Raw genomic sequence first — 42,494 nt, 5'->3', positions numbered from 1 at the left:
GCGTCCATGTCCAAATACGGTTTCAGTGGCTCATTGTCCGAACCTATTTGATAACTTTCATCGGCCTTGTAACGGTGCAGGGAGTACCTGTCCTCGTAGGTGAAAATACCAACGGTTTTTATTCCAATCTCTACACAGGCCCTAAAAATGCGGATGGCAATTTCACCCCTGTTGGCAACTAGAACTGTGCTGATTTTCATAATGTGTTTTTTCTATTTCTTATCTGTCTGTATCAAATGGTTTGAAAAGTCTTTTACTTCTGCGCAGCAGATTTGCTCCATTACCTGTTGCAGTTCTTTCTTTAGTAAAGAAATAGTATGGTCACCGCCTTTTGAACCAAGTGCGGATACACCATACATAAAAGACCGACCCAAAAAGGTGAAGTCGGCACCTGAAGCCATTGTTCTTGCGATATCAGGTCCGGACCGTAGTCCACTGTCCATCATCACGGTTAATTTGTCTCCATAGGCTTTGGCGATTCTAGTCAACGGTTTTATACTTGATTCGCCCGCATCCAATTGCCTACCACCATGATTAGAAACAATGACACCATCTAGGCCAAGGTTTATCGCCTTTTCAACATCTGCTTCATTGGTTACTCCTTTGAGTACTAATTTCCCTTTCCATAAATCCCGTATCGGTTTTATCTTCGCTTCGTTTAGTCGACCTGAAAATGTTTGGTCCATAAATTTACCCAGTTGTTTTAAATCTAGATTTTTGGCCATATACGGTTTTAGTGTTTCAAAACTAGGTTGACCGTGAATCAATGTTTTAAGGGCCCATTCCGGTTTTCCCAATACCTGAAGTAAGTTTTTAACCGACATTTTTGGCGGCATCGCCAAGCCATTTCTTATGTCTCTAGGACGAAAACCGAAAGTGGGAACATCGCAAAGAATGACCAATACAGGGCATTCTGCTACTGCTGCTCGTTTAAGGATGTCATCTCGCAACGAATTTTCTGTAGGATGGTATAATTGAAACCATGCCTTACCTTCCGTGATTTCTGATATACGCTCTATACTGCTCGTTGTAACGGTACTTAATACAAATGGGATGTTGTGCTCAAAGGCGGCTTTCGCTAAAATTTCTGGCGCATTGGGCCACATTAAACCTTGAAGGCCTACAGGTGCAATACCAAATGGCGCATCATACGTATGACCGAAAAGCTTTGTTTTCATGCTAGAACCCACGTGCTTACTAAGGTAATAGGGTAAAAGTTCTACATCACGGATTTCTTTAGTATTCTTATGCAGATTCACATCTTCGTTACATCCGCCGTCTAAATATTCAAAAGCGAATCTTGGAACCTTTTTTCTCGCCCTTGTTCTCAAATCAGAAACTGAAGGGTAATTGCTATTTATGTTTAGTTCCTTTTCATTTTTCATTATTCTATAATTCGAGGGTTAAAAAAGTAGTTGTTCATACGCCCATCCTTATATTCTAAACAGCTTCTTTATTATTTAATTTTATAAACTTTTAAAGCTCTATATCCGTATAAAGCAACAAGAACAAAACAGAGCAGAGGTAGGGCAAAAGAGAAATTAACTTCTGGAACCCCCATTATCTTTACATCGGAATACCCGCTTCCGCCAATATCTAAAACCATCCCTTGAAGAACAGGCATAAACGCACCTCCAACAATTGCCATGACTAAAAATGCCGATGCTGTTTTAGCATTATCACCTAGCCCTGTAAGTGCTATTCCATAAATCGTTGGAAACATAAGTGACATGCAAAATGAAATAAAGACAAGTGAATATAGACCCATTATATTTTCAAGAAATATGGTGCCCATACATCCAAGAATAGCTATCACTGAGAGAATCATCAATAACTTACCGGAATCTATAAATTTTAATAAATATGTACAGATAAATCTTCCAATCAAGAAGATGATTAATGCCGTATAAGCATAATTTACGGCAACGATATTACTGATACCTATATTTTCTGCATATTGATATATGTAGGTCCAACACATAATCTGAGCTCCAACATAGAACATTTGTGCAAAAACACCGGCTACAAAACGTTCTTTCTTAAAAATGGCTTGGATGGATTTCCACATATCCAGTGACACACCTTTTTGTTTAGTATCGGGCATTTTAACAAATGCGATGACGACAAGCATTATTATAACGAATATGCCTAGAATCACATACGGGTTGCGTATTACTTGAAGATCGGAAGTCTTTATCGCTGCTTTCGCAGTACCTTTTAACGTTTCATATATCCCATTTCCTGAGGCGTCTACATCATCAGATTGAAGTGCTGATAGTATAAATGTTTGCGCAACGAAAAGTCCGGTTAATGCTCCTACCGGATTAAAGGCCTGGGCCAGATTGAGTCTTTGGGTAGCAGTTTCCTCTGGTCCCATATCCAATATAAAAGGATTAGAGGTGGTCTCTAAAAATGCAAGACCAAAAGTTAATATGTACAACGCCGCTAAAAAGAACAAATAATTCTCCATTGCTGCTGCGGGATAGAATAAAAGCGCTCCTACTGCATATAACGCAAGCCCTGCTAAAATTCCTGCTTTATAAGAATATTTTTTTGATACATAGGCCGCTGGTAGCGCCATGGTAAAATACCCACCATAGAAAGCGGCCTGAACCCAAGATGCTTGCGTATTACTTAATTCCAGTACTTTTTTAAAGGCCGATACCATGGGGTTCGTAATATCATTGGCAAAGCCCCATAATGCAAACAAGGAAGTTATAAGTACAAAGGGTACAATAAGACTTTTGGGAACGACAGGTATTTTTTGGTTGTTTTTCATAAGCGTATTTTAAATTGACCTATCTAAATGCGTATATCCGCCATCAACAAAGACCAATTGCCCTGTAGTGTGACTAGATGCGTCCGACAACAGAAATACAACTGAATTTGCTATTTCCTCCCCGGTTGTCATTCGATTTTCCAAGGGTATTTTTTCGGTTATCGATTTCAATTTTTCATCGGCGTTAGGAAATGTATGTATCCATTTTTTGTATAGTGGTGTATAACACTCCGCTACTATTACTGCATTGACACGTATACTATATGGTAGTAGTTCTACTGCCCATTCCCTTGTTAAGGAGTTCCTGCCACCATTTGATGCAGCATAGCCGGAAGTTCCTCCCTGCCCGGTAACAGAAGTTTTAGAACCAATATTTACTATAGCTCCTTTGCTTTTTTTTAGTGCTGGCAAGGCATGATGAGCAATTAGATAATAGTGGACCAAGTTTCTATGAATAGATTCTATGAATTCCTTATAACCTCCGTTTTCTAGACTTACCCCATCATTGACCCCTGCATTGTTTACTAGGCCATCAATTCTACCGTATTCTTTTAGTACCGTTTCAACAGCACTTTTACATTGCTCTGGATCTGTTAGTTCAGCAAAGGCAAAGCCTACTTTACCACCAGCGTTTTCAATTTCATTAGCTGCTGACCTTATGTTATGTTTATTTCTACCTACTATAAAAGGAATAGCGCCTTCTGTTGCTAAAACCGTACAAATGGCATTACCTATTCCCTTGGAACCACCTGTTACGACAATGACTTTATCCTTTAAGTTTAAATTCATCATGAATTGCTTTTATATGCTTTTGCAGTTTGTTTAGATTTGCCTAGACCATCTATACCGAGCTCAACCACGTCGCCGGGTTTAAGGTACTTTGGCGGGTTAAAACCAAGGCCTACTCCAAATGGTGTTCCCGTAGAGATAACATCTCCTGGGAGTAGGGTCATAAACTTACTAATATAACTTACAACCTCTTGTACATTGAATATGAAGTCCGATGTAGAACTATTCTGAACCGTCTCTCCGTTTAATTTTAACCAAAGATTAAGATTGTTAGGGTCTTCAATTTCATCTGTAGTAGCTATGAAGGGACCTAAAGGTGCAAATGTGTCGCAACTTTTTCCTTTTACCCATTGCCCGCTTCTTTCTATTTGATACGCTCTTTCACTATAATCATTATGAAGCACGTAACCGGCTACATGATTCAAGGCATCTTTTTCTTCTACATAACTGGCTTTTTTTCCAATAACAACCGCAAGCTCAACTTCCCAGTCTGTTTTTTTGCTTCCTCTTGGAATGATTAAGTCATCATAAGGACCAACAATTGCAGAAGTTGCCTTGAAGAACAACACAGGTTCTAAAGGTACTTCCATACCACTTTCTGCTGCGTGTTTGGCGTAGTTTAATCCTACACAGACTATTTTTGACGGTCTTGTCAGCGGAGGGCCTAATCTCTCGCTATCAGAAATTTTAGGGCAACTATCTTTATTGGTATCCAACCATTTCTTCAACTGTTCAATACCATCGTTTCCAAAGAAATGCTCGTCATAGTCCTGTCCAAATCCGGAAACGTTAATCTGTGAACCATCTTTAAGTTGAACACCTGGCCTCTCCTTCCCTACTTTTCCAAATCTTATTAATTTCATATCTGTACTTTAAATCTCTTGTGTAAACAAATCTAACTGGCATCCCTACTCAAAACCACCAAACCAAATACTTCAATCAATACTATTTTTGCTAATTTAGTTCACTACTTTGACAAATCGAGATATTTTAGACATAAACAAAGTGTTTTGCCTTATAGCTTTTTAAACTTCCAGCTGACATCGTTAAAATTTCAACCTAAAAAATGTATCCATTATTTTCTGGGACCATATTTTTATGTGTGATAGTTAAGTTTAGAAAATTCTATAGTTCTATTTTTATTTTTATTTCTTTTTGATTTTTCATCACTCCAAATTCCAATTGTTTTGCGGCTTTGTTTTTAGAAAGTACATACTTAAGATGTTCAAAATCTCGTATGGGTTTACCATTATAGGATATTATAACATCGCCTGTCTGCAATCCAGATCGTGATAACGTAGAATAGCCAGGAACGCTCAACAGCATTACACCGCTTGTAGACGTTAATCCTGCCGCCGACCTTTCTTCCATAGTCTCTACATCTTTCACCACGCACATATTCCACTCATATATGGTGCTAGAACCTGTTTCCGATATCTCTTGTAGTTTAGGCATAATGGGCTGTTTTGCTATTTGTTTCAATCGCTCCGAGATTACCCCAAATTCATTCATCGGAAAATTTTTAAAACCTATTTTTAAAACCGGAGAATCCGGAGCCACCCTAAAATCTCCTTCCTCCGGATTAATGAATTTAGGGTCACCGACCATAGAATTCATATCCGTTTGGTTTTTTTCAAAGTGCGTCCGATCACTTTCATGGGTAGTGAAAAAATTATAATCCAACTGCTTGCCCCACTTTCCGTCAGCTGCAATACCCCTGCTCATAACGGCAGGTTTATAAGCAGCTGATATAATATTTCGTACAAAAACGTCGCCACTATTTGGATACCATACATGGGGATGCAAGCTGTTGTTAATAATTATATTATTAAAGGCTATTCTGTCATATCCCTCCCGCATTTTCAGTCCACCGTTAAGCAATAGATTGTTGTAAATTCTATACCTCGAAGACCCATCGTCCAAATCAATATCCCAACCATGATCGCAACGCCATCTACTATTTCTAATAATGTTTGGGCGAACCATATCTAGATACGGCAAGGTGGAATCTTTGGCTACTTCTTCTGCCGTTCGCACAATATCGGGTGTCCAGAATCGATCTCTTCCCCAAGAGTTAAAACTTCCATGGTCTCCGGTTTCCAAAACGGTATTGAACACATCGCAATATTCAATTATATGTCCACCAAAGGTACCTTCACTTATATTGATACCAGCTCTTGGTACATCGTAAATGGAACAATGGCTGACCGTTATTTTTGAAGACATAGAGATTTGTACAGGAGCGGTCTGTTTCTCAAAACGGCCTGTCATGGTAATGATACAATCCTCTACCAAACAATCTTCCGGATAATTCTTGCCCTTAGGACCAGGAGTTTTATCCATAGTTTCATACTCTTGAGGACCATAGCGGAATATCGGATTACGGACCATCTTAGGGTCACCTACAAAAGCAACACCACTAGCGCCAGATTGGTGTATATAGCACCCTTTTATTTTTATTCTTCTATTATAATTATTAACGAAAATACTATTGCCTCCAAGCTGGTCAAATTCACAGTCCAATATTGCACAGTCCTCTGTATTTGTAAATAGCATTGCCCCACCTCTGAAAGTAGTCCAATCGCTTCTTAATAAGGGTTCTTTATTTTTCATAAAGCTACGCGCGGCATGTCGAAACACCAAGCCTTGAAAATTGATATACTTAACCGGATTTTCAATCGTTCCTTTAAATTCAATTAGATTTTGCAACCTAACCACTTCAATTTTCGCTTTTAACAAGTCTGTATTCGGCTTTGGATAGTAGTACAACGTTTTGTTGGCTTTATCATAAAACCATTCTTCCGGTACGTCTAATTCTTCGAATACGTGTTCTATCATTCGATAACGTGGGTGCATGGGCGAGGGTCTGTTGTTCTGCCAGCCGCCATCCAGAATTAACCTGCTGTCATCGTTCTTGCCTTTTACGAGCCAATGCATATCTCCCCATAACGCTGCATGCATAGCATGCACGTATGCGCCTTGTGGGTTTTGCCATGATGCTATTCTTTCTGGGCTTAAAGGGTCTTTTTCACCGTCAGCAGCGTCTGTATGCAACAAATCCCAAGTTTCGAATACATTTTTGTTTTCAACGGCATTTGGAAATCTAGCCATACGTTGGTTGTGACCATCAACGTACAATTGGTCTATTAACTCAATATCAGCTGGAATCACAGCTTTATAAACCCCGTCCTTGTGTGGCACCCATTCTGGGAAAAGTTGCGTCCCACCACTAATAATCGCTTTTCCTAGATTGGCCGCTTTGTACGTTATAGGTTTTAATTTACTTCCCGAATGTTCCGGACCAAAAACGATTGGTTTGGAAAGGTAATATGTTCCATTTTCAAGGATTACTTCTACCGTGGCGTCAGTATTTGAAGATAGAGCAAGATCTCTGGCTTTTTGAATGGTTCGCAACGGATGTTCCTTTGTCCCAGTTGCGGTATCGTCCCCATTTTCGGCTATGTATATTTTCAGTACTTCCTTCTCACATGAAAAGCATATTGAAATTATAAAAGTTAAAAATATAATAGCACTATATCTTTTTAGTTTCATTCCGCCTCGGTTTCAACATGATTATTTTGCCACGTAGAAAGCATAGCCAATAGCTCACAGGTCTTAGAGATATTAGTTTTTGATAAATCATTACGTTCGAACCGATCATCAATTAAGTTATAGAGTTCCATACGCTCATTGTTGGAACTTACAAGTAACTTCCAATCACCCAGCCGTATTGCACCTGAAACCCAATTATGTGGATTGTGTTCAGTGTTTGATGAAAATCGCCAATCCCAATACAAGGGTTTTCGACGTTGAAAAGATTCATTTTTAAAAATAGAAGCAAAACTCTCTCCATCTGGACGATAGTCTTTAGGCAGTTGTGTTTTTGCTAGGTCAACAAATGTAGGGAGAAGATCTACCGCTGATATAACACTTGTAGTGTCCGTCTTACCTTTATCAACATGCCCCGGCCAACGAACTATGAAAGGTACGTTTACACCCCCTTGAAAAAGGGTTGCTTTTTCTCCTTTAAGACCTGCTGTAGAACCAGCTATTTTAGCGGGCCCATACCCCGCAGGCCCATTATCGCTGGTAAAAATCACCAGTGAATTTTCTTCTAGACCCATGGTCTCCAAAGCATCCATTAAGCGGCCTATATGATAATCAGCATCAGTCAATACGGAAAAATATGTTTCTTTATCCGGTTCTAAGCCTTTATAAGGTTTGCGTTGCTCCTCATTTGGCCATAATGGCGTATGTGGGTCTTTTAACCATAAATTAATAAATATGGGGTCTTCCTTGCTCTTCCTTTTTAAAAAATTTATCGTTTCATCAACTACAATGCGACTAGAACTTTGCACCCAAAGTGTATCACTGTCCATATATCTCGTGGTTGGCCAATGTACATCTCCTTTCCAACTTGGGCCGTTCCCGTTCCACACCCTTGTTTCGTCATAACCATATTCTTTTGGCTCTGGAGCGGATAAATCTCCATTAGGTTCGCCACCACCTCCTAAATGCCATTTTCCAAAATGTGCAGTAGCATATCCTGCCTTTTGCATTATTCGTGGGAGATAAACTTTTAAGTTTTCGTTCAACCAGTTGTTTGGCATCCCGCGGCTTTGGTTCTTTTCATTGCCTGCAAAGTGACCATGAACTTTATGTGCTACGGGAAAATGTCCTGTTATGACCGAAGTACGACTAGGGGAGCATACACCACTTGTTACATGAAATTGAGTATACTTTGTGCCTTGCATGGCTAGTTTATCAATATTTGGAGTCGCCACTTGTGTATTACCATAACATCCTAGGTCGCCATAGCCCCAATCATCTGCAAAAATGAAAATGATGTTCGGTTTAGTTTCTTGTTCCTTGCCAACCGTTTCTTCCTTTTTTTGATTTCCGCAGGAGAATAGTAAAAGAAGCGTTACTATATAAACTGTATTTTCAATTTTCATAAATTTCTTGTGCTTTACTAAGGTTTATCTCTATTTCCACTAGTCGATATAACCATCTAATTTTGTAACTTTTTCTTTTAATTCTTAGACAACCTATAGCTCAATTACAAAATTCCATTTCGAGTTTAAGGCATGGTTTGATTTCAAAAATCCATTTTCATCTAGTCTATTTCCATGTAATTTGACTTTTCCTACTCTCAATATTGACCCATACACTGGCATGCTCAAATTCTCTAGTGAATTCCCACTCGTCAAGATCACTTCTTTTGTAACCACTTTTTGGTGCGCCAAGTTTTCTTTGCAAATCCGGATGGTCTACCAAGGAACCGTCATCTAAATCCCAACCCCAGCCGTACTGAAAATATGAATAGGGCTGCGCACCGATTAGAAAACAAGACAAATAGAACTCCAAATTTTCTTTGGATAAACGTTCCATTTCCAATGTATACCCTTTTTGTTCATCATTTTTAGGGGAATCTGTATCATGTTCAAAACCAAAACGAAAGATTGATATTTTCCCTTCTTTCGCATTTTTTAGCATTTCATCCCACTCTGCAAGAAGGTTTTCCTTTGTTGTTAACTCACTACTGTAGTGTTCAAACATAGCACCATCTACGTGGGGATATGCGTATTTAGCTATGTCGTCGTTCACATTGTTACCCAATACAATTTTATTAGGGCCTAATTTCTTTTTGAGCGCTTTTATCAGCGCACCTTGGGCTTTATGTACCTCCTCCTTTCTATTCTCACGCAGCCAAGAAAAACCGTGCATTTGGTCAATGAACGCACCGTCGCTACCGGAATCTACAATGCCTTTGGCCACTGTTTCAACCCACCAATTTCGAAAATTAGGATTAAGTACATCAAAGAAATAGACAAGTTGTATATAATGGTCCCTGAAGGCAAGCTCACCTGTCTCCTGATCTGCGATTAAATATGATTTAAGTTCTGGGTATTGGTCAATTTTATCGGGAGTGAAATTTTTATTGTAGGAAGTGTATGGCCAGGCGTACGCTGAATTAAAATAAAATAGGATTTTTATATCGGTGTTCTGCTCTTTGAATGCCTTTACCTCGTGTTTTGTTCCTAGTTCAGCTGCTCCTAGTTCTTTAACACCATGTGATTTTTCAATACAGATAAAGTCGGTACGTTTAGCTATGAAACTTACTTCATTCGGAGATAAAATACGTTCGTTATCGCCGAACATATAATACATAGGGACAGAATTCCATGAAAAAGAAGGAAACCCTTGTCTGGGTTTAAACACGCTTCCGTCACTAGTCAGAAATGGTTGCTTAGTTACCTTACAGGAAAAGAACATTACTTGAAAAATAAGAATACCGACCAATCTTGTTTGATTTGACATTTTATATATTTTAAGTGATATTAAAAATCATGTTCAATGGAAATCAAATGAGCGAAAAATTATTTTATGTGATATTAGGACCTTTTCCAATCTAATGTCAAAGATGTTGGATTGTTCCATCCAAATGTAAGCTAGAAGTAAAAAAACCGATAGTTTACTTCGTAACCTTAACTAAAAAACTCAAAATGACACTCCGCTTGAAATTATAAACAGATTTAAAATTATTCCATACTGCCTTCAGGTGTGAACCGTATTTCTTTCAGACTAGCACTTTCTTTATTTCCATCCACCAAGGACACAGTTACTTCATGTTTTCCAGGCCGTTCAAAACGCAAGAGACCCATTTCATAGTAATTGTAGATATGCGATGAATTCTGTTCGTTTTGAATCATTGAACCTTCCTCCGTGCTTACGTTCCAAACCAACCGTCCTTCGCCCGCGTAATTTAAATCTACTTTGTAGTATCCTGGATTCTTAACTTCCACTTCCCAAGTCACTTTACCGTCAGCTTTCCAGTTCCCCGCCTGTTCAATGTGCTTCCACTCCCCAAATTTTTCCATCCATTTTTTTTCTGTTATGGTGGTTTTTTCGGAGGTTGCAAAATCTACTGGAAATTCGGATGGGTAATACGGGTCAATAGTGGAAGCCGTAGCTACATCCAAAGTACCGTCAGGAACAACTTCTATTACGGAAACTAGTCTGTCTGGGCGTTGAGACGGAAGGTCGATTGTCAACCAGGTTCCGAACTTGCCTGTATTTAACCTTATTTTTTTGTCATTCTGCAAAAGACTTGCCCCAATAATATCCCCTTTGATTCCTGGTAGGACAAGTTTGCCATCTAAAGGCCATTCATAAACACATAAGTTTACTTTCCCTTCTGGGGTCATGGTGGCATCACCCCATGGTAATTTACGCCCCCATGGTGATGCTTTTGCCTTGTAAATAATTTGAGGATGCTCAATAATCCATTTTCCTGAAGTCCTTAGCGATCTCTGTGCTTCCATGGGTATTGTACCATCTGGAGCCGGACCTACGTTCAACATGTAGGTTCCTCCGCGAGCGACTGTTGAAATTACGCTGGTTAGAATACGTTTAGGGCTCTTCCAATTCTGGTCATACCAGGCATAGCCCCAAGAATCGTTCGTAACATCTACAGACTCCCAAAGACCACCAATATTTTTGATGGGAATATTCATATCCCCTAAAGATTTGTAATCTCCTAAATTGTGACCTGCGCGGCCAGAAATCATAGCATTGGGTTGATATTTACGGACTACTTGAACTAGTTCTTCTACATATTTTTTTTCCATGTTACCAGGAGTGTCAAACCACACTATATCTATATCACCATACTCGGTTACAATTTCTTTTACCTGCGGAAGACACTTGTTTTTAAAATAATAATCAAATCCTACTTCTTTTCCTTTTTCTGTTGTTGTTGGACCTCCGTTACCTCCCGGAAAGGTCCAGTCTTGGTTATGTGAGTAGTAAAAACCAAACCCTAAATCTAAATCTTTACAGGCTTTTGCTAATTCCTTCATAGGATCCCTGGCAAAAGGGGTGGCTTTAACGATATTAAAGTCATTACTTTTAGATTCGTACATGGCAAAACCATCGTGATGTTTACTCGTAATTACTATGTACTTCATCCCTGCGTCCTTCGCTAGCTGAGCTATGGCCCTTGCATTAAAGTTTATGGGATTAAAATTTTTCGCTTCCGCCATATACTCTTTTGGTGGAATACCAGCCCTTCTCGGGTGCATTATCCACTCACTAATGCCATAGTATGTGCTATCTTTCCACTTGTTGGCAATATTGGAATAAATTCCCCAATGTATGAACATCGCATAATTGCCATTATCGAAAAGGGATGTTCTGGAAGCAGGTGCGTCAATTCCCAAGGTGTTCTGCCTGCCCCACATCTTATCCATATCATTATCCTTCTGTGACTGAACAATTAGAACAGTCGTTAAACAAAGTAGGGCTATAATTTTTTTCATAATATTAGTGGTTATAAAATTTCTTTGACGCTTCCCGTGGTCTGACCTTTTTTATTCAATTGTATTATACGCAAAGGTTCGTTGACGCCGGCCAACAAAAAACAAGTTTTACCATTAGCCATGGTAATAGCGGCAATTTCTTTTATATCTCCCCTATAAAACAAGCCGCTTTCTTTTGCCAGAACTTCAATATACCCATCTGCCGTACCTATTAAGAGCGTTCCCAGACCACTATCTAGCCTTGGAGTTTCAGCTTCTGTCCTATATAAATTACCCGCAATAAACAGGTCGGCATATTCATCTCCATTGTAATCAAGTGTTTCAATGGCGTTGATACTTGAAAATTGTGTTTTCACGGGAAGACTATGCGTTTTCGCAAACGTTCCGTTTTCGTTTTCAAACCAAACATGTGCAAAAGTGTTCGCTTGGTAATGCAGTGAATTTTTTAATACGGACGCCCCATATATATCAGATAAATCAGCGGAAGCAAATTCCCTATAGGAGCCATATCTTTTGCCTATAGCAGGTATTTGTTGTGAGGAACATTCAAGTCCCCTTAAGGGCACTTCTTTTTTTTCTTTGGTATAGCTTAAAACGATATCGTTGGTGCCATTCTCGTCAAAATCATTGGAATAAACCTTAAAAGGGGAGGATGAGGAGGCCTTGTATTTGTGATTTAATCCTAGATTGCCCGCAATGATATCCATATCCCCGTCTTTATCTACATCTTGTATTTTAACTGTGTACCACCAACCATTGGATTCTGAAAGCCCATATTTCTTCGTGGCATTTCTTAATTTGCCCTCATCGTTTTTAAAAATAGTAATCGGCATCCATTCTCCAGAAAGTACTAATTCTTTCCAACCATCACCATCTAAATCAATCCATTCCGAGTCGGTAACCATACCAATATCTTTTAAATCTGGACTTTCGGTTTCCGTCACATTCTTAAAGGTTAAGGCGATATCTTTTCCTCCATTATTTTTTAACAATATGCTAGAAGCCGGAAATGGATATTTTCCAGGTACATTCCTACCGCCTATAAAGATATCAAGCAAACCGTCTTTATCGAAATCAGCAACAGCTACCGTCTTTCCTGCTACTGATTCATTAGGTAATGCACTTGTTGAATTTATAAAGCCATCTGAAGTATTTAAATACAGCCGGTCGCTATGATCCTGAAACTGGCTTCCGTTGGTAACTACATAAAGATCTTGATCGCCATCATCATCAAAGTCAGCAAAAATGGCACCTACATCTTCCATGCGTGAATCAGCTGACCAAGGTCCTTTCATTTCAACGAATTTAGATTCATTGTTCTGAAGATATAGAGCGCTGACACTTCCAGAGGCATTTCCAACAAAAAAATCTTCAAGACCATCTCCATTAACATCGCCTGTTGCCAGTGCAGGACCCAACTTACCATACTCATATGGTAAGAGGGGTTCCATTTTATAGTCGTCAAACAAATCTTCCTTATGTTGGAAAAAAACACCTGCAGCACCTGTTATTTCTTTAAATGCGGGCTCATTAGAATTTGAGATACTGCCTTGTACCGCATCTGAATAGGACACGACTAATTTTTGATTAATAACTGGTTTGTTTATTATTTGCTCTTTACCATCTGGCCAGATTACTTGTAATTTCTCAAGTCCAAGAGCGTTTCCGAGACCAAAATGCACTACGGGCTCAACACTAGACTGAAAACCGCGTGTTAGTGTCATTTCTTGCTTTTGCGCTTCTCCGTTATTTGTTGAAATCAAAATTTTAGCTCCAAGACCATTTTTATTTTTTTCGGGACCCCTGAGTGTAATTCTCAAATAGTGTGAATCTTTAGTCTCGTTTTTATAAACTGTTGCAGACTGATCAATGTTGTTAATAACCATATCCAAATCACCATCGTTATCTAAATCTCCATATGACATGCCATTGGAGAATCCTTTAAAGTCTAAACCCCATTTATCCGAAATTTTTTCAAATTCATATCCGTTGATATTCCTGTAAACGTAATTGGAAATAGGTTCGCTCGGGTAATCTGTTATCTCTACATTGAAAGCTTGTTTAAAAGAAGTGGGCGCTTTACGTTTGTTAATATCATTGTCATTAACATCTCTTTTCATCCCATTGGTAATGTAGATATCTTTAAATCCGTCATTATCTAAATCTGCAAATAGGGTAGACCAACTCCAATCCGTAGAGGCAAGATTTGCAAAACGTGATATCTCGCTCATTATGGGTATCCCATCACTATTCGTTCCATTGTTCAACTGTAGGCTGTTTTGCATATACTGATAATGAAATCCCATGGATATGCCTTCTTCAAATCTTTTGGGATTCATACTGGCCATATTGACCTTTGCTCGAACATAGTCTTCAGGCGACATTTCTGCCTGAATCAAATCTATGGTGAGGTCATTGTTGAAGTCCGCAGCATCAATGCCCATTCCGAACATTGATACGTGGCCCGTTGCGGTCTTAAGTACCTCTTTGAACGTTCCATCACCATTATTTAGATAAAAATAATCAGGAACATTAAAGTCGTTGGATAGATATAGGTCCGTTAATCCGTCATTATTAAAATCTGATGCAATTAGGCCTAATGTAAGCCCAAAATTCTTTACACCCGCAATCTCCGTGACATCCTCAAATGAACCATTATTGTTGTTGCGATATAGATGCCCGCTTTCTTCTAAAAGGTTTTCTTTTAGTTTGGCAGCATAGAACATGTTACCTTGACTTATTGGAACCAATGGGTAATTTGCTACGAAAAGATCAAGATCTCCATCGTTATCATAATCAAAAAATGTAGATTGTATAGAATTGGAGGAATCGTTAATACCATATTTTGATGCGGACTCCGTAAAAGTTAAATCCCCATTATTGATATAGAGTTGATTTTGAGTATTCGTAAGCATACCGGAAACAGAAAGATAGATATCTAAATACCCATCATTGTTAATATCAACAAGTGTAACTCCAGTATACCACCTTTCATCTCCCTCGATACCTGCGGAGCTACTGACATCTTCAAATTGCATCATTCCGTTATTATGGTACAACTTATTGGGGACCATATTTCCGGTAAAAAAAATATCGGATAAGCCATCATTATCAAAATCACCGATTGCTACACCGGCACCCATATAAATATATGGAAACTTAAAGTAATTTAAAGAATCGGTTTCTGATAAGGTATTGGCAAAATGAATACCACTTTCTTTACTAGTTAATTGCGTAAATGAAGTAATGTTCGTGGATTCGCCAACTTTTGACTTCTTACAGGCGAACCCTGTAATCAATAGGGACATACTGATTATCTTGGGAACATATTTCCAAAATATTACTTGCTTCATGATCAATTTTTACAACATGAAAAGGAGCCGCTTTGAAGACAACTCCTTTTTATCAAAACTAACTCAACTATATACTTTATTATTAATTATAACCAGGGTTTTGAACCATATTGGGATTAGTATCCACCTCTATTTGAGGAATTGGGTAATATTCTCTTCCGGGTACATAACGGATTGCCTGTAGTCTAAAAGAAGGATTTTCTTCAAATCTACTTGGCGAAAGCCCCCATCTCAATAAATCTAAAGGTCTTTGGGATTCATTACAAAGTTCCAAAACTCTCTCATCCCTAACACGCTGTCTAAAATCTTCTTTGGATAAACCTTCAGGTATTGGCGGCATATTAACCCTGGCACGTACCCTGTTGATAGATGCGTATGCATCTGCGTTAGGACCATTTGCTTCGTTCTCTGCCTCTGCATGCATTAAAAGTACATCTGCAAAACGAATAATTCTTTTGTTGTTACCATTCGCGTTAAAAGCAGGTACGGCGCCTCCACCATTGGGTTCAATATATTTTGCAGCTCTAACAGGCCTTCTGAGGGTTGGGTCAGCCTCGAAATCGGCAATCTCTGCAGCAAATTTTTCAGTAAAACTCACTCCATTAAAATGCTCAGCTCCGGGATAGTTCCAAACTAAGGTCTCTTTAGCTCTCGGATCTTCCTGACCATCTATTGTAGTCTCACGTAAGAATAAGTCCAAAACCCATGGATTCATTCTATAATTTGTAAAATCAAATTGCATGGAACTATATCGAGCAGTTGAGGGAACATCAGACCCCCAACCTGCTGTCCATGCTCCTGTTTTGTCAAATTGGATTTCAAATAGGGATTCTACATTATTTTCGGTACTTTCGTTAAAATTATCTCCGTAATTATCCGTCAAATCAAACGTACCGTAATCACCATTAATTAACTTCTTAAATTCAGCAGACGCTTCGGTCCACTCTTCTAAGTATAAATGCGTTTTTCCCAGTAAAGCGGAGGCGGAACCTTTAAACACTCTACCTTTGTTATTTTCGTCCCAAGATACTGGCAAAAGGGTAATAGCGGTATTAAGGTCCTCTTTAATTTGCTCCCATATTAAACTAGGTTCTACTTGTGGTTGTTGGGTTTCGGCCAAACTGCCTGCGGGCTCCGTAACAAGCGGTATGTTTCTGAAATGATTGACCAATACAAAGTAATTCATAGCTCTTAAAAAAAGAGCTTCCCCAAGAATATTATCTTTTAAGGTAGCATCCATTTCAATTTCAGGCACATTCTTCAATACCAGATTAGCACGGAAAATGACTTTCCACATTTCTGCGTAGGTATTTGCGTAATTGCCGTCATTCGGATTACCATCATAAAATTGTAAAGCACCTCCAATTCCACCGGCATTTAAAATTTCATCAGATAAGGCCAACTCGACAATGTACCAAATTCTACCATGGTAAAAAATTGTAGACATTGGACTATAGGTTCCTATAATTGCAGCCGTAGCATCAGCTTCCGACTGCCAGAATATATCTGGAGTCAGGGTATTTGGATTTGATTGTTCTAGCAAGTCAGTTTCGCATCCGGAAATACATGCGAAACAGATAATTATTAAGATATAATTTCTCATTTTATTAATTTTTTAGGTTTAATAGCAATACTCATAATTTATAATCCTATTTGCACCCCCATAATTAGATTCCTAGCTGCTGGATATGAAGATTGATCAACACCTGCTAAAAAGAGTAGGTTATTATTGTCAACCACCCTTAGCTCATCATCAAAGGACCTACCTATTTCCGGGTAATAGCCAGAATAGTTGGTAATAGTAAATAAATTTTGAGCGGATAAATAAAGTCTTATTTTTCTGACATTAATTTTATCCATAATATTTTGGGGTAGAGAATATCCAAGTTGAATATTTCTAAGCCTGAAATAGGCACCACTTTCTACACCAAATGAACTTATCCTATTATTATTTGCACCACCTCCTAGTCTTGGAATTCTTGTATCGGTGTTTGTCGGTGTCCAATAATCTAATGCTTCTCTTGTCATGTTGCTGTTTAAATCCAGTAAGTTTTTATTAATTCCTGTGTTATATATTTCGTTTCCGGCAACTCCATTGAATATCATATTAATATCCCAGTTCTTGTACCTTGCATCCAGCGTAAATCCATATTCGTAATCCGGTATATAACTACCCAATATTTTTTGATCATCCGCAGTAAGGGCACCACTATTATCTAAATCTTCATAGATAAAGTCTCCTGGTTGTGCATTGGGGTCAGCATTATCATCTGCAGCTATTTCTGCTTCTGTTTGATAGATGCCAATAACATTATACCCATAAAAGCTCGCTACTTGACTACCAGCTTCAGTAAGCGTCTGCTGAAACTGCGAACCAGTTCCTGCAGTAATCGGAGCTATATTTTCACCTAAGGATAATACTTCGTTATCCAAAAACGTAATATTTGCACTTAAATTAAAGGTCAGGTCACCAATATTATCACTATAGGTTCCCGCTAGTTCCAATCCTCTGTTCTGTATGGAAGCTGCATTTTGAGGCACAGGAGTATTGGTTCCTGAAGTAGGGGGTATTCTGAGGGAAACCAAGATATCTTCGGATTTTTTATCAAAATAATCTGCTGTTAGCGTAAGCTTGTAATTAAATAGTGACATATCCATACCAATATTGTATGTTTTAGTTGTCTCCCAAACAAGATCGGGATTTGCAAAGACCGTCTGTGATACTCCAGCAACTCTATTCTGACCCGTTCCAAAAACCGCATCACTGTTGATATTTAAAACGGGGACGAAGGCGTAGTCTCCAACTTCTTGAGACCCTAATTCTCCGTAGCTTGCCCTAATCTTTAAATTATTTACGATTTCACTGTCCTTTAAAAATTCCTCATTGGATACAGTCCAAGCTGCGGATACGGACGGAAATACTCCATATCTGTTTTCTTCGGAGAACCTAGAACTACCATCTCTACGAACAGAACCACTTAAATAGTATTTCTCGGCATAATTATAGTTTATCCTACCGAACAAGGATTGTATGGCACTTACAGTTTGTGTACCCTGGGCCTGCACTATGTTACTTGCGGCACTCACTTGTCTAATATCGTTGGATGGAAAACCCGACACCCAGATAACCTCATTATTCGTTTCAACCCTTTGGGATGTGACACCTCCAACCAAATCGAGGGAATGTTTCCCAAATATTTTTTTATAGTTTAGCGTACCCTCTATGAGTTGATTTACATATTTCTGCGTTCTATCAATCAACTCGGCCTCCTGCCTATTTGCATCTACATTATTAGATATGAAGAACGTAGGTGTATATGTATAATCCGATGAATTCGAATATTGAAGCCCCAAGTTTACGGCAGCCGTTAGACCATCGAAAAACTCGTACCCGATATTAAGATTTCCTATTAGATTATCCCTTGTCTCATGACGGTCTTGCAGCAGCGCTCGCCCAATATGATTATTACCCTCTTGCATATGCAATTCTTCCGAGGCCCCATTAAAACCACCGTCGTTATCCGGATTTCTAAAAGGGATTGTGGGCAATATATTATTTCCTAAGTTCCAAATTGTATTTTTATTTCTGAACGTAGTTGAGATGGCAAAACTTTCTGAAATCTTAAGCCTCCCTTTATCGATACCCATATTGGCTCTAAATGTCTTTCTATCAAAATCGGAAGCAACTATAATTCCATCTTGCTCTAGCCAGTTTGCAGAAACGTTGAAATTAACATCTCCTGAAGTACCGTAAACACTAGTCGCCAAGTTTTGTATTGGAGCGTCCGAGATTGCGATTTCATCTATTATGGTATTCACCGTTGGATCCAATTGTTCATTAAAACCAGGTAAAAAGTTTGGCTGTTGACCTTCCGGCGCATTGGCAATTGCTAGTTCATTTCTTAAATTGGCATATTCAGCTCCCGATATCCAATCCAATTTTTTTATTTGAGACTGTATACCATAACTAGATTCAAAGTCTACTCTAATACCATCAACACCTTTTCCGTTGGCCGTAGTAACTATGATTACACCGTTTGCTGCTCTAGAACCGTATATAGCAGCGGCAGATGCATCTTTCAATACCTGAACCGATTTGATATCCGATGGATTCAAAAAATCCATGTTATCTGTGAGCATTCCGTCTATTACGAATAATGGATTTGAGTTTGATAAGGAAGATACACCCCTAATTACAATGTTTGTTTCCGCACCAGGACTACCACCCACCGATTCTACTCGAACACCAGCCATTCTACCTAATAAAAGTTGGGAAGCGTCCCCCACCTGCAACTTGTCTAAACCATTGCCGGATAGCGAACCTATTGCACCTGTTAAATCAGATTTTTTTTGGGTACCATAGCCCACAACGACCACCTCGTCTAGTCCAGCGGCGTCTTCTTGTAAGGCAACAGAAATATATGTATCACCATTCAGTACTACTTCTTTGGTAGCGAATCCAATATAAGAAATTACCAGAATAGCATTTGAGTTCGAAACACTTATGGAAAATTTTCCATCAAAATCTGACTGTACTCCATTGGTGGTTCCTTTTTCTATAACATTAGCACCTGGTAGGGGTTGGCCATCGGAATCCACAATAGTTCCGGTTATGGCCGTTTGCATTCCTATACCCGATGTAGTTGAAGATGTACTAATTTCATTGGCATATGAAACAAATATAAAACACACTAAAAAAAGAGTGGCAATAGACCGTTGTTTCGTAAGTCTGAAAATTTTCAGTTTAGTTTTCTTTTTTTTCATTTTTGGTCAGTTAAATAAGAGTTGTTAAAATGAAGTCCCTTTTAAGGCTCAACATAAGAAAATAATTTCCTCATATCTCAAAATAAATGAATCCCATTCTAAAGGTCTTGCTCATTTCAATCAATCACTTGCGCATTCCTTGCATTATATTTTTGATATCTTAAAATTTTAATATTCAATAAGTTATGATATTATTCATTCATGATAATATTCACTATTTCGTCTAGCGATGATAAATCTATATTTAAAAACACTATTTGTACTTGGATAATTTGGTTCGGGCTTTAAGTGGAAGAAAAGTTAATAAAAACATATTACTACGTCTGATTGGACATTTGTGTACGACATAATTCCCCATTACTTTACTTGAAATAATCGGATGGGGAAACACCATGTAGTTTTTTAAAGGATGTTGAAAAATAAGAATTTGATTCAATTCCTATTTGATACATAACCTCAGCAACAGTGTAGTCAGTATTATTTTTTAAAAGTTCTGCGGCACGCTGTAGTCTAAAATTTCTCAAATAGGCATTAGGAACTTGCCCAGTTAGCTTTTTTAAACGCCGATATAAATGAGATGTGCTTAGATTCATTTTGTTTGCTAACTCTTCAACCCCGAAACCTGAATCCGAAATATTACTTTCAATTACTTCAATTAGTCTAATCAAAAATTCCTTGTCCTTGGTCGGAATCTCGATATCCGTCTTAGGTAGCTTACTGTTTTCTGAAAAATAAGCCTTTAGTCTTGTTCTATTCTGAATTAATTTATCGATTCTTAATTTTAAATGTTTTATCGAGAAAGGTTTGCTCAAATAATCATCAGCTCCGTATTCCAAACCTTTTATAGTATTTTCGGTATCGCCCAAGGCCGTTAGTAATAACACCGGTATATGACTTAAATCTGGATTATCCTTAATTTTAGAACACAGTTGAAACCCGTCCATTTCAGGCATCATTATGTCACTTATAACGAGATCAGGTTCATTGATGGTTATCTTTTCCAAACCCTCAACCCCGTTGTTGGCAACTTCTATATTATACGAAGTAGATAGCGTGCCCTTTAAAAAAGTCTGTACGTCAACTTCATTCTCAACCAATAAGATTGAATGATTTTTTTTAGCTACACTTAACGCTGAAACTGTATCACGCTCCGTAATATCAACAGAAAGTGGAATCCAATTTTTCACAAAAGACTTTTCTGAGAACTCTACATCCTGCGCAAGGTGATTGTCTAAAGTTTTCGAAGGAACGATTACTGTAAATCGGGTTTCTACCCCAGGATTACTATTAGCATAAATCTCTCCGTCAAGGATGTTCACAAGAGATTTGCAAAAAGATAGTCCAATTCCACCACCACTTGTAAGATCTTTTTTGTTGCCTAGTTGGTAAAACCGCTCAAAAATATTTTCAAGATCTTCTGTTGGGATTCCCTTGCCACTATCCACAACATCTATTTGTATTAATTTTTTTTCGTTTTCGTAGATAATTTTACACTCTATGCTAATATCACCTAACGGTGGGGTATTCTTAAATGAATTGGATAGCAAGTTAAAGATTATTCTTTCTAATTTTTCGACATCAATAATGATTTCTTCTTCTGGAGAGCTTACTTTATAGAAAAAATTAATGTCCCTTTCAAGCGCATAGTTCTCAAAAGCTTCTGTAGTTGGAAAGATGAAACCCGCCAAAGTGTCTTTGCTTAGGTTAAGTTTCAAATGCCCTTGTTCAGACTGCCGAAATGTAATCAATTGATCCACTAAACTTAATAGTCTCTTCGTGTTTTTTTGGATTAAAGCCAAGTACTTAATATTTTCCGGTTTTGGATTATTCGAAATGATACATTCTAACGGACCCGAAATTAACGTTAACGGAGTTCTAAATTCATGAGACAAATTCGTGAAATATCTAAATTTACCTTGGTTGATGATTTCTAATCTGTCCTTGTCCAATTTCTCGTATTTCAGTCGCTGTTTTAGTTTTTCGTTCTTTGAAAAGTAAACTATAATTCCTATTGCTATTCCTATTGCGATAATAGCAAAAATCAAATAACCCCACCATGACCTGTACCAAGGAGGTACTATGCTAATTCTTAAAGACTTTATTTCTGAACTCCATATCCCATCGCCATTGCCTGCTTTTACCTTAAACAGAAAGTTGCGGGCGGGTAAGTTTGTATAGGCAACATTGGTTTTTCCAGACTTTATTTCAATCCATTCTTCATTAAATCCCTCTAGCTTATAGGCCACTCTATTCTTTAAAGGAGTTGAAGTGTGATCCACCGCTAGGCCAAAAGCTATGGAATGTTCCTTTTGACTTACCGAAATGACATCGGTCTCAGAAATACTTTTATCCAGTATGATTTTATCCTTGAACCTCTCACCTATACCTACCCGCTTATTATTAATAAAAAGATCAGTAATCAAAACCTTTGGGGTTTGCTCATTCAGTTTAATATTTTTTGGGTCGAAGATGATTAAACCGTTTAAGCCACCAAAATAAAAATATCCCGAATCCCCTTTAAAAAAAGATCCTTGTCTAAAATTATTATGAGCTAAACCGTCTCTTACATCAAAAACTTCCACATTTCTATCCTTCAAGTGGAATCTGACCAAACCCATATCCGTACTTAACCATAAATAATCATTGTCTTCCTGTAAAATTCCATAAATGGCATCATCCGGTAATAAATCATTTTTTCTGAATAAGTCAATTTTTAATGGTAAACCTTCACTATCCAAGTATATTTTGTTTAGCCCGCCACCAAAGGTTCCTACCCAAATAATACCGTCATCGTCCTGATGAAGTGAGAAAACATTTTCATAACTTAGTTTTATTGCATTCCTATTTCCGTCTGAATAGAATTGGTTCAATTCTATTTTTTCGCCATCGAGTTCTCCATGCAATAAACCTTTATTGGTGCCAAACCAAAATGAGCCATCACTGGCCCTTAGTAATTTGTGGCCCTTTTTGCTACCCAAAGAAGTAACCGAAGCTACTTCTAGCGTAGGGTTTCCACTCAGGTCAATATCCTCCCAAGGATTTTTAAGGATGACAATTTTATTTCCCAATAATAACATATTATTTTCTCCTACCTGATAAATATCTCTAATCTCTTCATTTATAAGTTGAATACCGTCATGTGTTATTTCTACTTTTTTAAATTCCTTTTTTGAAGGGTTATAAACTATAACCGATTGATCTGTTCCAAACCACAGATAGCCTTTATCATCTTCATAGATACTTCTAACGATATCACCATCTTCAGTAGGGAATTTACTTCTCAAATCTTCAAACTTAAGAGAATTTAGAGTGTTTTTATTGATAATCGACTTACTTCTAAACAGGGGCTTATTGTAACCCGAAAGCCAGAGTATTCCATTTTTGTCCTCAAGAATGGCAGTAAGCAGATTGTCTGATAATGACTCTGAATCATAGGGGTTATGGGTATAGCTTACAAACTGTTTTTGTCTTAAATCTAGTTTATTAATACCTCCTTGTGCTGTGCCTATCCATAAGACATTGTAATCATCTTGATATAATGTATTAATATTCTGACTGCTTAAACCAAATTCATTTCGTGGGTCGTAAACGTAATGATAATGAGAATCTGTATTCGTATCAAATTTATAAAGCCCATCATTTTCAGTACCGACCCAAACAATAGAGTTGTTATCTTCAAAGATGGTATCGACGGAAAAATATGGATTTGTAGAATTGCTTCCTAAAATGTCGTTAAAATTCTTGATGATTTTAGGGATACTACTTTGGAGAGATATCTTATAGAGTCCTTTTTCAGCTCCAATCCAGACTATTCCATTTCTATTTAATAAGGAAGTAATATGAGAATTTTCTAAGATATCAAACTTTATTGCAGATTTGATTTCTGGCAACGCAGTTGGTATTTTCTCAAGTTCCAGATTCCACAAACCCTTTGAACTGCCTAGTAATATCGAACTTTCATCCCTGAAAATAAAATCATTAATAAATGGAATATCAAATCTTGGTTTTAGTATGTTATCCGATAATTTGAAAACTCCTTTTTTGACATCTGTTAATTTACAAGCATAAAGTTTATTTTCGCCAGAGAACCAGATTTGTCCATTTGGTCCGGAATCAATATGGCTAATGTTTACCTTTTCTAATAATGGAATTGTATAGAATTTTTCTAACATCGGCACATAAACATTCATACCTAGATTTGTTCCTATCCATACAATTCCATTGATATCCGAATACAGATATTTAATATCGTTACTGAGAATATTGCCATTAGTATCGGACTGTGTCGTAAACGTTTTGAATTCATAACCATCGTATCTAATTAATCCGTTTGGCGTTCCAAACCACAAAAAGCCATACCGGTCTTTCACTATGGAATTGATTGTGTTTTGATTGAAACCCTCCTTGTTAGAGAATATTTCAAAATCTTGAGAATGTACTTCGTATGAATTGATCAGTATGAGAAGGACAATTTGAAAAGAAAAGAAAATGACCCTTAATTTTCGGTTTTTATACATATACTTTTTTAGATAAAATATTCATTAGATCAAAATAAAGCTCCTTTTGTAAATCCCAAAGATTTGATTACCACTATTTGCCTTTTCACAAACTCATATTCAAAACAAGGGATAATAAAAATAGCTCACTATTAATTTAAATTCTAGGAATACTTTTTTAGTTATAGTTTCTTATTGAATGTACGTCTATACTAAAATTACTGTATTTTGAAGGTCTAAACTACATTTGATTTTACTCGTTACGATACTTTTTTTGCGCTCTAATGGGTAGTTTAATCAAAAATTGACAAATGGCTACCTTTGTGATTGAATGAAATTTATTTTAGCTTTATTATTAATAAATTAATTACAACTCGTATTGAGGTCTTTAAGGCCTATCCTAGAGAAACCGTTAACAAGTACGTGTCCGTGATAAGAGGAACCATGGTAAGAAGTTGCATTCGTATTGAACTGTTTAGTTTACAGTCCTCCCAGTTATTCGTGAAGTTAAATCTCTGAACCTAACAAAGGATTTGCTTTAAACTTAAGCATCAAATTACGGCTACATCTGCGGGGCAGGGCGCATGTTGTTTTTTCACAAGTTCAAGTGCACCGGTCCTCAAATTGATTCTAAAACATTCAACAAGATTTGCATCTTGGCTGGCAACAAGTAAATAATTACCACTTGTATCTAAGGTGAGGTTCCGAGCATTGGATTTAGCCGCTAACGAACATCGACTTGAAAAGGTTAATTTGCCATCGTCTGAGTCGACCTTATATACCGCTATGCTTTGATGGATGCGGCAGATGTAATAGTAGTACGTTCCATTTTTTGACAAGCAGCCTTCTGCTCCCCAAAAATTAGCCTTACCCAAATTCTCCGGATTATCTTGGCCATGAAAGCCCCCGGGATAACAATTTACCGTTTGAAAAGGCATCAGTCCTTTTTTATTATCTATACTACATACGACGGTAGTACCATTAAGTTCACAATTCACGTAGGCTACTCGTAACGTCGGGTGAAAATTAATGCCGCGTGGACCACTCCCACCCGGTAGATGTACTTCTTCTATGGAGGCCAGTGTCCCCAATTCTACATCAAGCACATGTTGGTGAATTTTATCGGAACCCAAATCCATGGTATACACCAAATTGGTAAGCGGGTCGCCGTGTACCCCGTGGGGATGTGACATTGTCTGACGGATTGGGATAGGTCCGGAACCACTATAATCTGGTCGTGCCGTGACTTCGCCGATCATACCCGTATTGGAATTAAAAGGCAACACTGAAACTCCACCTTCCCAATACCTCGTAACCAGCAGAAAATGACCTGTCCGGTCAAAAGTGGCGCAGGTATTTCCTCGCCCACCGGTTGACTGTGTGCATAGTTTTTTTAAATATCCATTGGACTGAATTTCATAGGAGGTTACATACCCCTCACCAACCTGTGCCCCTGTATGAGCGGAAAGTTCGTGCGTGGCAACAAGAAATCGTCCGTTAGGGTGAACCTCTAACCATGTCGGTGAATCCTGCTCTACCTTATTAATGGGGGTAAGCGAACCGGTGGAATCGTTAAACTCGAAAGAGAGGATACCTACTCCTGATTGTTGTGAGCCAACCCAGCTGAGCTGTCCAGGCTCAAATCCTGTATAACTCCCAACAAAACAGTAATTTTTTTTTATTTCGCTCATTCTAATATCTTGTTTACTTTTCATCGGTTTTCCGAGTGAGCCATTTTATGGAATTGCGAATCAATTGCTGCATCATTGGGTGCCCCAAAGCTTCCTTTGTATGCCCCGGTGCAAGGTAGACAAATCGTCCCTTACCTATTTCACGCCACCAGCCGGCTGGAGCGGATTTATTGGCATCAGAGATATTCCGCAGGAGTAAGTTCTCTTTATCACCATAGTATTTGCTCATATGTTGTTCATCATACGTTCTGAAGTCTTCAATACCAGCCGTAATCGGATGGTCTTTGTCCTCTATTCTGATCATGAATTCCTCTGGAGCCGGATGACCGCCGTAGTCCCCGCCGAAAATATCGTAGTAAGGTCCGTCTGGTGGGTACAAACCGTGCGAATTATGTAGTGCTAGGAAGCCACCTCCATTATTTACGAATTCAAAGACGGCTTGCTGTTGTCCGTCGGTCATCCATTTCACGGGAGATGCATCGTAACCGTTTGGCCAGAGATTTCCATCCTTCAAGAAGATCAATAGATCGAAACTCTTTAAGGATTCTGCGGTCAGCGCCTTGTCGTTTTCGAGATATACTACAGGAATATTTTCGAGTGCTAGCGGGGTCATTAGTCCGTTTCGGACATGGACCGGTGAGTGATAACGGTCACCAATAACTGCCAGAGCAAGCGGTCTATCGGCAGACATATAGACTTCGGAGGTGTTCTGGGTCTGGGCGGAAATCAAGGTCATCAGACCGCATGCCAAAATAGTAAAAATAGAAATTTGGGCGGTATGCCTAGTTCCTTTAGGTAAAATTGGTATTATTTTCATACTAGTTTTCATTTAGTTTTAAAGGATTAATTGCGGACAATATAGTCGTACCGGGAGACTTCTATTGGCCTTGTCTTAATAACCAACGGACGGCATTTTGCTTTAATTTCTGGTACATGGGGTTCCAATGGGCTGTAAGTAGATGACCCGGTTCCAAGTAACAGACCCGACCTTTACCATAATCGTAAGCCCAAACTGCAGGAGCGGTCGTGCCCATGTCAGTGCCCTTGTAGGAATGCCTTAGACCATCTTCGTTAACCGATTCCATCAATACGTACTCAGGGTCTTTGTCGTATTCCATAAAATGCTGCTCATCTGTTACTACGAAGTCCGTGATTCCCTCCATAATTGGATGGTCGGACTTTTTGACCTTGACCTTAAAGCTTCTGATGGGCGGGTGACCGGCATATGCCGCGCCAAGCACATCCCGAAAGTCGTTATTACTACTTCCTACATCAGTAACATTATGAAAGAAAAGTGCCGAACCTCCGTTCTGTACGAAATCACGAACCGCTTGTCCTTGGTGCGGTTGCATCCAAGACGACATTTCGATGGTTGCGGACTCTAGGGGCGGGTCGCTTATAATTGGGATGTCTTTCATGCCCCCTCGAAATGCTATGGCTTTTCTTCCTTCACGGACAGATCCCGGTTTCCCAAAACCGTTGGGGAAGATTCGACCGTCACGATGAACAATCAGCATCTCATATCCTTCCAATGTTTCCGCGTTGAGAGATGAATAATCGTCCGTCATTTTGGTCGATATGCCCATATTTTTTACGATGTCGTGCGTAAGAGCCGTACGGATATATTCCGAATTATGATAGTGATCACCTATCAATGCAAATATTTTAGCCTTTTCCGGAACCTTCTTTTCGGCTGATGAAAAGACCGAGGGGGAAGCTAATGCTACTCCAGCTGTTAGTCCGGCTATAGAGGTGAGGGCAGACCGTCTCGTAATGCTCTTTTTAGATAAAATTGGTTTTGGCTTCATAAAAAATTCAATTTAAGGTTTAACGATCAAGCAAGCTGTTGTTTCCAACAAAGTGTATTGCTTTGATTTTGTCAATTGTTGTTTATTTTGTTACAAATCGGTATTTATATCCGATAGCAAAAGCCACCGGAGGGCATAGTTTTTATTTCTTCCCATTCGGGCGATTGTCTTTGATGATTGATTGAAAAATAAATAGACGTACAAAGTCATGCAGCAAATCGGGCACGAAAAATGTATCCCGGGTAGCGTCTGATGCATCGGCCGTTGTTACGACCAGAAGGTCTAACTCGGGATATATACCAATAAACTGTCCGCGGTGACCATATGCAAAGTAGCCTTGAACCTCGACATCTCCTTGTTGGGTATTTAAAATATCCGAGCGTTTTCGTACCCAGTTCAGGTATCCATACCCTTTTTGTCGATCAAAAGCTGCTCGGTGCTCAGAAGCGGCTTTTACCCACCCCGGCGCTAGTATTCGTTCATCTTCCCAAATGCCGTCCCGTAATAACAGGTAGCCTAATTTTGCCAGATCCCTGCTGCTCATATAAAGGCCGTTGCCTCCTTGTGGAAAGCCTTGGGGACCTTTTGCCCATTCACTGACATTGATGCCTAATGGTCCGAATAAATTGTCTTGTGCCAAGGAACGTACGTCGGATGCAGGCCCTGCCATACCTTTTTTAGCGAGCCTATCCAGCATGGCCATTACTATATTCGGAGCATGGTTGTTGTATTCGAATACCGTGCCCGGCACGGATTCTGGTTCCGCTTGAAGAAAAAGTCTAACATCTGCAGAACTTCTACTATTCGGTACACCTGACCGGTGGGTAAGGATATCTTTCAACGTTAACGCTGCAAGCTTCGGGTGAATCGAGTATTCTGGCAACAAATCACTAACACCTTGCCCTACACTATCGATCCATCCCTTTTGCTCGGCGACACCTAAGAGTGTTGCGACAAACGTTTTAGTGACCGAATATATATGATTGGCAGTCTCGGCCGTTTGACCGTTAAAATAAGATTCGCTCACAAGGTGGCCGTTGCGAATGACGAGTAGGCTGTAACCGCTAGGAAAAAGACTTGGATAGATTTGTTCCGCTGCGTTCAACACAGTACTATCCATTTCCACAACTTCCGGTTTACTTTCCAGCCAATTAGCAGTAGGCCATGGTGCTGATGCTTGTGGACTTTGAGTTTGGGAACTCCCCTGAATTGCGCAAGCCAAGAATAGAACAACAGACAGGTTAAAGGAGCAACCTAGACGATACGCATGACAGCAAAAGTATAAAAGGTAAGTTTGAAAACTATAGCCGTTATGCCGAAAATTTTGGCTTCTGCTTTCTCGTATTATTGGCATCATGTTGAAATTGCACATTAATGATGATGATTTTTATTTTGTAAAATTATACCGACTCCAACCTTAATTTTTTTAAGATAAACCTCATTCAGCGCCTACATTTATTCAGAGAATAGCCATTTTAAATTTGATTTCAGCTGGCTACCACGGTTGATTTTCTCTTCATCCATACAAAAAGGATAACAAACAATACAATCAATAGGGCCGGAAATAAGGTCATAGTTTGTAAGGTAGCCTGACCGGCAACCAATTCCAGTTCGTCTCCGGTAAATCCTTTTTCAGCGGCCATTTCCCTGTCGGTATCGATCCATGCTCCAATAATTGGTTGAAAGATGGAACCAGAGAACATCCCAACGGCACCGATAATCGACATACCTATCGCTCCACTTTTAGGGATTTTATCAGCAATAAAACCGAGCATATTTGGCCAGAAATATGCAATTCCCAAAGCATAGATGATCGCTGCAATATAGGCCATGCTTCCAGTTTGAGTACTGAATAAAAATATTCCGATAAGTGTTAGCACGGCAGAGCCGATAAAGACACGGGGTTGATCGAATTTTTTCACAACATCTCCTCCAAAGTATCTAGCGACTGCCATTAAACCGGTTACCAAAGCTAAAATCAACATAGGTTCTGCCCCGCTTTTTGCCAATATCAACCCAACCCATTGTTGTGGTCCAAATTCTGATATTGCCGTAAGGGTCATAATCACCATCATAAAAATAAATAATGGGCTTACCATGGCCTTGAAATTACCCGATAATGACGCCGCCTCTTTGGTTTTTACCTTGGGCCAGACCCTTCCGAAGAATAAATAACCATAAATCAGGGTAGGAATCATAATCACCCAGATTTGGGATTCCCAACCCAGCCCGGCATCAGTCATAAATTTAGAAATTAAAGATCCGATTACAATTCCCCCAGGAAACCACATATGTAAACGATTCATCATCTTAATTATCGTATTTCCTTTGTACGCATCTGCAACAAATGGATTAATAGCAGCTTCTGTACAACCATTCCCAAAGCCGATTAACAGGGTGGAAATAAGTAACCCAACATAACTTACAGAATATATGGTCATTATAATACCTATTGCATGTGCTAAAAAAGCAAACTGCATGATTATTTTTCCGCCAATGATGTTGTAGATCAATCCGCCAATAATCATAGAAATAGGAAAACCTAGAAACCACATCGCATTGATGTATCCTAACTGTTCTCCCGATAGCGTTAATTCCTTTCCTAGTTGTGGTAGGATACCTGCACGTATACTAAAGGAGAATGCATTCGTAATTACTGCAAAACAACCTGCACAAAATAAAAGTTTTCTGTCCTTAGTATCCGTTGTAATTGATTCGCTACTTAGTGTTTTCATTTAGTTTTATTTGACCCCTTTTTGTATTTAGTTTGGGAATATCCACCTTAATAGGATGTTAAAGCATAATGGCTTAGCTGTTTAAAAGTTTGAACATAATTCAATTACCCATTTGGAACTCCTAGATTTATTTCACTTCTTGCTTATGGTTTAGCCGTTCTTTTTTCCCGTTTCTCATACGGGCAACCTCTTTTTCCTGAACTGCCCTAGCCTCTTCGTTAAAATTAAATCGTATGTAGGTTAGCACCTCGGCAATATCTTTGTCACTTAAAAAATCCATTTTGGGCATTACCTCGTTATAAGTTTTCCCATTAACTGAAATAGGCCCCTCAAGTCCTTCCAATATTACTTTTATCAATCGTTTCTTGTCTCCATTTACCCAGTTCGAGGCTACTAATGGGGGATAACGGTTTCCATCTCCCTTCCCATCTGCCTGATGGCATGAGATGCAATAAGTGTTATAAATTTTTTGACCTCCTGCCGCCATGTTCAACGTAAGATTGTCCAGTATTTCGTCTGGGGTTTTAATGTGGGTAAGTGTTTTTCTTTTTTCCATTTCTACCAACTGGTCCGTACCAAAATCTTCTTTATCTCCCTTGTACATAATCCGCCAAATTTTTCCGTTGATACTCTCTACAACATATAGTGAGCCATCTGGACCCATCGCTAATCCCATCGGGCGATGTGTCGCGTCGCTTATACTCACCAAAGTTTCTTTGCCGGCAAATCCATCGGCAAAAATTTCCCAGTCTCCGGATGGGACGCCATCTTTAAACGGTACAAAAGCAACGATGAAGCCAGATTGTGGGTAAGGGGCTCGCCTGCCTGATCCGTGAAAAGCAATAAAAGCACCGTTTTTGTAATGGTCGGGGAACTGATTCCCGGTATAAAAAAATAGATCGTTCGGTGCCCAATGCCCAGGAAATCCAATAATCGGATTTTCAGGCTTATCCAGTCCCGTCAAATCCATGTTACGGTATTCCGGAGCTACCACTTTTTTTTCCTGCATTTGGTCATAGTAATAATAGGGCCACCCGCCGTTCATTCCCTCCGTTACCTCAAAAAATTCTTCAGAGGGTAGCATCGCATTTTCCCATTCTGAATAAATTGATGGCCAATGTTGATGAAGCTCGTCTCTGCCATGTTGCACAGCGAACAATGTATTAGTTGCATGATTCCAGTCCATTGCTATCCCATCCCTGAGTCCGCTTGCATACCTAACCCCGTCTTTCTGAGTTTGGTTAAGCTGATCAGCGTTGAATTTCCAAATACCTGCATGTTCGGATAGTTCAGCACATGGATATTGCCCTGGACTGCCCGGTGTCCTATTATCTATTTGACAATTATTGGTTATGGAGCCATAATTAATGTACATAGAACCATTGTCGTCAAAAGCAATCGATTTACCAATGTGTTCAGTGGAGGTATCATCCGTTAGAACAAGTTCTAGTGTACCCTCGGGAATTAATTTATCCACACTCAATTTTTGTCTGTAAACAGCATTTTTCGTTCCAAAATAAATATACCCTTTGTATATTCTCATGCCTGTAGGACCGTAACCGCTTTCCACCTTGTATTTTCCAAAATAGGCGACACGATCGGCCTTGCCATCATTATTACCATCTCTAATGGCTACATTTCCGGAATCTTGCTTCGCATTCGTAAGTTTTACATAGATATCACCGTTTTCATGTACGGCCATATGTCTCGCTTTTCCAATGCTGTCTACTACAACGATAGCCTCAAATCTACCAGGTAGATATAGACCACCATTATCTAAATCACCCGATGGAAGATCGGTTTTTTGCCCGCATCCAATAAGAATACCTACTATTAGCGATCCCCAAAATAGGTGAATGGCATATATTTTTTTGTTCATATAAATAAGCGGAATCAAATTTTTAGTCTTTCTAAGAAATCATCCTACCAGCTACATCGTTGTTAAAATGTACTTATTCTCGATGTTGACTTCTTGACGACTTCATAGTTTCTGGTTTTATAATAAGCGTACCAAATGATTTTAAATCGGTTTTTCTACTCGGAGGAACCGTTGACCAATAATCGATATGGTGTATGTTCGCGAAATTACCCTCGCCTTTTTCCTTTTCGTCTAAATCCTGTAGCTCAACATTGAAACCAACTTTGGTCTCTTTCGATAAATCGACGAACGTTGTACCATCAAGTGCCATACAGGGATTAGGATTAATCCGCCACTCAATAACATATCCTTGCCCCTCATCCTCGTCTTTTAAACGGACAGAAGCTTCCATGTCACCGTTTTTTATCCAATTCTCGTATCGGGCCCAAACATCAGCCGTAAGGGGTAGACCAGACGAAAGTCCTCCAGTACCCAATCCACCGAGAATTGATTTGTTGGTACTAACACAAAATTGCCAGCTTCTGCCATCCCCAACTGGCCTACTATTATCGTCCCATTTATAGGTAGAGTTCATCATTAGTTCAATTCCGTCTCCCCAAAATGGCCAACCTTTTTGAATATTCAATGCATTGGCATGCGGGTTAGTCGAAGGTAACCAGCGTTCGGTATCAAAACCATAAATCAAATCGTCCGTGACATCAAATGCAAAATATAGGCTACTGCCGTCATGCTTAATCCAGAAAACAACGGAAAGGTCTTCGCTATTTTCAGAAGCTGGAGGCGAATCACTTTTCCAACCTTTTACTCCTTTATATTTTTCAGCATCCCCGTATTCTCCATCTAGAATATAACCATCCAGATTCGGCGTTTTACCATAATAAGCGATTAAGGTATCAGAAAATTCACCAAGATTGATTTGAGTATTTTCCATTCTTATATCCTTGATTACTTCTTTGTCAATCGTGCTTTTGACCTTGTGACTACTATCATATTGCTTTGAATGACTATTTTCATTTATAGAAAAAGACAAAAAAATAAGGATGAAAAAGGAACTCCAATTCATGGTGGTTTCTGTATTAATATTGAATCTCTTTATAAACAGCTGGTCTAAACATGGTACCCCCATTTGCAAGGTCTAAAAAAGTCCTTTGCGAGTCCGAACCTCTAACAAGCTCCTCCTCCTTAAAACCAACGATAGTCTCTGGAGCATCGAGGTATTTAATGCCATGGAGCGCCCAATTTGCCCGAATGTCCGAGGTTGCTGCTTTAGCCTCTTTGATCAGCAATGATAGTGCCCTCTTGCGTTGGCCTATATTCCCAAGGGTAATCATCGCATTGATGCGGACACTGATTTCAGTATCTTCTAGTACTGCTTCAACTTCTTTTAAAGCCGGTTTGGCGTCTTCCCGTAATATGCGCAGCCCTAGAATGGCCCAGTATCTAATTATGGCATCATTATGCTTCAGGTTGGCAACCAGCTGTGGAATCATTTCTGGATTCTTCTTCTGTGCGATGTTCGCAACTTCGAAAATCCCATATAGATCGTATTTTTCAGTGGATTGGCAGAAATTGAAAATAGTAGAAACTTTATTTTGATCAATAACTTCCATCATTGGTTCCGGAATAAAACCTGAATCGCGAGCTTGCAATAGTTGCTTGTCCAAAACCTGACTCATTGCCGCAAGTTTATCTACGTAATCTGGGAGAGCGGCCAGGTTTTCAATTTCGTAGGGATCGTTTTGAGTGTCGTAAAGTTCTTCGGGAGGTTGGGGAAGGAAAAATGCGGACTGGGCAGGATTGGTTCTTCTGGCTTGGTACTCCCGGACCTGTGAGAGTTGTCCAGGATGGTACAGCGGATATGTAATCATTTGAAACCTTGGACGATCAGGCTCGTAGTTACGGATATATTTCCAGCGCCCATCGGTTATTCCCCGTCTCATTTCTGGTGCAGATACAAAACGATCGGAGAAAAGTAATACTGTTTCTGGGGCGGAATCAAGTGACGGGCCCATAAAAATATGTCCCGTCATACGTTCCGGAATTTCAGCACCGGCGAGTGAAAGTAGCGTTGGTGGTATGTCCGACATCTGAACTAGTCGTTCGATAGCAGAACCCGGATTACCTTGTACAAGGTGCTTCCATTTCTCAGGAATCGAGATAATTAGGGGTACCCGTGTACCGCTGTCGTAAAGGTAGCGCTTAGAGCGAAGCGTGATGCCCGCGTGATCTGAGGAATAAATGACAATGGTATTTTCGGCTTCGCCAGAAGCCTCAAGATCGGCAAGATATTCTCCAACCTGTTTATCCATATCCGCGACCCTATCATATACACGCTGCCAGTCCCTAATATTTTCAGGTGTATTGACTTGATAGGGAGGTACGGTAATCTTATCTGCCGGTGTTTGTGCTTCAGGATATTTTCCTGGGTAATGTCTTTCGAATATTTGTCCTTCGTGGGTAGCCAGTATATTAAATACATGGAAGAAGGGACTTCCCGCCGGCCGATTTCTGTAATGTGCCTCTTTCCCGTACTCATCAAAAATTTCGCTGCCAAAAGTTGAATTATTATAATCGGTCCGACCAAAACTTGTAAGGTAATAGCCCGCTTTCCTTAATAGAGTTGGATAGGGAACCAGGGAGTCTGGGACCCGAAACCGGCTTCGCATGTGCTGGGTACCGGTAGTAATTGCAGGAACCCCCAAAATGATGGAACTCCTGTTCACTGCGCAGACCGGTGCATTGGCAAAAGCGTTCGTGTAAATAAATCCCTGTGCTGCCAGTTTGTCCAAATTAGGAGTTTGGGCAATCGTATCACCATAAGGCCCAATGTAGATACCATTATCCTCACTTCTAATCCAAAGAAAATTCGGTTTTTCCTTTTCATCGGATTTGGATAAATCATTATTGTTACTACTCGGGCGATACGAAAGTAGACTAACGACGAAAATGAAATAAAATAAATATTTCATAGTTAAGGTTTCAAATTAAAGCATTGATAATAATTGTTCGGATTATAGAAAATGTAGAATTATATTTATTTTAATTTACTGACCTGTTTTCTTCAGAGATAACGACCTCATGAACATAGATTACATCGGAAATATGATTCCCTAGAATTTGTCCTTATTTCCGAGGTGATTTATAAAGTTTCAACATATATAAGGCAAATTTCCTGGTAATAAACGCTATGAAAGAAATTAGTTCGAGACTATCTATAAAACGAACTGACAGGTCAGAATGAACTTCTCTGTAACCCGGTTCTTCTGTTCCAAAGTCTAATTCTTTTAATTCAAATTTCAGTATCAAAAAATTATAAGAGCCTTTTCTTCCAAAATTAATAGGAGAAATTTATGCAGTCTTTCTCAAATCACCCAATCGTTTGCTGAATACTTGCATTTTAATTTTTTAGGATAGGCTACAGTATCAATTCAAAAAAATAATTTGATACTTAAGTTTTTTTAAAATAAAACCTTAGAGGTAATTATTCTCCATATCTTAATCATAGAAAAATACAGTTTTGTATTTTACAATAGTATTAGATTCTTGATATGAGTAGATCAAAAAGCAACATTTTAATTACTAATCCTAAACCTGATTGTGGTTCTGACATCGCCAACTCATCTGAATCTGAAAATCCATGAAAATAATTTGATAATTCATATACTTTATGTCCTACAAGAAAAATTTTATGATTTGTTAGGCTAGGGTTAGACCGGCCATAAGCTTTTTTAAACCTACAAAAATGCTATCAACAGCTAATAGTTTAATACGCTAACCCTCCAGTTTATGAAATTTCAAATAGGAAGAAGGAGATGTGCCATGTATATTTCTAAACTGTCTATTAAAATTTGAAATGTTGTTAAAGCCAGACAAGTATGCTATAGCGGTTATACTTTCCTTGTTTTCTATTAACAGTTTACACGCATAACCTACTCTTATCTCGTTTAGATAGGTTGTAAATGATTTTCTATGCGTTTTTTTAAAAAATCTACTAAAGGCAGATTTATTCATACCTGCTATATCCGCTACATCACCAGAACTTATTGGACCGTTGAAATTTTCGAACACAAATTCGTATATCTTATTAAGTCGTCTATTTTCGGTCTGTTGAAAAGAATTTATAAAACTATGACTTGAAAGTATCTGATATTGCTCTTGAGTGGCCAAATCGTGCAATATTTCTATAATTTTATATATTTTAACTGCAGATTTATAGTTAGTTAAATCTATTATTTTTTGAATGAGATTATTCTCAAAATTTTGGAAGCGGATACCTAATTCTGCTTTTTCCAATAAACTGGCAACACTTTGCATTTCTGGAAGTTTAAAAAAGTCCGGCCCTAAAAATTCTTTTTTAAAGTGCACTGAAACGGCTTCTGCTTTTAAATTGGCATCATTTTGAAAATATGCTTCGTCGTTCAACCACATATGCGGAAGATTCTCACCTATCAGTACGACCTCACCCTCCTGAAATTTTTCGATATTATCCCCTATGAATCTAGTCCCGGTACTTTTTAAAATAGCAACCAACTCTATTTCTGGATGATAATGCCAAATTCTTAAAAAATTCGGATAAACGTTACGTGAAACAAGAAACGACCTATTGGATATGCTGGTTCTATTTAGTAGATGAAGTTTCACCTGTTGATGTTTTGAGGATTAATCTATTTTTTCTACCTCTATATAAAAGGCATTACTTCGTTCACCGTCCATCATATCAAAATATGCCAATAATTCTGTTTCTCCTTCCTCAACCTGCATCTCTATTACGGCCGCTTCTTTTGTATTATCAACTTCCACTTCTTTTCGTTGATCAGCTATTTTCAAATATGCGTTGGCGAACTTCATAGCTTGTCCGTCCTGCCTACCGTTCATAAAGGGGGTCGAAGGCACTGCATCATTTATCTCGGCACCAAGTGCAATTCCGCTTTCCGAGGGCCATCGCCGTAAATGAAATCTATACATACCCGCTTTTGTAAATTCTACAGAAAAAGGTGCTGGTTTCATTGGTCCACCTCGTCGTATCATCGCTTGGTTCCATGGAGGATAATAGTCAGTAGTACGAGCATCATGGCACGTGATGACGTCGATTTTCTCCGTGGTCCCTAGTTTTATTACGGAATATTTTGTCTCTTTGATTACATCTTCCCACCAAGCATTATAAAATGCGTTCATCTTATTAACACGCTCGGTGTTATTTGGCGCTATATTTTTTGTTTGCCCTGGATCGTCTTCAATATAATACAGCTCCCTTCCATTAACAAGGCGCCAATACCCATCCATAACACAACTATTTTTCCCTTTTTCAGGCCAAGATACACGCTGTGTATCCGTTACTAATTTCCTATTTGGCAAATCGTTTTCTCCCAATAAATAACTACTAATATCGATACCATCCATTGTTTTAGACGCCGTGAATTCTTGACCAGTAAGTGCGGTAAGCGTTGGCAACATATCCACGTGAGCAGTCAAACCTGATAGCTTTTTACCTCCAAAAAGTCCTCCTTTTGGCCACCTTATAATCATGGGAACTCTGTGCCCTCCATCATATTCACTTCCTTTTGTGCCGCGCATACTCGCATTGTAGCCTTTGGCATCTCCAGTCTCCTTATTAACTTGGTAGCCCTGAGCGGTCCCATTATCTGTAGTGAAAATTACGATGGTGTTCTCCTCGATACCCAAGGTTTCCAATTTTTCAAGTAGGACAGCAAAATTATCGTCGACATTGGTAATCATTCCATAAAATCGTTTTTGAATATCGGTCAGGTTTTCTTCATCCTTATATTGATTGTAGTATTTCTCAGGGACGTTGTAAGGTCCGTGCGGGGCGTTCAAACTTAAATAACAAAAGAATGGCTGATCTTTTTTATCTTCTATGAATTTCAAAGCCTCGTCAAACCATATATCTGTACAATAGCCTTCTTTCTGTTCAGGGTTTCCGTTTCTAAAATAACTATCGTCAAAATAATCATTGTTCCAATAATCCGGTGTTTGACCTACGCCGCCGCCGCCGTGGTAAAAGGTTTCCTGAAATCCCCTATCATGTGGCAAAAATGGATGGTTATCACCAAGATGCCATTTTCCGTACATGCCCGTTTTGTAGCCGTTTTCACTAAAAACATCCGCCAAAGTGGTTTCTCCATCATTAAGCATGGACGCACCCATTATTGTATGCCAAACACCGTTCCTGTTACAGTTTCGCCCTGTTAGCAAGCCAGCTCTCGTTGGAGCACAGGTAGTTCCAACATGATAATTAGTTAGGTTCACGGACTGTCTCGAAAACAAGTCTATGGCCGGTGTTTTTATTACCGTATTGCCGGTATGTCCCAAGTCGCCGTATCCTTGATCATCCGTGATTACAATAATCACATTGGGTTTAGTTTTTGATTCTTCGATAGTGACTTTATCCTCCTTACAGGAAATTAAAATAATGGAAATCGATAGTAAGATGAATTGATTTTTGACCGGTAATGGATACTTAAATAGTTTCATATGATTATTTCAAAAGTGTCAGTTTTAGTTAATTATTTTTTTGGCAGTAAAACCCATCGCAGTATTTTGTATTCCGGTTGCTCCCCTTTCCAATCAGCTCCGAAGTCCTTAGGTTTTCCAGGTTGATTTCTACCAGGTTTCAGTGTTACTTTAGGGCTTAGCTCTAGCTCATTGATTGTGGTCCAATCTTCAAGTTTCTCGTTATGTAGGTTTTTAAAGTTTTTAAGCTTCAAATAAATGGTTTGCCATTCTCCTCCTCCCTTTAGACTTACTTCTGTGGCATAGTCATCTATGCGAATTACAAATTTATTGGTCGAATCGGAACGCACTGTTAGTGCTAAGGCTGCCTTTTTGGTTGGTGCTTTCCAAAGCTCGCTGTAAATTTTGTGGGTTCGGAGGGCCCAATTTTCTGGAAAATAAGTAAACCAGTCTTTTTGCCAGTCATCTCCAAAACTATCAATGACAGTTGAAGATTCTAGTTTTTTCTTTGTCTCAAATATTTTTAAAGCATCCGGTGCTGTAACGGTCATCTCGCTGGAAACATTTATTTTATCTGTTGTGAACGTTCGGTAGTAGTAGCCGGCTGCGGAAACTTTATTCGGTAGGTCGTACAAAATGTTGGCGTAGACCCATAGTGGAAGTTCTGTACTTTCCAGAATTATAGAAGCTTTCCATTCAGAGCCTTTCTTTTCAGCTTTAGCGTGATGCCAAAACCGATTTATTCTTTCAGTTCTGCTTATACTATCCACATTAGTTTTCGGTTGCAGATAAAAGACGTCCACTGCTGATATGGGTAAGGTGGTATCGGGAACGACCGTGAAAACCGGATTAAAGTCTTTTGCAGATACTTCGATACTGGAAATTGGTGTCATGGGCCATTTGAAATCTTTTTTTAAATGTTGGTCGAACCATAGTAGGCTTGCACCTTCAAATTCTGGTGTATCTTGATGATTATGATGGGCCGAGGATGTCTGCCGCCACTCTGTTGTTTCAATCAGCTTAGTCGCATTTGTGAGATCGGAGATATGTCCGTGAAAATCATTGGACGGACTCAAAAAAATAATAGGGCATGTAATATTTTCCAAGTACAGATTATCGGTTAACGTTTTATTGAACAAATCGTTTTTTGTTATTAAATCGCTTATGCCACCGCAAGAGGGAGCTGCAGCTTTTATCCTTTCGTCTGTCCCAGCAGTAAGCACTGTAATTTTTCCTCCCATGGAATGACCATATATCCCAATTAAATCAGGATTCACCTCAGGTTGTTGTTCCAAAAAAGTAATAGCCCGTCTTGCTGCTAACGTCCACAAAAACCATCTATTGTTTCTAGGAGATTCAACAGAATCTAAAGTCCAATCATTGGCATCCGTAGCCGTGATATCACTTTTAGGATTTCTATATGGAGCATGATAGCCATCCACTCCTCCCCAGTCCGTAGTTATTTTATAATCGGGGTCAGAAGTCTTATTGTCAAAAAAGAGCTGTACCTCCGCAGGATTTACTTTATAGTCTGGGGCGTTAATTCTTCCTGCCCATGAGATTGAAACGGAAGCATAGCCCCGTTTCGCATTAGTCAGTACTGCATTATAATCTGCATATTGCCCACCTCCATGTACTTGTACTAATGCTGGAAGGTTTTTGTGGTTCTTTGGAAATCCATAAATGGCCGCCAACATTGCTTTTTTTTCTCTAAATACACCAATTTTAAAGCGAACAACTCGCATAATGACGCCTTCTTGCTCCCATTCCTTGATAATATCGATGTCTAGCGATTCAGAACGCGGATCGTAATGTTGCCAGAGTTGATCAAAGGTTTTTGGGATGATGGCTGTTTCCGTTGCACTGAAAGTATTTTGGCATTGCGATGTGAATATTCCGAACAGGGCCACTATGACAATAAAAACATTTTTATTTTTTAACATTTACAAAACAATTTCAAAATTTTAATCAGAGCTAAAACACTCAATTTAAATATAATCTATAATAGATTCTGTTTCAGGCTTGTCAATATTTAATTGATTCTATCTAAATCTTTCAGAAAATTCTATAATTTCAATATTCTTTGCTATTAATTAGAACAAACTTCTTGTTAAGACATTATGGATTATATATCCACTAACCTAAAAAAATACCATTTTGAACCGTACAAATCCAATGTTTTATTTGTAAAATCGTTTTTCAATTAGCTAATTTTTTTTGTCGCCAGGTTTAAGAAATAATCCATATATGGTAGAATCACGCTTTAAGGTCGGGTCTCGATTTTGGTATTAAAAACAATTTGTCTGCCGCAAAACAATGCTGCTCCGCATTTATTTTATAATGTATTTCCAAATATTTTTTGGTGTCCTTTGAAAATTCCACATTGCACTTAATGTTATATTTCAACTTCATTTTTTTGAACCAGTTAGCCATGGCAACTTTATAATAATATCATGAACTGGAATTATACTGTAGCAGAAAGGTATTTAACATCAATTTTGTATAGTTCGCTACTATTTCAGCTCCAATTGTAGGAGTGCCTACACTTCACTTGAATTATAATTGCCCTTTCTAATCGTTTAATTACCATATAAGCAAAATATTGTCAATGAATTCATTATGATATTTATGTTGGCTACCGCTTAAACCCTCAATATTTGAAAGTATTTAACCCCTTTTGTTAAAGCTGTTGCAAATTTAGTTAAGGCCAAAATCGGTATAAAAAAGTTTTTTAAATCTTTGACTAAAAATATTCTTCATAAAAATCATTCCTTCTTTGTCTTTCAAATCATTATAGAAATCTTCCCGTTAAGTTTAATTATATTCGATTTACAAGTTCATAGTTGACCCTATTTTGACCGATAGAGTAAAGTAAATTATCAAAAGTAACATTGAATTAATAAGAAATCTACACTTGAAATCACCTAATTCAATACTATTTGTGCATTTCAATCGCTGAACTTTTTAAAAATATTAATAGAAATTGTTGAACATATGATAAATGTATCCCTTACCATTACCAATTTTAGATTAAAATTATGTAGGTTTTTTATGTAGTTCAATGTTGACTTAATGAATTTGTTTTACCGTAAGAATAGGTCTAAATAAATCAAAAAGAGGCACTTGAATAGTTTCAAAAGAATCAACTATAAACTAGGGCAAAAATTGTACTAGTTTAAGAATTAATTGAATATCCGTAATCACTCATAATTTGATATATTTGCCCGAACTTAAGCGAGACGCTATATGAACCTATTCACTTTTACCGCCAATTTCGGTAGCGAAGAAGCCTGTCGCCTGCACTTTAAGGGGGAGCGGGACAGAATCGGGGTTGCCTGCCATAGGTGCGGGCATACCGAACATTTCTGGATTAAGAGCCGTTGGAGCTATGAGTGCAAGCAATGCAGG

The 42,494-nt window shown here is 38.7% G+C and carries 25 protein-coding genes; 1 reads left to right on the top strand and 24 read right to left on the bottom strand.

Translation table 11 applies throughout. The features are described from left to right. The 24 genes from BFP77_RS03175 to BFP77_RS03055 form a co-directional block, all read right to left on the bottom strand. A partial coding sequence (locus BFP77_RS03175; protein ID WP_143751835.1) for a biotin carboxylase N-terminal domain-containing protein occupies positions 1-200 on the bottom strand: 200 nt, incomplete at its 3' end. Positions 201-212: 12 nt separating this feature from the next. Further along, the gene (locus tag BFP77_RS03170) at positions 213-1,385 is read right to left on the bottom strand and encodes an alpha-hydroxy acid oxidase (RefSeq protein ID WP_099572625.1); all 1,173 of its coding nucleotides are present in this window, start codon (positions 1,383-1,385) and stop codon (positions 213-215) included. 71 nt (positions 1,386-1,456) lie between these two features. Beyond that, complete coding sequence (fucP, locus tag BFP77_RS03165; protein ID WP_099572624.1) at positions 1,457-2,779, bottom strand: L-fucose:H+ symporter permease; 1,323 nt, start codon at positions 2,777-2,779, stop codon at positions 1,457-1,459. Between the two features lie 9 nt (positions 2,780-2,788). Beyond that, positions 2,789-3,568 (bottom strand): SDR family oxidoreductase, encoded by a 780-nt coding sequence (locus BFP77_RS03160; protein WP_099572623.1) that lies wholly within the window; start codon positions 3,566-3,568, stop codon positions 2,789-2,791. Further along, entirely contained in the window at positions 3,568-4,431 is an 864-nt protein-coding gene (locus tag BFP77_RS03155; protein WP_099572622.1) for a fumarylacetoacetate hydrolase family protein, read from the bottom strand. The genes BFP77_RS03160 and BFP77_RS03155 overlap by 1 nt, the downstream gene beginning before the upstream one ends. Before the next feature lie 262 nt (positions 4,432-4,693). Next, positions 4,694-7,120, bottom strand: coding sequence for a PDZ domain-containing protein (locus BFP77_RS03150; RefSeq protein WP_099572621.1), 2,427 nt, complete (start codon positions 7,118-7,120; stop codon positions 4,694-4,696). Beyond that, positions 7,117-8,523, bottom strand: coding sequence for a sulfatase-like hydrolase/transferase (locus BFP77_RS03145; RefSeq protein WP_099572620.1), 1,407 nt, complete (start codon positions 8,521-8,523; stop codon positions 7,117-7,119). The genes BFP77_RS03150 and BFP77_RS03145 overlap by 4 nt, the downstream gene beginning before the upstream one ends. Positions 8,524-8,689: 166 nt before the next feature. Then, positions 8,690-9,889: a putative glycoside hydrolase gene (locus BFP77_RS03140; RefSeq protein ID WP_218963448.1), complete on the bottom strand. Its 1,200-nt coding sequence runs from the start codon at positions 9,887-9,889 to the stop codon at positions 8,690-8,692. A gap of 221 nt (positions 9,890-10,110) precedes the next feature. Then, positions 10,111-11,889: an alpha-L-fucosidase gene (locus BFP77_RS03135; protein WP_099572619.1), complete on the bottom strand. Its 1,779-nt coding sequence runs from the start codon at positions 11,887-11,889 to the stop codon at positions 10,111-10,113. 11 nt (positions 11,890-11,900) lie between these two features. Beyond that, the gene (locus BFP77_RS03130) at positions 11,901-15,242 is read right to left on the bottom strand and encodes a VCBS repeat-containing protein (protein ID WP_218963447.1); all 3,342 of its coding nucleotides are present in this window, start codon (positions 15,240-15,242) and stop codon (positions 11,901-11,903) included. An 82-nt stretch (positions 15,243-15,324) separates the two neighbouring features. Beyond that, a complete protein-coding gene (locus BFP77_RS03125; RefSeq protein ID WP_099572617.1) occupies positions 15,325-16,845 on the bottom strand; it encodes a RagB/SusD family nutrient uptake outer membrane protein in 1,521 nt (506 codons plus the stop codon). A 38-nt stretch (positions 16,846-16,883) separates the two neighbouring features. Next, the gene (locus tag BFP77_RS03120) at positions 16,884-20,006 is read right to left on the bottom strand and encodes a SusC/RagA family TonB-linked outer membrane protein (RefSeq protein WP_099572616.1); all 3,123 of its coding nucleotides are present in this window, start codon (positions 20,004-20,006) and stop codon (positions 16,884-16,886) included. Positions 20,007-20,368: 362 nt separating this feature from the next. Next, positions 20,369-24,523, bottom strand: a complete 4,155-nt coding sequence (locus BFP77_RS03115) for a hybrid sensor histidine kinase/response regulator transcription factor (RefSeq protein ID WP_099572615.1) — start codon at positions 24,521-24,523, stop codon at positions 20,369-20,371. A 530-nt stretch (positions 24,524-25,053) separates the two neighbouring features. Then, the gene (locus BFP77_RS03110) at positions 25,054-26,193 is read right to left on the bottom strand and encodes a lactonase family protein (RefSeq protein WP_180272297.1); all 1,140 of its coding nucleotides are present in this window, start codon (positions 26,191-26,193) and stop codon (positions 25,054-25,056) included. Positions 26,194-26,206: 13 nt separating this feature from the next. After that, positions 26,207-27,010 carry a ThuA domain-containing protein gene (locus BFP77_RS03105; protein ID WP_180272296.1) on the bottom strand — a complete coding sequence of 268 codons (804 nt, stop codon included), beginning with the start codon at positions 27,008-27,010 and terminating at the stop codon, positions 26,207-26,209. Positions 27,011-27,071: 61 nt separating this feature from the next. Then, positions 27,072-28,001, bottom strand: a complete 930-nt coding sequence (locus BFP77_RS03100) for a ThuA domain-containing protein (RefSeq protein ID WP_099572612.1) — start codon at positions 27,999-28,001, stop codon at positions 27,072-27,074. Between the two features lie 142 nt (positions 28,002-28,143). Beyond that, on the bottom strand, positions 28,144-29,223 hold the full coding sequence (locus BFP77_RS03095) for a serine hydrolase domain-containing protein (protein WP_180272295.1): 1,080 nt from the start codon (positions 29,221-29,223) through the stop codon (positions 28,144-28,146). A gap of 265 nt (positions 29,224-29,488) precedes the next feature. Further along, a complete protein-coding gene (locus BFP77_RS03090) occupies positions 29,489-30,736 on the bottom strand; it encodes an MFS transporter (RefSeq protein WP_099572610.1) in 1,248 nt (415 codons plus the stop codon). 127 nt (positions 30,737-30,863) lie between these two features. Next, entirely contained in the window at positions 30,864-32,615 is a 1,752-nt protein-coding gene (locus BFP77_RS03085; protein ID WP_099572609.1) for a c-type cytochrome, read from the bottom strand. Positions 32,616-32,688: 73 nt separating this feature from the next. Further along, on the bottom strand, positions 32,689-33,546 hold the full coding sequence (locus BFP77_RS03080; protein WP_143751834.1) for a hypothetical protein: 858 nt from the start codon (positions 33,544-33,546) through the stop codon (positions 32,689-32,691). Positions 33,547-33,691: 145 nt separating this feature from the next. Continuing rightward, positions 33,692-35,584, bottom strand: a complete 1,893-nt coding sequence (locus BFP77_RS03075) for a sulfatase-like hydrolase/transferase (protein WP_099572607.1) — start codon at positions 35,582-35,584, stop codon at positions 33,692-33,694. 802 nt (positions 35,585-36,386) lie between these two features. Further along, entirely contained in the window at positions 36,387-37,256 is an 870-nt protein-coding gene (locus BFP77_RS03065) for an AraC family transcriptional regulator (protein WP_099572605.1), read from the bottom strand. Positions 37,257-37,274: 18 nt separating this feature from the next. Continuing rightward, positions 37,275-39,107, bottom strand: a complete 1,833-nt coding sequence (locus tag BFP77_RS03060; protein WP_099572604.1) for an arylsulfatase — start codon at positions 39,105-39,107, stop codon at positions 37,275-37,277. Positions 39,108-39,139: 32 nt separating this feature from the next. Continuing rightward, a complete protein-coding gene (locus BFP77_RS03055; RefSeq protein WP_099572603.1) occupies positions 39,140-41,029 on the bottom strand; it encodes an alpha/beta hydrolase family protein in 1,890 nt (629 codons plus the stop codon). 1,303 nt (positions 41,030-42,332) lie between these two features. Here BFP77_RS03055 and BFP77_RS03050 point away from each other — a divergent pair. Further along, on the top strand, positions 42,333-42,494 hold a 162-nt coding region (locus BFP77_RS03050), incomplete at its 3' end, for a transposase (protein WP_143751833.1).

Origin of the sequence: Maribacter sp. 4U21, assembly GCF_002742365.1 — a bacterium.
Classification (GTDB): Bacteria; Bacteroidota; Bacteroidia; order Flavobacteriales; family Flavobacteriaceae; genus Maribacter.
This window is presented reverse-complemented; position numbering and strand designations above follow the sequence as displayed.

What these genes read in the sequence shown, in the direction of transcription:
- BFP77_RS03085 (WP_099572609.1), bottom strand. Translation starts at nt 32,615, where the DNA reads ATGAACAAAAAAATATATGCCATTCACCTATTTTGGGGATCGCTAATA.
- BFP77_RS03060 (WP_099572604.1), bottom strand. Translation starts at nt 39,107, where the DNA reads ATGAAACTATTTAAGTATCCATTACCGGTCAAAAATCAATTCATCTTA.
- BFP77_RS03155 (WP_099572622.1), bottom strand. Translation starts at nt 4,431, where the DNA reads ATGAAATTAATAAGATTTGGAAAAGTAGGGAAGGAGAGGCCAGGTGTT.
- BFP77_RS03135 (WP_099572619.1), bottom strand. Translation starts at nt 11,889, where the DNA reads ATGAAAAAAATTATAGCCCTACTTTGTTTAACGACTGTTCTAATTGTT.
- BFP77_RS03105 (WP_180272296.1), bottom strand. Translation starts at nt 27,010, where the DNA reads ATGAAAATAATACCAATTTTACCTAAAGGAACTAGGCATACCGCCCAA.
- BFP77_RS03110 (WP_180272297.1), bottom strand. Translation starts at nt 26,193, where the DNA reads ATGAGCGAAATAAAAAAAAATTACTGTTTTGTTGGGAGTTATACAGGA.
- BFP77_RS03115 (WP_099572615.1), bottom strand. Translation starts at nt 24,523, where the DNA reads ATGTATAAAAACCGAAAATTAAGGGTCATTTTCTTTTCTTTTCAAATT.
- BFP77_RS03055 (WP_099572603.1), bottom strand. Translation starts at nt 41,029, where the DNA reads ATGTTAAAAAATAAAAATGTTTTTATTGTCATAGTGGCCCTGTTCGGA.
- BFP77_RS03125 (WP_099572617.1), bottom strand. Translation starts at nt 16,845, where the DNA reads ATGAGAAATTATATCTTAATAATTATCTGTTTCGCATGTATTTCCGGA.
- BFP77_RS03100 (WP_099572612.1), bottom strand. Translation starts at nt 28,001, where the DNA reads ATGAAGCCAAAACCAATTTTATCTAAAAAGAGCATTACGAGACGGTCT.
- BFP77_RS03090 (WP_099572610.1), bottom strand. Translation starts at nt 30,736, where the DNA reads ATGAAAACACTAAGTAGCGAATCAATTACAACGGATACTAAGGACAGA.
- BFP77_RS03140 (WP_218963448.1), bottom strand. Translation starts at nt 9,889, where the DNA reads ATGTCAAATCAAACAAGATTGGTCGGTATTCTTATTTTTCAAGTAATG.
- BFP77_RS03130 (WP_218963447.1), bottom strand. Translation starts at nt 15,242, where the DNA reads ATGAAGCAAGTAATATTTTGGAAATATGTTCCCAAGATAATCAGTATG.
- BFP77_RS03170 (WP_099572625.1), bottom strand. Translation starts at nt 1,385, where the DNA reads ATGAAAAATGAAAAGGAACTAAACATAAATAGCAATTACCCTTCAGTT.
- BFP77_RS03080 (WP_143751834.1), bottom strand. Translation starts at nt 33,546, where the DNA reads ATGGAAAATACTCAAATCAATCTTGGTGAATTTTCTGATACCTTAATC.
- BFP77_RS03150 (WP_099572621.1), bottom strand. Translation starts at nt 7,120, where the DNA reads ATGAAACTAAAAAGATATAGTGCTATTATATTTTTAACTTTTATAATT.
- BFP77_RS03120 (WP_099572616.1), bottom strand. Translation starts at nt 20,006, where the DNA reads ATGAAAAAAAAGAAAACTAAACTGAAAATTTTCAGACTTACGAAACAA.
- BFP77_RS03075 (WP_099572607.1), bottom strand. Translation starts at nt 35,584, where the DNA reads ATGAAATATTTATTTTATTTCATTTTCGTCGTTAGTCTACTTTCGTAT.
- BFP77_RS03145 (WP_099572620.1), bottom strand. Translation starts at nt 8,523, where the DNA reads ATGAAAATTGAAAATACAGTTTATATAGTAACGCTTCTTTTACTATTC.
- BFP77_RS03160 (WP_099572623.1), bottom strand. Translation starts at nt 3,568, where the DNA reads ATGAATTTAAACTTAAAGGATAAAGTCATTGTCGTAACAGGTGGTTCC.
- fucP (WP_099572624.1), bottom strand. Translation starts at nt 2,779, where the DNA reads ATGAAAAACAACCAAAAAATACCTGTCGTTCCCAAAAGTCTTATTGTA.